Here is a 54,031-nt window from a genome sequence, read left to right as displayed (position 1 = left end):
GCATTGGATCCGTCGTGGTTGGTCATCTCCTGGTCGATGCCATTGCCTTCACGACATTGAACCTGCTCAGCGCCGATGAGGCGGCCGCCTTATCGCCCGTAGACACCGCCTCAGGCAAGCCCTGAGCCCTCAGGCGTTGCTCCAGGCGCCGTTATCCACCCGCAGGCTCGAGCCGCGCTCGCCCGCAATCACCTCGATGCCGCCGCGGATGCGCTCGCGCAGGGCGCCGACGTGGCTGATCAGGCCGATCAGGCGGCCCCCCTCCCGCAGCCGGTCGAGTTCGTCCATGGCCAGCTGCAGGTTGTCGGGATCAAGGCTGCCGAAGCCCTCGTCGATGAACAGGGCCTCCAGGGGCACGCCGCCGGCGTGGGCCTGCACCGTGTCGGCCACGCCCAGGGCCAGGGCCAGGGAGGCCTGGAAGGTTTCGCCGCCGGAGAGGCTGCTCACCTCCCGCTCCTCGCCGGTGTAGGCATCCAGCACCCGCAGACCCAGGCCGGCGTTGCGACCGCCGTGGCCGCCCTCGTCGGTGAGCCGCAGCTGGTAGCGGCCGGAGGTCATCAGGGTGAGCCGCTGGTTGGCGTAGCCGCAGATGTCGGCGAGGTAGGCCGAGAGCACCCAGCGCTGCAGGGAGATGTAGGGGGCCGCCTTGCCCTGGCAGCGGTTGGCGACGGCGCCCAGGCGCTCGGCCCGCTCCTGCTTCTCCGCCAGATCGCCGGCGCCGGCCCGGTGTTCCGCGGTGAGGCGGGTGATCTCCCGCTGGGCGGCCCGGGCTTCGCTGTGGCGCTCCACGGCCCGGGTGCGGGCCGCATCGGCGCGGGTCACGGCCTCGCCGGCGGCGGCGGTGTCGGGGCGCTGCTCCGGCAGATCGGCCAGATCGGGGGCGGCCAGGAGGTTGCGCTGCTCGATCACCGCCGCCTCGTAGGCCGCGATCCGCTCCACCAGCTTCAGGCGCCAGCTCTCCTCCTGCAGGGCCGCCTCGGCGTCCGCCGCCGTGGCGAACGGTGAGACGGCCAGTTCCTGGCCCAGCCGCCGGGCCGCCTGTTCCAGCTCGCTGGTGGCGCGGGTGTGGGCACCGGCCCCGGCCACCAGGACCTTGAGGGCGGCCTCCAAGGGCCCGAAGGCCCGCAGCACCGCACCCGGCTCCAGCCCCTCCCCCAGCTCCCGCGCCACCTGCTCCGCCAGGGTCCGCTGCCGCTGGCTGGCCTCGGCGGCGGCCCGGCGCTCCAGGGCGATGGCCGTGGCGGCCGCCTCGATGGCCTTGGCCAGCTGCTGGCGTTGCTGCTCCCGATCTGCCGTTCGCTGCTCCAGTGACGGCAGACCGTCGGCCAGGGCCTGGGCCGCCAGCTGGGCCGCAGCGGCGCTGCCGGCGGCCTGGCGGGCGGCGAGCGGATCGGGGCCGTCCCCCGCCTTCTCCAGCACGGCGGCGAGGGCGGCCTGGGCGTTGGCCAGGGCCACTGCGGCCGCCTGCGCTGCCTGGGTGGCCGCGGCCAGGGTCCGTTCCGCGGCGGCGATCGCTCCGTCGTCCACCGCGTCAGCGGAGGGCCGGGCCGGCGCCGGGTGGGCCGTGGCGCCGCAGACCGGGCAGGGGGCGCCGGCGTCCAGACCGCCGGCCAGCCGGGCGGCCATGCCCTCGATCTGGCGCCGCCGCAGGTCGTTGAGGCCGGCGGCCGCCGTGTTGACCTGACGATCGGCGCCGTTCCTGGCGGCCTCGGCCGCCCTGCACCGTTCCTGGGCCGGGACGATGGCTTCGGCGGCCACGGCGCGGCCATCGGCCTCCCGGGCGGCCCGCTGCAGGCCCTCGAGCTGGTCGCGGGCGCTGCGGGCCTGGCTGAGCAGCGCCAGCTCCCGCTCCTGTTCCGACGCCAGCCGCTCCTGCTGGCCGACGGCGGCGGCCCGCCCGGCCTCGGCCTCGCCAGCCCGCTGGCTGGCGGCGGCCGCCGCCCCCCCGGCCTGGGCGGCTTCTTCGGCCTTGCGGGCCAGCTCGCGAACCTCGGCCCCCCGGGCGGCCAGGTCGGCGCCGGCCGCGGCGAGATCTTCGGCGCTGGGCAGGGCCGTCAGGTCGAGCCGATCCACGGAGACCGGCAGCGCCCGCGCCCCGTCCCTGGCCTGGAGTGCTGAGCGCAGCTGGGCCTGCAGCCCCCGCTCCACCCGCACCATCTCCTGGCGCGCTTCCTGTTCGGCCACCAGGCTGGGGCGCAAGGTTTCGGCCCGCTCCGCCAGCTCCAGCTTCTGGCGGTACTCCGCCACCGTCTCCCGTTTGGCGTCCAGTTCACCCAGCCGGGCGCTGGCGGCGGCGCGCCGGTCCCAGCGCTCCGCCTGCGCCGTGAGAGCCGCCTGGGCCGCCTGGGCCGCCGTCAGGCTGGTGACGGCCGACCGCAGGGCGGCTTCGGTGCCCCGCACCACCCCGCCGATCTGCTCCACCAGCATCTCGAGGCCGGCCTGGTCGGCGGGTGGCTCGGGCGGTTCGGGGGCGTGGGGGGCCCAGGCGTCGGCCGCCCGGCGCCGCAGCACCTCCTGCTCCCGGGCCTGGTCCAGCGCCAGGTTCCGCGCCGCGCGGGCCTGGTCTTCGAGCCACCAGCCGGCCCGCTCGTAGATCACCGTGTCGAAGAGGGTTTTGAGCAGGGCTTCGCGCTCCTCGGCCTTGGCCCGCAGCACCTCGGCGAAGCGCCCCTGGGGCAGCAGGATCACCTGGCGGAACTGGGCGGCATTGAGCCCCACCAGGTGTTCCACCTCGCGGGTCACCTCGGTGGTCTTTGCCGCCACGGCCTGGTCCGGTGCCCCGGCGTCCAGGCGGAACAGGACCGCCTGGGACGCCTTCTCGGTGGTGCCCTGGCCGCGGGCCTTGGGCGCGGTGTGGGCGGGGCTGCGCTCCACCCGGTAGCGGGCGCCGCCGCTGGAGAACTCCAGGCTCACCCTCGGCACGGCGGAGGGGGCGGCATGGTCGGAGCGCAGGCCCTTGACGCTGCGGTCGCCGGATACCTCGCCGTAGAGGGCGAAGCAGAGAGCATCGAGCAGGAAGGTCTTGCCGGCGCCGGTGGTGCCGTGGATCAGGAACAGCCCCTCGGCGGCCAGGGCGTCGAAGTCGATCGCCACCGGATCGGCATAGGGCCCGAAGGCCTCGATCGAGAGGCGGTGGGGCTTCACCGCTCCCCTCCCCGTTCCGCCGCCGCCAGGGCCGCCCGCAGCAGTTCGGCCTCCGGCTCGCCGGGCGGCTGGCCCTGCTGGTCGGTGAAGAAAGCGGTGGCCAGCTGCAGCGGCGAACGGGCCTGGCGCACCTGGCGGTGGCGCTCGGCGCCGCCGGCGCGGGCCAGCTCCGGGGGCTCGTGGCGCAGCTCGGCGATGTGGGGGAAGCGGGCCCGCAGGCGGGCCATGGCCTGGAGCGGCAGGGTGTCGTCGGTGAGGATCGCCCGCACCCGCGCCTCGCTGGCGGCGGCGTGGAGGGGGTCGCCGCAGAGCTCCTCGATGGGGCCCCGCAGGGTGCACAGGGGCCGGCCCACCCCCAGGGGCACCACTTGCACGGTGGGGGTGCCGTCGGCGGCCAGCTCCACGATCCGCACCGACTTGACGTGCCGCTCCTCGGAGAAGGAGTAGGCCAGGGGGGTGCCCGAATACGCCACCCGGGGGCCGTCCAGCTGCTGGGAGGCGTGCAGGTGGCCCAGGGCCACGTAATCGAAGCCCGCGAAGGCCGCCACGCTCACCCGGTCGACGTTGCCGATGGTGAGCTCCCGCTCCGACTCCGACGTCTCCCCGCCGGCCACGAAGGTGTGGGCCACCAGCACCGAACGGTGGGGCGGCCGTTCGCGGCGGTCGGCGTGGATCCGCTCGATGGCCAGCCGGGTCACCTCCTCATGGCGCAAGCGCACCGGCCCCCCGGCCAGGGCCGGCCCCACCACCGCCGGCTCCAGGTAGGGCAGGGGATAGATGGCCACCGGCGCGCCACCGCCCCTGGGTGTCACCAGCACCGGCTCGGTGGCCCGGCCCACATCGCCCCGCACCGTGACGCCGAAGGCCGAGAGCAGCGGGTCGTACACCGACACCCGCACATGGGAATCGTGGTTGCCGGCGATGGCCACCACGGCGGTGCCGCCGGCACTGAGCATGGCCAGGGCCCGGTTGAATAGGTCCACCGCCTCAGCCGGCGGGATGGCCCGGTCGTAGAGGTCGCCGGCGATCAGCACCGCATCGACGGCCTGCTCACGCGCCAGTTCGGCGATCCGCTCGATCGCCGCCGCCTGCTCCTCCAGCAGCGAGGCGCCGTGAAAACTGCGGCCCAGATGCCAGTCGGAGGTGTGCAGCAGGCGCATGGGAACAAGGTACCGAGGCCAGCGGCGCCCAGGCGGTCGTCAGTTGGTGCTGGCGGCCGTCAGGGAGTGGAGGGTCTGGACCTGGCCCGGCGAGAGGGCAAAGTTCAGATCGCCGGCGGAACTCGGCACCGTGATCCTCAGGGGCAGGCCATCGGCAGGGGTCGGCTCAAGGCTGCCGGCGTCGAACTGGGAGGACGTGGCCGGGATCGCACCACCGGCAGAGGCCGTGAGCTCTTTGCTGAGGTTGGCGAGACTCCAGTCCTGATCCTTGCCATCACTGAGCAGCAGGGGGCGGGCATGGTCCAGGCTCAGCTTGGGGGACTCCGCATTCAGCCGTAGACGCAGACCCGTGGCCGCGTTGATGTCGGAGCGTTCGTAGAGCATGACGCCGAGGCGGTGCCCCGCGCCGTCATCCAGGTTCCAGTTGCCATCGGTTTCGGCGGCCGTGGCGGCGGGTGGCGACAGCAGCGAGGCCAGGACGAACAGCCCGACCGCCACGATCCCTGAACGGCCGATGTCGGCGAGGCGATGCCAGGGCGTCATCACCATGGAGGTGAAAAAAGCAAGGATTCTTTTCATTGGCGTGTGGTTCTCTGCGGGGACATTTTCAACCTAATAAGATCGCCTGATGCGGCGCAGGCGGATATCCAACGTGTGAGAAGGTTGTCTTCGTCAGTATCCTCGGTAAGCGCAAATAATCCCTCCCCATTCCCAGTGAGAGCCTGAGCATCTGCTTCTTGCCAAGGGTCTCTTTGCCCCCGGAAAGATAGGCAATCTGCAGCAGACTCAGTCCCGCCTGCGGCATCCGTGCAGCGCCGACTTCATCGGAGGGCATCATTGGCTGGCCGCGCTCTGCCCTCCCGCTGCGAGGCAGCGGGCCATGCTGAAGCCATGAACCCCTCCACACCGGCAGCCACCGCTGAGCCAGGCCACTGGGACCAGCGCTACCGGCAGGGCGCCGACGGCTGGGAACTGGGCCGGCCGGCTCCGCCGCTGGAGCGGTTCCTGCGTAGCCATCCCCTCGCTCCCCGGCCGCCGGGGACGGTGCTGGTGCCGGGCTGCGGCCGCGGCCATGAGGCCGCCCTGCTCGAGCAGCTTGGCTTCAGCGCCATCGGCCTGGATTTCAGCGGCGAGGCCTTGGCCGAAGCCCGCTCCCTGCACGGCCCGGATCGGGCCGCTCTGCGCTGGCTGCAGGCCGACCTGTTTGACCAGCAGGCCCTGGAGGCGGCGGGCCTGGCGCCCGGAAGCCTCAGCGGGATCGTGGAGCACACCTGCTTCTGCGCCATCGATCCGGGCCGCCGCGACGCTTACATCGCCACCGTCCGTCGGCTGCTGGCGCCGGGGGGCTGGCTGCTGGGGCTGTTCTGGTGCCACGGCAACCCGGGCGGTCCGCCCTGGGGCAGTGACCCCGAGGTGGTGGCCGCCCAGCTGGCCCGGGCGGGGCTGGTGGCCGAGCTCTGGGAGCCGGCCAGCGGTTCGGTGGACCAGCGCCAGGACGAATGGATCGGCCTGTGGCGCCGGCCGCTACACCCTGTTCCAGGGCATTACGGCCAGCAGGCGGGCCATGCCGCAGAAGCCGGAGATGCCCGCGAAGGTGAGCCCGGCCCCCACGAAGCCGCTCAGCCAGATCCAGCCCGGGGCCACCACCTGGCTGAGGATCACCCCCAGCAGCACCAGGCTGCCGGCGACGATCTGCACCTGGCGCATCAGCGGCAGCGGCGCCCCCTTGAGCTGGTGCACCGGGAAGCCGGCCTGCTGCCAGGCGGGTAGGCCACCGAGCAGGTCGGCGACGGGGTGGGGATGGCCCAGTTGCAGCAGCTGGGACAGTCCCTTGCCGCTGCGGTTGCCGCTCTGGCAGACCAGCACCAGCGGGCCGCGGGGCAGGTCGGCCTGGGCCAGGCGGGAGAGGGGGACGTTGAGGCTGCCGGCGATGTGGCCGGTGGCGTACTCCATCGGTTCGCGCACATCGATCACGCTGACCTCACCGGAGGCCAGCCGTTCGGCCAGGTCGTGGGCGCCCAGGCGGCTGGGGGTGGTCACAGGTGTGCTGGTCATGGTTGTGGGGGTCATGGAGGGAGGAAGGAGTGGGATGGAATTCACATGGCAAGCACTTCAGGCCTGCACGACCCCGTCCAGGGGGAAGCCCTCGGCGGCCCAGCGGCTCAGGCCGCCGTGGAGGTTGGCCACCTGCAGGCGGCCGGCCTTGAGCAGCTGCTGGGTGGCGAGGGCCGAGCGGCTGCCCGAATGGCAGACCACCACCAGCGGGCGACCGGCGGGGATCTCGGCTGAGCGGCTCTCCAGTTCCGGCAGGGGGATCAGCAGGCTGCCGCCCACATGCCCGTCGGGCCCGGCGAACTCCTCGGCGGAGCGCACATCGAGCACGGTGACGTCGCCGCGGTGGGCGGCCACCCAGGCGGGGCTGAGTTCGGGCAGTCCGGCGTAGCTGCGCGCCATCGGTGCCCAGGCCGGCGCGGCGCTGGCCTCGCGGGGCTTGCCGGAGCGCATGTTGCCGGGCAGGGCCTGGGCGATCCGGTGGGGATGGGGCAGCCGCATGTTCTCCATGTGGCCCACGAAGTCCCGCTCGGTGGCGTTGCCGCCGAGGCGGGCGTTGAAGGCCTTCTCCTCGGTGACGGAGGTGACATGGCGGCCGGTGTAGTCGTGGCCGGGGTACAGCAGGCAGTGATCGGGGAGGGTGAGGATCTGGCCGGTGATCGAGGCCCAGAGGGTGTGGGCGTCGCCCTGCTGGAAGTCGCAGCGGCCGCAGCCGCGCACCAGCAAGGCGTCGCCGGTGAAGGCCATCGTGTGGTCGTCGAGCACGAAGGTGAGGCAGCCGTCGGTGTGGCCGGGGGTGGCGCGCACCTCCACGTGGCGGCCGCCGAAGAGGACGCGATCGCCGTGCTTCAGGGGACGGGTGACGTTCTCGGCGCCGACGCAGGCGGCCAGGCCGATGGCACAGCCGGTGGCCTCGTGCATCAGCCAGCTGCCAGTCACGTGGTCGGCATGGGCGTGGGTGTCGATCGACGCCACCAGCTCGAGGCCCAGTTCCCGGATCAGCGCCAGGTCGCGGTCGTGCTGCTCGAAGACCGAATCGACCAGCAGGGCCTGGCGGCTGGCCACATCCACCAGCAGGTAGGTGAAGGTGCCGGTGTCGGCATCGAACAGCTGGCGGAACAGCAGTGGGGCACCCCCGGCGGCGGCGGCGAGGCAGAGGGAAGGCGCTGGGGCGACGGCCATCGGTGCTCAGGCATCAAGTGTTATGACTATAGCCGCATAGCAGGGAAGGCGGGTGATTCTGCGGCGCATCTGCAGATCGCCGGCGGCCGTGCTCCGCGCCTCAGGGCGCCAGCCGCTCGATGGTCCAGGCCGGGGCGCCCGCTTCCTCGCCGGGTGCGATGGGGTCGGCAGGCCGGTAGCGGAAGCGATCGTGCAGGCGGTTGCTGCGGCCCTGCCAGAACTCGAACTCGAACGGCACCACCCGCAGGCCGCCCCAGGCCGGTGGCAGCGGCACTTCGCCATCGGCGAAGCGGCGTTTCATGGCGTCCCACTGCATCTCCAGGATCGAGCGGGAGCTGATCACGGCGCTCTGCTGCGACACCCAGGCCCCCAGCCGGCTGCCGACCGGCCGCGAGAGGAAGTAGGCCAGCGATTCGGCGGCGCTGATCCGCTCGGCCCGGCCCAGGATGGCCACCTGCCGCTCCAGCCCGTACCAGGGAAACAGCAGGCTCACCTCCGGATGGGCGCCGATCTCGCTGGCCTTGCGGCTTTCGTAGTGGGTGAAGAACACAAAGCCCCGCCCGTCGAAGGCCTTGAGCAACACGGTGCGGGCGCTGGGGCGCACACCATCGCTGGTGCCCAGCACCATGGCGTTGGGCTCGTCCAGCTCGGCCGCCACCGCCTGATCGAACCAGCGGCGGAACTGCGCCACAGGATCGGCCGCCAGATCCCCCCGCCGCAGCGCCTGGCGCCGGTAGTCGCGGCGCAGCTGGGCGGGATCGGTGGGGGTGGCTGGATCGCCCATGGCCAGCCGTCGCGCGGCGTCGTGCTTGCCCCAGCCTGGGGCCTGCGGCGCCATGGGTCAGCCCTCCTATCGTGCTACCTGCCACTGCAGGTGGGAGTCCATGGATCCAGCGACGGACGGCGACGCCCACCAGCGGCTGCGTTCCCAGGGGTTGAGGCCGATCCAGATCTGGGTGCCCGACGTGCGCTCACCCCGGTTCGCCTCCGAGGCCCGTCGCCAGAGCCTTCTGGCCAATGCCGGACCCCTGGAGGCCGAAGACCAGGCCTTCGTGGACGCCATCTCCGTGTGGCCGGATCAGGCTCAGGAATGAATCGCGGCGATCGTGCAGGACGATGCTTTCGACGCCAGGGATTCGGTGACGATCTGTCCGCTCACGAGCCAGACCACGGACCTCCCCCTGTTCCGAATCCCGGTGGAACCCTCACCCAACAATGGTCTGGCCGTCTCCAGTTGCCTGATGGTGGACAAGCTCACCACCGTGCCCCGCGCACGGCTGGGTCGAAGGATCGGGATCCTCGATGACCCGCTTCTGGTGCGGATGAATCGCTCCATCCTGGTCTTCCTCGGCCTGGCCCGCTGATCGCCCAGGTGAAGGCGTCATCACTGAGAACCCAATCCAGTTGCTGCCGGCCTTTGTGCACTCGCTGTTGCTCTGAGGGCGGCGTACAGCTCAGCTCAAGGAGTTGAACGAATCTCCACCCAGGGCTCAGTTTCGCTGAGGCTGGCCATCGCTTGATTGAGGTGGCGCAGCAGGATCCGCTGGAGCGAGACGTTGGACGTATTCCCGACCCGAAGCCAGATCACCTGGGGAGGTGGGCCTTGCTGAGCGAGAAGGTTGAGGAAATCCCTGTCCTTGGTCATCACTACAGCTCCTGCCTCCTTCGCCTTCAGGAAGATCTGCCGATCCTCGGCATCTCGCAGGCCCAGATCTCTGACCGGGAACGTCTGGATGCCGGGGAAGCTGCTGCTGATCCACTTGGAGAGCGCTGGTGACAGCTGCGCGTCGAGCCAGAGAATCACGCCACCAGCACGGGATGATCGACTTCACGCGCCGCGTAGCTCAGGGCTGCTGGGAGATCCTCAGCTTCAAGATCGGGGAGCTCGGCGAGGATCTGCTCGCTGCTGAGGCCGGCGGCGTAGAGGTCGAGCACATCACTCACGCGGATGCGCATACCCCGGATGCAGGGCTTGCCACCGCATTGCGCGGGGTTGTGGGTGATCCGGGAGGAGGTCATCAGGCCAGGTTAGGCGCCCCTCTTGGACAGAGCGCAACACCTGGGCTACCTGCCCTGCACAACCTTGGTCGTGTCTGCCCGTACCCCAAACGGTCCCCAGTCCAGGCAGACTCCCTCCAGCGACGACTGACCTGATCCACCAGTGCCCGATCCGGATCAGCTGAACGACTTCCTCGAAGCCCTGGGAAAGGCCGGCAGCCCCGCCAGGAACTCGACCCTGCGGGAAGCACTCGGCTGGGAGGAGACCCTCTACGAGGAGGTGAAGGCGGAACTGGTGGCCAAAGGGATCGTGGTGCGCGGCCGGGGCCGCAGCGACAGCGTTTCTCTGGTGGGCGCCGAGCCGGTGTCCCAAGCGGCGGCACCGGCCAGTAACGGCCGCAAAGGAAAAGCCGCCGGCAACGGCACCGCCAACCTGGGCTTTGAGGCCAAGCTCTGGCTCACGGCCGACAAGCTGCGCAACAACATGGACGCGGCCGAGTACAAGCACGTGGTGCTCGGCCTGATCTTCCTCAAATACATCTCCGACAGCTTCGAAGAGCACCGCGCCAAGCTGCTGGCAGGCGTTGGCGACTACGAGGGAGCCGACCCGGAAGACCCCGACGAATACAAGGCCGAGAACGTATTCTGGGTGCCGGCCGAGGCGCGCTGGAGCCACCTGCAGGCCCATGCCAGGGAGGCCACGATCGGCAAGCTGGTGGACGACGCCATGGTGGCGATCGAGCGTGACAACCCGCGCCTCAAGGGCGTGCTGCCGAAGGACTACGCCCGTCCGGGCCTCGACAAGCAGCGTCTGGGGGAACTGATCGATGTGATCGCCACGATTGAACTCACCGCCGCCAGCGAGGGCGAGCAGACCCATCGATCGGTGGATCTGCTGGGCCGGGTGTACGAATACTTCCTCACCCGCTTTGCCTCAGCCGAGGGCAAGAACGGCGGCCAGTTCTACACGCCGAGCTGTGTGGTGCGCTGCCTGGTGGAGATGCTGGAGCCCTACAGGGGCCGAATCTACGACCCCTGCTGCGGCTCCGGCGGCATGTTCGTGCAGAGCGAGAAGTTTGTGGAAAGCCACGGCGGCAAGCTGGGCGATATTTCGATCTATGGCCAGGAGAGCAACGCCACTACCCGCCGCCTGGCGGTGATGAACCTGGCCCTGCGTGGCATCGAGGCCGACTTCGGCCCCGAGCACGCCGACAGCTTCCGCCGTGACCTGCATCCGGATCTGCGGGCGGATTATGTGCTCGCCAACCCGCCCTTCAACGACTCCGACTGGTTCCGCAAGGACGACGACGTGCGCTGGCAGTACGGCGTGCCGCCCAAGGGCAATGCCAACTTCGCCTGGGTGCAGCACTTCATCCACCACCTGGCGCCGCAGGGTATGGCCGGCTTCGTGCTCGCCAATGGGAGCATGAGTTCCAATCAGAGCGGTGAAGGAGAGATCCGCCGCGCCCTGATCGAGGCGGACCTAGTGGACTGCATGGTGGCCCTACCGGGCCAGCTCTTCTACAGCACCCAGATCCCGGTGTGTCTGTGGTTCCTGGCCAAGAGCAAGGCCGCCGATGGCCAACGGGGCTTCCGCGATCGGCGCGGGCACACGCTGTTCATCGATGCCCGCAAGCTCGGCACCCTAATCGATCGGGTGCACCGGGAGCTGCTGGAGGCCGACTTGGCGAAGATCAGCGGCACCTATCACCGCTGGCGGGGAGTGAACGGCGCGGACGACTACGAAAATGTGCCGGGCTTCTGTAAGTCCGCCACCACTGCCGAGATCGCTACCCATGGCCACGTGCTCACGGCAGGGCGGTACGTGGGGGCGGAGGAGGTCGACGACGACGGTGAGCCGTTTGAGGAGAAGATGCCGCGGCTGGTGGCTGAGCTGGAGGCTCAGTTTACGGAGTCCGCAGAACTGGAGCGGGCCATCAAAGCCAATCTACGGGGGCTGGGTTATGGCGGGTGAATGGGAGGAAACAACGCTCGGCGCCGAAGCAGATTTACTAACGGGCTTCCCCTTCAAAAGCGAACGCTACACCGATTCGCCCGATAGCATCCCTCTTGTTCGTGGTGACAACATTGTTCAAGGCGCAATGCGATGGGATGGCGTCAAGAGATGGCCTATCTCTGAGCGTGGCCAATACTCTATGTATGAGCTTAGTGAAAATGACGTTGTTCTGGCGATGGATCGACCTTGGATTGAGGCTGGACTCAAGTATGCAACCATTTCCAAGCATGACCTCCCGTGTCTGCTTGTTCAGCGAACCGCGAGACTTCGGGGCGGCCCAAATCTTGAAACCAAATTTCTCCGCTACATCATCGGCAGTCGGGAGTTCACCCAGCACATCCACGCCATAACTACTGGCACTGCTGTTCCTCATATCAGTGGGAAGCAAATCAAGGACTTCAAATTTCTACTCCCACCCCTCGCAGAGCAAAAAGCAATCGCCGAGTTACTCGGGGCGCTGGACGACAAGATCGAGTTGAACCGGCGGATGAACGCGACGCTGGAGGCGATGGCGCGGGCGCTGTTCCAGAACTGGTTCGTGGATTTCGAGCCTGTTCGGGCCAAGCTTGATGGGCGGCAGCCCCTTGGGCTCGATCCAGCCACAGCCGCCCTTTTCCCTGAACACGTGGAAGACTCACCTCTCGGCAAGAAACCAAACGGTTGGCAAGTCACTACGCTCGACAACGTGCTTGCTGTGTTGGAAACAGGCGGTCGACCAAAGGGTGGAGTTGGTGGAATCACGAGTGGTGTCCCCAGCATCGGGGCAGAGAGCATCGTGAGCGTCGGCATGTTCGACTTTGGCAAGACGAAGTTCGTGCCGGTCGAGTTCTACCAAGGAATGAAGAAGGGCCACATCGAGAGCCACGACGTGCTGCTTTACAAAGACGGCGGACGCCCCGGCGAATACGAGCCACACGTGAGTATGTTCGGCGACGGATTCCCATTTGAGAAATGCAGCATCAACGAGCACGTCTATCGACTGCGAACCAACGAGCACCTCAGTCAAGAGTATCTCTACTTTTGGATGACCTCAGAGTTCGCCTTCGCCGAAATGAGAATCAAAGGAACTGGCGTCGCCATCCCCGGGCTGAACTCAACCGCCGTTCGTTCGCTTGGCGTGCTGGTTCCACCGCATCCCATCCTCGAAGCGTTTACGAAACAAGCCGCGCCGCTGGTGACCCGAATCCTCTCCAACGCGAAGCAATCCCGCACCCTCGCAACTCTTCGCGACACGCTGCTGCCGAAGCTGCTGAGCGGAGAGTTGAGCATTAACTGAGACAAACCCATGAGAAAACCAACTGCATCAGCTTCGTCGCCATCACTACAACCGCCTGCCTCACCTAGTGCGGTTTCGACTTCCGGCAAGTCCATGTTTTTTGACCCCGAAGCTGCTGCATGGAAGGAGTTAAAGCCGGATATTCCAGCGGACACCGACTCATCCGAGGAGCAGAGAATTTTGACTGCATCGAAAGGTGCCAAAGAAGAACTGAAGAGTTTTCTGCTTTCCTCCCTCCAGATGCAGCATGTTGTTGTGCTTGCAGGTAGTGGAACGTCGTTAGGACCGGTCACGAAAGGACCTTCGATGTGGAATCTATGGGATTACTGCGTGAATAGCAATCCTGGAACGGACAACGATGAACGAACAATTTCGGCCACAGCATCGAATGTGATTGCCGAAACTGGATACGATGTCGCGAGTGAGAAAGAGAACATCGAAGCTCTTCTCTCCCGATGTGAGGCCTATTTACAGGTGAAGACAAGCGCAGACGTGACAGCCTTCATCACGGAGTCGAAGAGGGTGATTCTGGAAAAGTGCTCTGAGTTTCTCGACCTAGAGGATGCAACACAGCTTGCAGCTCATCGCACTTTTCTACACAGGCTTTCCCGGCGTCGCGTCCGAGATTCCCGTCTGAAACTTTTCACGACGAACTACGATTTATGTTTTGAAACTGCTGCGGGAAAGCAAGGGTTGGTCGTGCTCGACGGTTTCTCGTTTTCTCAGCCGCGACAGTTTGATCCGCGCTTCTTCTTGTATGACATTGTACGTAGACCGGCTACTGGCGACGAAATCGGGACACCGCTGGAAGGTGTCTTCCACATGTATAAGCTTCACGGCTCGGTCAACTGGTCTCGCAACCCTGTAGAGGAAATAGTGGTGGAGCAGAATCCATCTCCAGAATCTGCTTGCCTGATCTACCCAGCAAAGGGAAAGTATCAGCAGTCGTACGTTCAGCCACACCTTGAGCTAATTTCGCAGTATTTCTCAGTGCTCCGCGAACCTAACACTTGCCTTATCGTTATTGGATTTGGATTCAACGACGATCACTTGTCCGAGCCAATTCTTGCAGCTGTGAGAACAAATCCTCACCTACGCTTGATTGTCGTCAATCCATCGGCTGATTCGCTCACACTGCAATCACATGAGCAGAACAAGTACTGGGGTACTCTGCTTGACTTGGCCAAGCAAGGCGAAGATGTGTGGCTCATTAAGGCGAAATTCGGAGATTTTGCAGAGATGATTCCCGATCTTAAATCCTTGACTCCTGCTCAGCGCCTCACTCGTGACATCAAACTCGTAGCTAGTACATAATGAGCAGGTCATCCAACATCGAGGACGCGTTCCCAAGGGGATTACTGCGCCCTGAATTATTCATCGGAGTTTTGTCCTCCGTGGCAGCTCAGGCTGTCCGCTTCAATTTGAATGATGCAGGGTCACCCAGTGGAGCGCACTTTCTCGGAGGTCGTTATGGGAAAGGTGAGGTCGGGGAGTTCGTGCTGATTGAAGGCCAGATCAATTTGTTGCTCGGTCGCGTGGTTGAGATTCATCTTCCTGAATCAGAAAGACGCTCTGTAGATGCATCCCATTCAAAGGTGTCGGACCTCGATGCTTTGGGCACAATACAACTTCTCGGTTCGGTCGCGATGGATTCGCTGCGCGTCACTGCTGGGGTTGAATCCTACCCTCGATTGGGAGACCGGGTTTACGCTGCTCCGCACAAATTCGTCGCAGATCTGCCGAGCTTGATGCAGCCGGAGGGAAGTCCGGAAAGTAAAGTGCTACTCCGCCTAGGTTCTATCGATGTTGCACTTGAAAGTTCAGTTTCGATACGACCGGAAAAATTGTTCGGGCGTCACTGCGCGATCTTGGGCACCACTGGAGGTGGTAAGAGTTGGACAACTGCTCGCATCATTGAAGAATGTCTGAAACACAAAACCAAGATCATCCTCTTGGACGCTACCGGTGAGTATCGAGGATTCTCGGGACCATCCGTGTCCCACTTTCACCTTGGCTCTCCAATTTACACGGCTACAGCGTCTTTGCCTTGTTCACTTCCACCGACTTGCTTTATTGAGTCGGACTTCATTGCGCTATTTGAGCCCGCAGGGAAAGTACAGGGGCCAAAAATGCGTGCTGCCATCCGTAGCTTGCGTTTGGCGAAGCTGGCTCCCGCTATCGCACCAAACGGTTTTATCAAGAAGATCGACCAGCTTAAAGCTGCTGTTAATGCAGAAGAGCAGAAGACTGGAGTGTCCGAGAAGCTCGATGATCCTAGACAGGAATTCGATGTAATGAAGCTCGTTGCCCAAATTGAGCAGGAGTGTGTTTGGCCAGATGGCAGAAATTGGACGACAAAGCAAAGCGACCCATCAAAATGGGGTGGTGAAACCGGTGACTTCTCCTACTGCCTATCGCTTGTCTCGCGGATTAACGCGGTCCTGACCTCGAATGCATTCTCGTGTGTGTTTATGTCTGCTGATCCCGCTTTGACAGTAGCTATTGACGATTTTGCGACAAACGACAACCGACTGCTGCGCGTCTGCCTTAGCGGGGTGGCATACGAGTTTAAAGCGCGCGAAATCGTTGCGAATGTTGTAGGAAGGCACCTTCTAAACAAGGCAAGATCAGGCGCATTCACTGACTCACCAGTTGTTGTTATTGTTGATGAAGCCCACAACTTTCTTGGAAGGCATATTGGAGGCGAAGATGCCGTTGCGAGGCTAGATGCCTTTGAACTAATTGCCAAGGAAGGGCGTAAGTATGGTTTAAACATTTGCCTGGCAACCCAACGGCCACGAGATATCACCGAAGGAGTTTTGAGTCAGATGGGCACGCTTGTTGTTCATCGATTGACAAATGAACGCGATCGCGATGTGGTCGAACGCGCATGTGGAGAAATCGATCGTTCAGCTTCCTCTTTTCTCCCAAACCTGAAGCCGGGCGAAGCTGCAATCATTGGGGCGGATTTTCCGATTCCTCTGACAATTCAAATCTTCCCTCCCGAGGTGCAGCCGAAATCAGACGGCCCAGACTATCAAATGCATTGGCAACTTGATCCCCCCATGCCGTGAACCTCAATCATTCTATTGAAGAAGCTGCATCACCTGCCTGCTTCCAGGTGTTGGACTATGCCTTGCTCCCTGGGTTCCATCTGGAGCCTGGGAACACCATCTCAAGCCCAGACGACGCTTGTGGCCCTGCGCCTCGATTTTCGACGCCCAGCTCCCCGAATTTCGGCGCCCAGCTCCCCGAATTTGGTCGTCTGCTGCCCGAACTTGGCCTCCAGCTCCCCGAATTTGAGCGCCAGCTCCCCGAATTTTCCCGAGCAGCGCGACCTTGAGGGTTGCTTGGTGGCAGGTCAGCTGCCATTTCCTGTGGTGGATGATCTGGCGCCGCTCTGAGAAGCTTTGCGCTCCCGTTTGGAAGCAATGGCATCAGAGCCACGAATCAAGAGAAAGCTGGATCGCCAGGTGCTCATTGATGTCGTCCTGGACCTTTGCGAAGAACGGTTCATCACCCTCCGCTGCCTGGCAGAACTGGTGAATCGGAAGCCCGACACCCTCCGGGATCAGTACCTCAAAGTGCTCGTCCGCCAGCGGCAGCTCAGCCTTGCCTTCCCGAAAACGCCCAACCACGAACGCCAGGCGTACACAACCGTCAAGCCGACCGCCCCATGACCAATCCCCGCCCTTTCGCCCTGCGCTTGTTCGTGCCTTCCGGGCTCCCAGAGGGCATGCGCATCGTGGAGAAGACGAACTGGAGCGGCATCGGCTACGTGATCCCTCGCTCCCAGCTCAAGGAGTTCACCCAGCGCCCGGAGGCCGGTCGTCCTGGCGTGTACGTGCTCACGGGTCCCGACCCTGAGGACGGTGGCGCCGACCTTGCCTACATCGGTGAGGCGGACCCCCTCGGACGGCGTCTTGAGCAACACCAGGCCAAGGAGTTCTGGACCACCGCCTACGCCTTCACCTCCAAGGACGGCTACCTGAACAAGGCCCATGCCCAGCACCTGGAGGCCAGGCTGATCGGGCTGGCCCAGGCGGCGAAGCGCTGCCGGTTGGAGAACGTGGTGCAGGGTCACGCGGTCAACCTGGCCGAGATGGACCGCGCTGAGGCTGAGGGCTTCCTGGACGAGGTGCTGGTCTGCTGTCCAGTGCTCGGGCTCAGGGCCTTTGAGCAGCCACCCAGCTTCCCCTCCATCAATCCCAGCAAGCTCTTCTTCCTCAGGGGTCCGGACTCCGAGGGCAGGGGATACGAGTCACCGAACGGGTTCACTGTTCTCAATGGGGCCAAGGGGCGCCGCGACTTCACCGCCAGCTCTCCCGACGCCCTGATGCGTACCCGGGAGCAACTCATCCGCCAGGGCGTCCTTGCCAGGCAGGACAACCAGGTGGAGCTGCTCCAGGACTACGAGTTTAAGTCGCCGTCCCAGGCGGCGGGGCTGCTGCTCGCCCGCAGTGCCAACGGCCGGCTCGAGTGGAAAGATGCCGCCGGGATCACCCTCAAGGAGCACCAGGAGCGGGCGGCGGCGGCAGCCTCCGCAGACGCTGATCCGTGAGGTCCCACCCCACCCACCTGCCAACCGGGCTGATCCCATCTAGCGTCTGGCCAGTGACGGGCTCCCTGGTGAGACCGATGTTGAGTGACGGCGCTCCCCAAAAGCCCTGGGCGGTGACCCCCGAAAAGATCGCGGAAGCCTTGCTCCGGTTGGTCGCCGCGGCCTCTCCCACGTGCCTGATCGCTTTTGGCTCTGCTGCCACAGGGGATCTGAGCATTGCCAACGACCTTGATCTTCTGGTGGTGGAAGCCCAGGTGGCCGACCGCTACCAGGAAATGCTGCGCCTGCGCCGTGTCCTGCGCGGGCTGCTGATGCCAATCGACCTGATCGTGACAAGCCAGGCCCTCTACGACTCCCGCGCCCAAGTGCCGGGCACGGTGGAGTTCGCCGCCCGCACACAAGGCCGGGTGCTCTATGCGGGCGATTGACCAGGCCCATCATGACGAGCCTCGCAGAGACCAGCAGTGGCGAGATCCTCGTGTATGAGGCTCCCGACGGCAGTGCTCAGGTTGATGTCCGCCTCGACCGGGAAACGGTTTGGCTCAACCAGGAGCAGATGGCCGAATTGTTCGGCAGGGAGCGCTCTGTCGTCACCAAGCACATCCGCAACGTCTTCAAGGAAGGCGAGCTGGACTCCAAGGCAACCAGTGCAAAATTTGCACAGGTTCGTTCGGAGGGGGGGCGGACGGTCACGCGGGACGTGGACCACTACAACCTCGATGTGATCATCTCGGTGGGCTATCGGGTGAAATCCCAACGCGGCACGCAGTTCCGCATCTGGGCCACCCGCACGCTCCGTGAGCATCTGGTGCGCGGCTACACGCTCAACCAACAGCGCTTTGCGCGCAATGCCGCAGAGCTGGAAACCGCACTGAACCTGGTGCGCAGGGCCGCCGCCGGCGAGGCGCTCACCTCGGACCAGGGCCGGGGGCTCGTTGATGTGATCGCCCGGTACACCCAGACCTTCCTCCTGCTGCAGGGCTACGACGAGGGCCTACTCACCGAGGCCAAGGGTGTTCCTGGTGGTGTGCTGCTGGCCCCGAGCGAGGCGAGGGCCGCGGTCGCCCGTCTGAAGGCTGATCTGATCGCACGGGGCGAGGCCACCGAGCTGTTCGGTTGTGAGCCCAAGGACGGATTGGCCGCCCTGCTCGGCAATCTCGACCAGAGCGTTTTCGGTGATCCGGCCTATCCAACAATCGAGTCGAAAGCGGCGCATCTTCTCTATTTTGTCGTCAAGGACCACCCCTTTACCGATGGCAACAAGCGCATCGGCTCCTTCCTGTTCGTCGACTTCCTGAATCGCAACGGCCGGCTCTTCCGCAATGGTGAGGTAGTGATCAACGATGTAGGGCTCGCGGCGCTTGCGCTGCTCGTCGCCGAATCGGCACCGAAGGACAAGGACGTCATGATCCGGCTGGTGATGCATATGCTCACAGGGCCGCCCCGATGACCCTCAACGAAGCCCTCATCGAAGAGGCGGCCCTCGGCTGGTTCCAGGAGCTGGGCTATGTCGTGCTCCCCGGCCCCCAGCTGGCTCCCGGCGAACCGGCGGCGGAGCGGGAATCGTTCAGCGATGTGGTTCTGGTGGGCCGGTTGCGCGAGGCCATCCGTCAGCTGAACCCGGCCATTCCTGAAGATGCCCGGGAAGAGGCCCTGCGCAAGCTGTTGCGCCTGGCCACGCCGTCGTTGCTGCAGACCAACCGCGCCTTCCACCGTCTGCTCCGTGAGGGCGTACCGGTGGAATACCCACGGGCCGATGGCAGCATCGCCGGCGACCATGTGCGGCTGGTCGACTTCGCCGCCGTTGCCGCCAACGACTGGCTGGTGCTGAACCAGTTCTCGGTGAGTGATGGCCAGCACAACCGCCGGCCCGATCTGGTGGTGTTCCTCAACGGACTTCCCCTTGGCCTGATCGAGCTCAAGAACGCCGCCGCTGAAGGCGCCACCATCTGGAGCGCCTACGCCCAGCTGCAGACCTACAAGGCCGAGATTCCCACGCTCCTCCAGTACAACGCCGCCCTGGTGGTGAGTGATGGGTTGCAGGCGCGCATCGGCTCGCTCACGGCCAACCAGGAGTGGTTCAAGGTGTGGCGCAGCATTGATGGCGAGGCGCACGCCCCCGCCACGGCCCTGGAGCTGGAAACGCTCATCCGTGGCGTGTTCGAGCCGCAGCGCTTTCTTGATCTGCTGCAGCACTTCATCGTCTTCGAGGAAGACCCGGATTCCGGCGCCCTGCACAAGATCATCGCCGGCTACCACCAGTTCCATGCCGTGAACGCAGCGGTGCAGGAAACCGTGCGCGCCAGCGGCCTCGGCCAGGCAGCCCGCAGCCAGGGCGGCCGGCCGGGCGACCGCCGTGCCGGCGTGGTGTGGCACACCCAGGGCAGTGGCAAGAGCTTCTCGATGCTCTTCTACGCCGCCCGCATCGTGCGCCATCCGGCGATGCAGAACCCCACCCTGGTGGTGCTCACCGATCGCAACGACCTCGACGACCAGCTCTTCGGCCAGTTCCAGCGCTGCGCCGACCTCCTCGGCCAGACGCCCATGCAGGCCGCCAGTCGCGAGCAGCTGCGCGAGCTGCTCAACCGGGCCAGCGGTGGCGTGGTGTTCACCACGATTCAGAAGTTCATGCCGGACAAGGGCGAAGCGATGCCCGAGCTGAGCGCCCGAGCGAACATCGTGGTGATCGCCGATGAAGCCCACCGCAGCCAGTACGGCTTCGGCGGCAAAGTCAACGAGAAAACCGGCGTGATCTCCTACGGCTTCGCCAGCAACCTGCGCGATGCCCTCCCCAACGCCTCCTTCATCGGCTTCACCGGCACGCCGATCGAGCAGACCGACGCCAACACCCGCGCCGTGTTCGGCGATTACATCTCCATCTACGACATCCAGCGCGCCGTGGCCGACAAGGCAACCGTGCCGATCTACTACGAGAGCCGCATCTCCAAACTCTCCCTCAATGCCGCCGCAATCCCCAGGCTCGACGCCGAATTCGAGGAGATCACCGAAGGCGAAGAGTTCACCCAAAAGGAAAAGCTGAAAACCAAGTGGGCCGCCCTCGAAGCGCTGGTGGGCGATCCCAAGCGCCTCGCCCTCGTGGCCGCCGATCTGGTGGCGCACGTGGAGAAACGTCTGGAGGCGATGGATGGCAAGGCGATGGTGGTGTGCATGAGCCGCCGCATCTGCGTGGATCTCTACAACGCCCTGATCCAGCTGCGGCCCGAATGGGCGGACGACACCCTCAAGGTGGTGATGACGGGCAGCGCCGAAGAGGGCCCCGACTGGCAGCCCCACATCCGCAGCAAAGAGGCTCGCCGCAAACTCGCCAATCGCTTCAAGGACGCCGCCGATCCGTTCAGGATCGTGATCGTGCGCGACATGTGGCTCACCGGCTTCGATGCCCCCTGTCTGCACACCATGTATGCCGACAAGCCGATGCAGGGCCACGGCCTGATGCAGGCCATCGCCCGTGTGAACCGGGTGTTCCGCGACAAGCCTGGCGGCCTGGTGGTGGATTATCTCGGCCTCGCCGATCAGCTCAAGCGGGCTCTTGCCACCTACACCGAAAGCGGCGGCCGGGGCGACCCTGCTCCCCTTGTGATCCAGGCCATCGCCGTGATGCTCGAAAAACACGGCATCGCCTCGGATCTCCTGCATGGTTTCGACTGGTCCGCCTGGACCAATGGCACCCCTACCCAGCGCCTGCAGCTTCTTCCCGCCGGCCAGGAGCACATCCTTTTGCAGGAGAACGGCAAGCAACGCTGGCTGCAGGTGGTGGCCGAACTCTCCCGCGCCTTCGCCCTCTGCGCCGCCAGCGACGAGGCCACCGCCATCCGCGACGACGTGAGTTTCTTCCAGGCGTTGCAGGCCGCCCTCGCCAAGCAAACCAGCAGCACCAGCAAAACGCCCGAGCAGATCGATGCCGCCATCCGCCAGCTGGTGAGCAAGGCGATCACCACCGAAGGCCAGGTGATCGATGTGTTCACCGCCGCCGGCCTGCCCAAGCCCGACATCTCGATCCTCAGCGACCAGTTCCTCGCCGAGGTGCGTGGCCTCAAGCACAGGAACGTGGCCGCCGAGCTGCTGGAGAAGCTGCTCAAAGACGAACTGAAAGTGCGCTCCAAGCGCAACCTCGTGCAGAGCCAGGTGTTCTCCGAGAAGCTCAAGAAAGCCCTCAACGCCTACCACAACCGCGCCATCACCACCGCCGAGGTGATCGAAGAGCTGATCGCCCTCGCTAAGGAACTCGATGCCGCCAGCAAGCGCGGCGAATCCCTTGGCCTCACCGACGACGAAGTGGCCTTCTACGACGCCCTCGCCGCCAACGACAGCGCCGTGCAGGCCATGGGTGACGCCAAGCTCAAAGTGATCGCTGCCGAACTGATCACCCAGGTGAAGAAGAGCGTCTCGATCGACTGGACCCTGCGGGAAGGCGCCCGCGCCAAGATCCGCGTGATGGTGAAACGCATCCTCAACAAATACGGCTACCCCCCCGATCTGCAGGAAGAGGCGGTCAAAACCGTGCTGGCCCAGGCGGAGCTGCTCTGCGCCCAGTGGGTGTGAAGGACCTCCCTGTGGGAATTCACCCCAGCGTCCGCAGGATGTCCTTCATTAGCAGCACCAGATGCAAGGGGTCGGTGGGGGACGGCTCAAACTCTGGAACGAGATGCAGATAGAACGCCCTGGCCGAGGAGCTCTCGGTATGGACCAGCAACCCCTGGCAGCCCACTTCGGCCCCGATCTGTGCCGTGCGGCTGATCACATCCGCCAGTAGAGCGGCACCGAGGCCACGCCCTTCATGGTGAAGGTCGACGCCGAGCCGTGCCAGCAGGGCAACGGGCTGGGGATAGCGACCGGCGCCTTTGCGCAGCCGCGGCGGAGCCTGAGCAGGAGAGATGCTGGCCATGCACCAGGCGTAGTAGGCCACCACATTGCTGCTATCGGCTTCGGTGACCACGAACACCCTGCTGGTGCCACCACGGGCATGGGCCTGGCGAGCATGCTTTCTCAACCAATTCGTCTGCTCCTCAGATCGGCATTCAAAACCGTCGAGACCGTCGCTGGACGCCAGCAGCCGGGGTGACAGGTAGCCGGCACTCACTCCTGGAACGGTGAAGGCCGATCCATCAGAGCGCGCAGACCCTTCAGCGACCGTGCCGGCCGTTGATTGATACGGTCCCAGGCGTCGAGCGCCTCAGGGTTGAGGTGGAACCCTTCGCGGTCGGCCAGCACCTGCTGGGCGGCTAGGCGCAGATGGGTGATCACGAATCCCGTGAGATCGGTGCCGGAAGCAGCCACCGCCCGATCAATCAGTTGGCGATCCTCCGCCGTGGCACGAACTTCAAGGCGCCGATCCCGGGCGCGGGCGGGGGCGTTGTTCATCGGCCGGACTCTTCGTACGTCCATCGTACGGCCAGTGCCAGTTCATAGGCCCTGAGACACCGGTGGCACTTCCCTGTGCAGCCGCCCCAGCCCCTTGGCCACCCGCGCCGTTTACTCCTTCACCGGCTTCCCCGGCCTCCCGGAGCGCCACCTCTACCTCCACCATGACGGCTACCCCACCGGAGCCGCCTGGCGTTTCGCCACGGCCCTGCGCCAGCGGTCGGAGCCGGAGGCCTTCGCGGCGGCGTTCCTGGCCAGCCAGCCCGGCGCCGAACCCCTGGCCGCCCCCGAGCAGGCCGCCGATGCCGAGTACCGCTACCGGGTGCAGCTGCTGGCCGGCGGCGGCGCGCTGCAGGTGGCCTGCTGGCGCCGGCTGCCGGGCGGCACCTCCTGGCAGCCCCGCTGCGGGCCGATGGCCCTGGAGCTGTTCATCCGCCGCTTCCTGCCCGGGGATCCGCTTGGATCAGGCCGTTGTGGTGGCCTCAGCCCAGCCAGTCCTGGGGAAGGTGGGCCAGGGAGCGGAACTCAGGATCCTTGTGCACCAGCACCGCCCCCTCCTGCTCAGCGGCGGCGGCGATCCAGGCATCGGCCACGGAGAGGGGATGGGTGGCCTTGATGGCCGCCGCCCGGTCCAGCAGGGCGTCACTGGCCGCCACCCAATCCAGGGACAGGGAGCGCAGCTGGGCATCGGCAAGGCGGGCGACCCGTTCGCCTTCGTCCTTCCACACCCGGTAGAGCAACTCCATGCGGCTCATGAAGCACACCAGGCAGCTGTCCTGGCGGGCCTGGGAGCGCTGCAGCAGTTCCGCGACGCGCTCCGCGCCGGTTTCGTTGTCGCGCAGGGCCAGCAGGGCGGAGGTGTCGAGCAGCCAGCGGCCGGCCATCAGGCCTCCTGCTGGCGATCGTGGCGGCGATCGGCGAGCAGACGGGTGGTGGCGCCTCCGCCGCCGGAGCCGCGGAAGGCGGTGATCGGATCCAGGGCAACGGGAACCACACGGATGGACCCGTCGCCCTCCACGATCCATTCCAACCGCGTGGACGGACCCAGCTGGAAGCGTTCGCGGATCGGGGCCGGAACCACCGTCTGGCCGCGGGCGGTGATGGTGCTGCGCATCGTCTGAATTACTGCTGTTGAGTCATCGTAATTCAGATGGCCTTGGCCGGATGCGTAAGGGATGGCCACGCACACCCACGGCCAGCTGAGGCACGTCCTCGGGGCTGGACGTTCAGCGCCCCCGCTTCAGATATCGCCGCACCTGCTGGGGCCAGTCGCCAGGCAAATCACCCGGCCGCACGGTCGTGCTGACCATCGAGGCCAGCAGGGGCGTGCCCCCCAGCCGCAGGCTCTCGCCCACATGCAGCAGCACGGCCAGGCCGATCAGCAGCCAGGCCACCAGGTGCAGGCTGTAGGCCAGGTGGTGCAGCTGGCCGTCCCGCAGCCAGTCCTCCTGCATCATCTTGCCGGTGGCCACCGCCAGCACCAGGGCCCCCAGGGCCATGGCGTTGGTGGCTCGCCGCAGACGCGCCCGGCCCAGGGTGAGGGCGTAGGCGGCGAAGGCCAGGCCCAGGGGCAGCAGCAGGAAGCCCGCCTGGCCGTGTAAGTCGATCCAGTTGCCGCCGGGGGTGAACGGCAGCCGCCCCCAGCGGCCGTCGTAGCGGCTGTAGACGAACAGCCCGCTCAGCCAGGCGGCCAGTACCAGCAACGCCGTGACCCCATGGGTCAGCCGCAGCAGGGAGGGTTGGTAGGGGGGGCGCGCCATCAACTCAGCCGGCGAAGATCATCAGCGTGTCATGGCCAAAGGGCCTGGAGCGGCAGGCTTCGGGGCAGGGAATGAGGGATGTGTTGCACCGCACGGGACACCCCAAGATGGAGGAACCGGGATGGGGCTCTGCTGGCTTCGCCTGGAAACCCCCCAGACGGAAACGCCTGCCATGAGTGCTCCTGCTGTCTCTGTTTCGGCACCACCGGTCGCCCGCCAGAGCCCCTGGCCCCCAAGGCTGGCGCCCCTGCTCCTGGGGCTGTTGCTGGTGCTGACCCTGGCCCCCGGCCTGGCCCTCGCCGCTGAAGGCCAGCGTTGGAGCCTCCGCGACCAGGACGACAACCGCTGGTCGCTGCGGATCTTCGCCCAGTCCGATCCCGCCTACCCCAGCGGCGATCGCCTGCGGCTCAGCGCCCTCACCCCGGGGGTGGCTGTCGATCACGCCGGCCCCCTGCTGATCAGTGATGGCACCGGTGGCGCCTGGACCCTGGCCAACCGCAGCGAGGAGCTGGTGCCCGCCGATGGCGGCGCCCTGCCGGAGGGATCGGCCCAGTTCGACATGGCCGACCTGCTGCCCCGCCCCAGTGGGGCCCTGCCCCTGGCCCTCACCCTGCCCCTGAGCGGAGAGGCTGCGGCGGTGCTGATGCTCGGACCGGAAGAAACGGGAGCCCTGCACGCCTGGCGCGACCCCGGGGCCCCGGCTCAGGAGGGGTGAGGTCTGGGCAGCACCGTGATCGAGCCATTGTTTTCCAGAATCGCCACGTGCACGTTGTCAACGGCGGTGCAGCCTGCCGATCGAATCGCCGCATCCAGTTCATTCCGCGTCAGCTGCGAACGCCGGAGCACATCGCCATAAATTCTGCCGTTGTGGACCAGCACCTGAGGTCGACCCTCCACGAACCTCTCGATGGCTTTGCTGGAGCTTGTCGCCGCCCCAACGAGATGGTTCAAGGCAATCAGGGTCAAGGCAGAGATCAGGCCGCCGATCAGTGAATTGTCGCCGCCATTCATGGAGTTCTGTACGGCGTTCGAAAGAATCAGCAGCAGCACCAGATCAAAGGTGGCGAGCTGGCCGACCTGGCGCTTCCCCGTCAGGCGCAGGAGCACCAGCAAAAAGATATAAACAACGGCACCTCGGAAGACGAACTCCCAGATGGGGATGGAAAGATGCGCCATCAAAGCAATCTCATCTGCCGATGCGGATGCTGCGCAGCGAATCCATCAAGCCCAGAATATTGAGCAGCCAGACCACGACCGCTACGACGACGACAATGTTCAGGATGCGTTTGATCTTGCCATCCATGGGGATGTAGTTGTTGACGAGCCACAGCAGCACCCCGACAACGATCAGGGTGATGATCAGCGAAATCAGGGACATGAAGAGATCTCCTCGGGATGAACGTTGAAGGGGTGAATGCCAGTGGCAGACTGTGCCCTGCCAGGCCTGAATAGGCTTGTTGCAGCCCATCTGCCGCAGATGTGCACTTCATGCGTGCTGGTTTTCCAGGTGGGTCCACGATGCAGGTGGCACCATTTTGCTGGTCCCATGTCTGATTGCTTTGGGGACTATCTGCGCACGATCGGTCGCATTCCCCTGCTGACACCTTCAGAGGAACTGCATCTCGGCACCCTGGTGCAGGAATGGCGTTCCCACCCGGCTCCGGGCCCTGGTCTGGAACGGCGGGGGCGACGGGCTTTCGCGCGCATGGTGACGGGCAATCTGCGCCTGGTGGTGTCGCTCTGCAAGCAGCAGCACAACCGCATCCGTCTGATGCATCTGGATCCGATGGATGTGGTCCAGGCCGGCAACCTTGGCCTGATCCGTGCCGTGGAGCGTTTCCTGCCCGAGCGGGGCTGCAGGTTTTCCACCTACGGCTCCTGGTGGATCCGCCAGTCGGTGCACCGCCATCTCCAGGAGACGACGGGGCTGATCCGGGTACCGCCCCAGATGGCGGCCCTGGCCCGCAAGGTTCACGCGCTTCGCATGGCCTCGGCCCAGCCCCTGTCGCTGGCGGCGATCGGTGCCGAGCTGGGTGAGAGTGTCAAACGGCTGGAGACCGTGCTTCAGGCGTCCCACGACCTGCAGACTCTTTCCCTTGATCAGACCCTCGGAAGTGGCGATGGGGAGGTGTCTCTGACCGATCTGATCGGTGATCCCAGCGAGCCCGGTCTGCAGGACGACTACCACTGGCTCCATGGTGAGATCAGCCAGCTGAACCCCACCGAACGTCAGGTGCTGCAGCTTCGCTACACCGACGACGGATCCCCGTCGCTGGCCCAGATCGGCACGTGCATCGGCATGTCCAAGCACAAGGTGCAGCATGTGGAACGAAAGGCGCTGCTCAAGTTGCGGCAACGCCTGGCCAAGGCACTGTGATCCCTGGAATCGCCTCGCTCTCACACGGTCCGGCCGCTGAGCAGCCGGGAGACAATGACGATCAGGGCGATGACCAGCAGAAGATGGATGAAGCCGCCCATGGTGTAGGACGTCACCAGTCCAAGCAACCAGAGAATCACCAGAATGACGGCGATTGATTCCAGCATTGGGGTCTCCTATGGATAGGGGGTGAATGGATTGGAATGGCGCTTAATTGATCTTGTCCGCCAGCTTGTCGGAGGCGTCACTGGCCTTGCGGGCCAGGGCTTTGGTGCCGTCCTTCACGGCTTCTGTCGCGTTCATGGCGGAGGCTTGCACCTGCTTGGCTTTGCCTTTCACCTGGTGGCCTGGATCACCGGTGATTTCGCCATAGGCGGACTCCAGCTTGCCTTCGGTTTCCTTGGCTTTGGCGGACATCTTGTCGGACATGGTGGCGATGGCGATGGGGGTGATGGAGGAGGCATGGCTGGCCATGGCCGTGGCTGGCCATTGGATCATCAGGGTGACAACCAGGGCAGCCACGGAGGCCAGCGAGAGCAGGCGTCTTCGGAGGCGAATTCTCATCAGGTCTTCCTTCTAGGGGGTGCCTCCTTTCTCTACCCAGCTTCGGGCTCGGCGAAGACGCCCGTTGTCGCCACTTGGGCCCGCAGGATGCATCATCTGACGGTTGTTCAGTGGTGCCAGTCTGTCTGGGCTCTGTAGCGATTCATTTCTTTGTTGCTGCACTCTGCTTCGCTTCTGCCATAAGCAGCCAGACCCGCTTGCAGGCCGCCATGAACACCACCCGCCTGGAGGCCTTCAGTGACGGCGTCCTGGCCATTGTCATCACGATCATGGTGCTGGAGATCAAGGTGCCCCACGACACCGAACCGGCGGCCCTGGTGCCCCTGATTCCTGTCTTCCTCAGCTATCTGCTGAGCTTCGTCTATATCGGCATCTACTGGAACAACCACCACCACATGCTGCATACGCTGCAGCGCGTCAGCGGCCCAGTCCTGCTGGCCAACCTGCATCTGTTGTTCTGGTTGTCGCTGGTGCCGTTCGCCACCGGCTGGATGGGCCAGAACCACCGGGCGATCGCACCGGCCGCCCTCTACGGGGCCGTGATGGTGATGGCGGCTGTGGCCTACTTCATCCTGCAGGGGCGGATCATCGCCAGCCAGGGCCCCGACTCCCTGCTGCGCCGCGCCGTGGGTCGCGACTGGAAGGGACACACCTCCCTGACGCTCTACCTGGTGGCGATGCTGGCGAGCCTGCGCTCCCCGGCCTTCGCCCAGGCGATCTATGCGCTGGTGGCCCTGATGTGGCTGATCCCCGATCGCCGCATCGAGCGGGTGCTGTCCGACTAGGCGCTCTGGACGCTCACCAGCTCCTGGGCCGTGAAGTGGGCGGCCTGCTCCAGCAGGTGCCGTTCCTCTTCATCGGCCCGGGTGCAGGCGAAACCGTAGCGGGCCCTCAGCCAGCGGCTGGAGTGCACCGCCCTGCTGGGCACCTGAGGCTCAGGCCACCAGGGCCGACCAGGTGAAGGCCAGGCCGATGCCCATCAGCAGGCCGGCGGTCAGGCTCACCGCACCGCTGGAGGCGTTCTGGCGCCAGCGCCGCACGGCCGTCAGGGCCACCACCAGCAGCAGGGTCTGGCTCACCAGCAGACCGGCCAGATAGAAGCCGATCGGGGCCGGTTCCCAGCCGATCACGGCGCCGCTGAGGGCGTAGCCGTGCAGCAGGAAGGCGGGCACCAGCACGGCCGGTGGCAGGCGGCGGGCCAGCACCAGGCCGGTGAGGGCCACCGACAGGGCCACCAGCGGCTCGACCCAGGTGAGGCCGGGAAGGGCCAGCCCCAGGGCATTGCCCACCAGGCCGCAGCCCAGCAGGGCCAGCACCCAGCGGAAGGGGTGGACGATGCCCACCAGGCCGATCGCCAGCAGGAACAGCAGGTGGTCGGGGCCAAGGATCGGGTGGGCCAGGCCGCTCAGCACCCCAGTGAGGGGGCCGGGCTTCAGGCCGGTCAGATCCATCACGTGGTGCGCCGAGGCCGGGGCCGCCAGCAGCAGGGGCAGGGCGACCAGGGCGACCAGGGCAATGGGCGTGGCGATGGGCGTGGCGATGGGCCGGACGCCGCTCCGCTCAGCCAAAGAAGGCAGGTTCATGGGAAATCTCCGGTCCTCGCCGGCAGGAAATGGGGTCGAGTGGGGGTGAGCGTTCTGACTGAGGACGCCGGGCCGGGAAGCCTGGTGTCCATCACAGCTGCGGGACAGCGGCGGACTCGGGCTACCCCTCACCGCCTTTCCTCCTTGCGTCCTCCCCGTGAAGGGGAGGAACCTCCTGGGCGCCATCCTCTCCCCTTCCCGGTCAGAAGCTGCGGTCATCGGGCGGCAACGTCACCGGCTGCGGTCACAATGGGTGGACGGTTCCCGGGGTTCACCTCCGGGAGGAAACGAGGAAAGTCCGGTGCACGGCTGGGTTCGCCCCGTCGTCATTCCGGCGCTGTCCCGCAGCTGTGATGGGGTCACCCTCAGCCAGAACGCTCGCCGTGAACCGTTCCTTCCATCCCCGGCGCGGACCGGGACCCTCGATGACCCACTTCTCCGGCCTCCGCTCCTGGATCCTTCTGGGGGGCGCGGCCGCCCTCGGTTTCGTGCTGATCGGCCAGCCGGCCCAGGCCCACGGCCTGGCCCACGGCGGCCTCGGCCACGGCTTCCTCCACCCCATCACCGGCGTCGATCACCTGTTGCTGCTGATCGGCGTGGGTGCGGCCGCGTCCTACGTGTCCGCCGAGCTGCTGCTCTGGGGCCTGGCCGGTGCTGTGCTGGGGGGCCTGGCCGGTGCCATGGGCTTCGCCCTGCCCTTCGCCGAGGTGCTGGCGGCCCTGGCGATCTCGGCGGTGGCGCTGCTGATCCTGCGCTCCCACCGGGATGGCCGCAGCCCAGGGCTGGCCTTCGCCGGCACCCTGGTGGCCGGTGCTGTTGCCCTCCACGCCCTGCTGCACGGCGGTGAGGCACCGGTGGATGGCTCAGCCCTGGGCTGGTGGGCGGGGGCCCTGGCGGCCTCGCTGCTGGTGGGCGGTGGTTCGTTCCTGGCGCTGCGCCGCCTGCCCCTGGTCTGGACCACCCGCCTGGCCTTGCTGCTGGCCGTGCTCGGTGGCGCCCTGGCCCTGGTTCCCCTGGCCGCTCAGGCCGGCTGAGGTCCCGCCTGCAGGGAGGCCGCCATCGCCAGGGCGCCCTGGCAGGCATCGCCGGCGGCCGTCACCAGCCGGCTGCTGGGCACGGCCAGCTCCAGGCTTCGGGCGAAGGGGCGGCGCAACTGTTCCAGGTGGCGCAGCGCCCCGCCCATCGGGCACACCGGCGGCCCCACCAGATCCAGGCCCCTGGCCACGCCTGTCGCCATGGCCGCCAGTGCAGCAGCGTTGCGCTCCATCACCGCGATGGCCACCGTTTCGCCGGCCCCGGCTTGTTGATCGACCACCGGCGCCAGCCGGGCGAAGCCGGCGGGGCCGAAGCTGGCCGCCACCACCAGGGCCTTGAGCCGCTGCGCTGAACCTGGATCGTCCGGGTCGAGCTCCAGGGCGGCCCACAGGGCCCGCCGCAGGGGCGCGTCGGCGAGGCGGCCATCAGCCATCTGCAGGCTCAGGGCCAGGCCGTCCCGGCCGATGTCCATGGCTGAGCCGGCCCCATCCAGCAGCCAGCCCCAGCCAGCGCAGCGGTGCTCGCGCCCGCTCCCGTCGCGGCCGACGGCGATGGTGCCGGTGCCGCTGATCACCACGATGCCGGCCCCGTCAGGGAAGGCCCCGCGCAGGGCGGTGCGCTCATCGCCGCTGACCGCCACCCGCTCCAGGGGTAGTCCCAGGGCATCCGCCGCCAGGGCCTGGCCCTGGGCCTGCACCGGGGAGCCCTGCTCGATGCCGCTGGCCCCCACGGCGGCCGCCACCAGCACGGCGGCCGGGCTGCCGCCCTTCACGCCGGCCATGGCCCGCTCCAGGCTCTGGCGCAGGGCGGCGCCAAAGCGTGCGGGACCCTCCGGGGCCGCCAGGTGGCAGACCCCGGGGCCGTCCCCTTCGCCAATCACCTGGCCGTCCTGCGCCAGGGCCAGGCGGCAGCTGGTGTGGGTCTGGCCGGCGTCGAAGCCGGCGATCAGCCTCACGGCTGTGGCTCTGCCGGTCGGGCGGCGGCCGCCAGGGTGGCCAGGCTGAACAGACCGATCAGCTGCACCTCCGGCCGGAAGAAGATCGTGTCGGTGAGGCCCTGCACCCCGAGGGCCGCGAACACGGCCACCGCCGCCAGGCTGGGCAGGGCCAGGGGGGCGCTGCTGCGCCACTGGCCCAGGCCCACCTTCACGGCGCTCAGCAGCAGGCCCAGCCCGGCGAGCAGCCCGGGGATGCCGGCTTCCACCAGCAGCTCGAGGGGGATCGAGTAGGCACTGAGGGCGTTGAACTTGGGCTGCTGATACAGCGGATAGATGAGGTTGAAGGCGCTGTTGCCCGGGCCGATGCCGATCCAGGGGCGGTCCTGGATCATCGCCAGGGCGGAGGTCCAGACGTTGATGCGGAAGTTGTTGGAGCTGTCCTCCCGGCCCGCCACCAGGCTCATCACCCGCACCCGCAGGGGCTCCACCTGGGTGACCAACACAACCAGCACCACGGTGGCGCCCACCAGGAGCAGCAGGGGGAACAGGCGCCGCCACAACGGCGGCCAGTCGCGGGTCTGGCGCAGCACCAGCAGCAGGGCCAGCAGGCCGAGGGAGGCCACCATCCCCATCCAGGCGCCGCGGCTGTAGGTGAGCACCAGGGCCACCAGGCCCAGCACCAGGCTGGCCAGGGCGAACAGGCGCCGGCCCCGCCCCTGCCAGCGCAGCAGCGCCACCACGGCCAGGGGCAGGATCGGCAGCAGGTAACCCCCCAGCAGGTTGGGGTTCTCCAGGGTGCTGTAGATGCGCACCGTGCCCTCGGCCACCGAGTTGTTGTCCGACCAGCGGGCCAGGGCCCCGGGGGCTTCGTAGAGCTGGCGGATGCCGATCACGCTGGTGACCAGCTCGCCGGCCAGCAGGGCGCCCACCAGCCGGTCCCACCAGACCGGGGCGGTGGCCAGCAGCTGACGCATCAGGGCATAGACGCTCAGGTAGCTGAGCAGCTTGAACAGCCCCACCAGGGCGGCCTTGGGCACGGGCGAGAAGCCGGTGGCCACCACGGCCACCGCGATCACCAGCAGCAGCCAGATGTTGATGGCGCCGAGGCGACCCGGCGGGGTGCGCAGGGCCCAGACCACCCAGAGCAGGGCGGAGGCGGCGATCAGCAGGCTCAGACCCGCCCGGGTCACCAGGGGCAGGCCGGCCATCAGGGCGCAGAGGATCCAGCCCGCCACCAGGGGCAGATGGGCGCCGAGTCGGCCGGCGGGCCGGCCGGCCAGCAGCCCCTGCCAGCGCAGCAGCAGGGGCACGGGAGCGGGGGCAGGCACCATCAATCCGCTGCAGCGTCGAGGCGATTATCGACGCCACTGGTGGTGGGTTCCAGCTGGGCTTCCAGATCGGCCAGTGGCGGCAGGGGGGCGCTGTTGCGGCGGTAGAGGCTGCGGTGCACCGGCTTGCCCTCGGTCAGCACCTGACCTTCCCGTTCGGTGGCCACCGGCAGGGGATTCCGCTCGGGGCCGCATTCCTCGGGCCCGGCCAGCTCGAAGGCGCCGCTGGCCTCCACCAGCTGCCGCATCGGGGCGATCAGCGCCTCCACATCGCTCTGCAGGAACAGGGACCGGCGGGGGGCCAGGGCCGCGGCGATCGCCAGCAGCAGGGCGGGCTGCAGCACCCGGCGCTTGCGGTGGCGCAGCTTGAACCAGGGGTCGGGGAACTGCAGGGTGACCAGCTCCAGCTGACCCGCGCTCAGCAGCGCCAGCCACTGCGGCAGGTTGACGTTGGCGTTGCCGTAGAGGAAGCGCAGGTTGGTCAGCCCGTCGCGGCGGCGGTCGTCCTCGGCGGCCTCCACCAGGGTCCGGCGGATCTCCAGGCCCAGGTGGTTGCGCTGTGGTGCCAGGGGGGCCATGGCCAGCAGGAAACGGCCCCGGGCCGAGCCGATATCCAGATGCAGGGGCAGGGAGGGATCGGCGAACAGCTCGATCAGCGGCGGCAGGGGCCGTGCCAGCTGGTGGATCCGGCTGAGGGGATTGACGTGCTGGCGCACCATCAGAGCGGTGTGGCGTCGCCCCCGGGCGGCTCGTTCGGCACCAGGAACCCCCAGCTGGCGGTGTAGCCGTGCAGGTGGGTGGTGCCGCCCACCGGGCCGATCTCGCCGTTGCAGAACAGGCCGGCGATGGGCACGGTGCCGAACACCTCCCGGCAGAGGCTCACGTCGCCGTCGACCTCGCCGTAGAGGCCTTCGCCCCGCCCCAGACAGGCGAACAGGAAGGCGGCCAGGGGCTCACTGCGGCGCCGTGACTGGCGGGCCAGCAACTGGCGGGATTCGTCCCGGGAGGCATCGGCATCGCGGAGCTGGAACTGCACCTTCTGGCCGACGCGCATGCGTTCGCCCACCGCCACCGCCCCGTTGCGGGGATCGACGCCGATCAGGTTGCGCACCAGGAAGGACCCGGGCGCCTCTGTCACGGGGGTGAGGGCGGCGCTGGGGAGGCTGAAGTCGCTGCGTCCCACGCCGAGGAACAGGGAGTGCTTCACCTGCTCCCGCTCGGCCGGGGTGAGGTCGGTGAGGATCGACTGCAACGCCGCCACGGGGCTGTTGCGGGTGCTGCCGCAGCTCACCTCGATCACCACGTTGCGCTGGGCCTGCTCCACCTCCAGCACCGGGCCGATCGGCCGGCAGCCCTGGGCCACCAGCGGATCGAGACGCCAGGAGCCGCTGATCAGGCAGCCCACCGCACCGGTGCGGACGGTGTCGGCAGGGTCGCTGTCGCCAGAACCACCGCTGCCGAAGAGCAGCGAGCCGTGGGCGGCGCTGTGGGGGCCGGCGATGCCGCCCACCTTGGTGGTGTTGGGGTAGGCGTAATCGAGGCCGCTGATCAGGTCGTTGATGGCGGTGCCGGTGGGATCGAGCAGCAGCAGCATCGACTGGCCCTCCTCCAGCTCGGCCCCCACCCGCTCGCGCCAGGGCTCGGCCGGACCATCGAGGTCGGGCAGGGCGGTGGTGTCGATGGCGAAGGGGCGCAGGCTGGCGCCGGGCAGCCGCAGCAGGGTGACCGCCAGGGCCGGCTGGTGCTCGATCTCATGGGGCGCGCCGGCTGGATCGGTGCCCACCACGCCGCCGCCGACGCAGCCCAGCCAGTGGGCGGCGCTGAGCTTCTGCTGCAGCAGGGGCAGCAGGCGGGGCAGGTCGCTGGCGTAGCTGGCGGAGGCGAACACCAGGGCCAGGTCGGCCTCCGGGGCACCCCGGAGCTGCTCGAACACCTGGTTGACCGCTTCCTGAAGCGAGCTGTCCCGGCCCAGGGCGGTGCGGCACCAGGGGCCGCCAGGACGGCGTTGCAACCAGGGAAAGGAGGGAAGGGAACCCATCACCGGACCCTATCGCCTGGGGGGCACACGGATAATGGCGCCTTACCGAACCGAGCGGACGTGCCGGAACAGCTCTATCGCTCCCTGGTCTGGCTCGACGTGCGGCTGGGAATGCTGTTCGCCGTGGGGCTACCGCTGGTGCTGCTCCTCTGGGCGGCCCTCCGCCGGGAGCAGGCGCTGGTGCGCCTGATGGGCCTCTATTGGAAGGTGGCCAGCCTGCAGCTGATCGCCCTGCTGCTGCTCACGGGTAACCGCCCCACCGGCTTTCTGCTGCTGGTGGTGGCGCCCCTGCTGGTGGTGGCCAGCCTGTGGTTCTGGGTCGATCTCAACGAGGAGCTGGCCGACATGCCCCCCTGGCGGGCCCTGCCCCTCACCCTGCGCCTCTGGCGCTGGAGCCTGACCCTGCTGTCGCTGGCCGGGGCGAGCCTGGCCGTGACCGCCCTGCCCTGCATGGGCGGCGCCGGCGCCACGTTGCCCCTCTGCCGGGTCTGGCAGGAGGCGCCCCTGGGGCTGCACGGTGTGGTGGCCAAGGTGTTCGCCTTCGTGTTCGGCGGGGAGTGGACGACGGGGGTGGCCGCCTTCGTGGGCTACGCGGCCCTGGTGGCCTACGTGGTGGGACTGCTCCAGTGGCTGGTGGTGCGCCTGCCGCGGCTGGGCCGGGTGGCCGGCGAGTTCTGAGTGTTGCTTCGGTGCTGTCCCCCATGACCGACACCACGCCCGACGCCGCTTCCCCCTCCGTTGCCGCCCTGCTGGCCGCGCTGGAAGAGATCAGCCGCCAGCGCCCCGACCGGGTGCTGCGCCTGGTGGGCACCCTGCCGCTGCCGGAGCCGGGGGAGGACGAACCGTTCGAGCTGCTGATCTTCCGTGGCTTCTCCAGCAGCGTCACCCACCCCACCGCCTTCGACCCCGACCAGCCGGCCCTGCCGGCCTCGGCCCGGATCGCGGCGGCCGAACTGCTGGCCGGGCCCCTCAACCCCAGCGACGAGCGGCGCCTGGCGGGACCGCTGCCGGCGGAGACGTTCCTGGATCCGGGGGCCTGGGAAGGAACGGCAGGGGGCTGAATCGGCAGCTTCACCCAACCCCGTCCGTGCCGATCCCCTGGATCAACCAGGGCCCGTTGGCCGGCTTTTTGCCCTATGCCCCCAGACGCATGGGCGGCTCGCCGGTTTGTCTGATTCAGCCTGAGCCTCGCTCGAGCGACCGCAGCGACAGCGGTGCTGACGTCAAGCTGACCGCTTGCCCTTCAGCAAAAAGACCTTGATGGGGCCTTTGCTTTTGATGTCGATGAGGCCGCGCTCTTCGAAACGGTAACTGGAATTGAGTAGCGCGTGGGTCTCTGGCGTCACCTGGATTTCTCCAGGAACGCCATGCGATTCCATCCTGGAAGCCGTGTTCACGGTGTCACCCCATAGGTCGTAAGCGAACTTTCGCTTACCGATCACACCGGCTATCACAGGCCCGGAATGGAGGCCAATTCTGATCTGCAACGACTGCCCCGTTTCGTTGTTGTGCTGCTTAATGACCTGCTGCATGTCCAGCGCCATTGCCGCCATCTGCTCGGCATGGTTGGAGCTTCGGGTAGGCACTCCGGCAACGGCCATGTAGGCATCGCCGATGGTTTTAATTTTCTCGGCCCGATGCTTTTGGCTGAGGTCATCGAACTGAGTGAAGACTGAATTCAATAACGTGACCAACGCTGTTGGGCTGACGGTCTCTGTGTAGCGCGTAAATCCAACGATGTCTGCAAACAGAACCGTTGTTTCGTCAAAATTGTCAGCGATGAGAGCGTGGCTTTGCTTCAGTCGCTCCGCGATCGGAACCGGGAGAATGTTTGTGAGCAAGCGATCTGAGCGGTCACGCTCGATGGCCAGATTGCGTTCGGCTCGGTTGATCACCTGGAAGGCCACGCTCCCCATGGCGATACCGCAAAACAGGAAGCCCGCCAGGTTGCCAGCCTTTCCCATCGCCCAGTAATTGGCTGACAGGTTCTGCATGAGACCCTTCGGCGGCACAGGCAAGGCGAAATCGACAGCGAAGAAGCAGACCCCCGTGAAGATCATCACCGCAAACATCCAGCGCCGTTGCGTTGCCGGAAACATCAGACACTGCAAGAACACGCAGACGACCAGAAACACGTCCCAGCGCGATTCTGTGCCCATCAGGACCTGATAGGTGCTCAGGAACAGGGTTGCGGCCACTGCAAACCAGACCCTGGCCAGCAGGTAAAGCCTGAGCTTGTTCCAGAGCAGAACAATGCCGATGAACAGACCATGGGCCACAAAAAGGAGCAATAGCGAAGCTGGCACCTGAAAGATCAAGCCAAGCGCCAGGTTTTGGGCGACGAGGATGAGCACCAGTAGCACAACAGCATTCAGGAACACAATCTGCCGAGTCTCGGTGGCAGGTGTTTTCCTGTCGATCCCAATGCCGATCAGTTGGCTCCAGTAGCGTTTCAGCATGTTCACGATCAAAGGCTTTCTGTGCGCTTAGCCTGCGGAAATATCAGTTGATCCATTGGTGGAATCGTATTTCAAAAACCCGATCACCAGTAACGACCATGCGATGATCAGCCCTAATCCGGCGCCGATATGCGTCAGTTTGAGCACGAGCTCTTGCCACGGTTCGCCGCCGGTGGCACCTGCCTGACTCGCTGCAATCGACAACGGCTGCAGCGTTCCCCACCAGGCATTGGCGAGTTCGGAGAGAGCCATGGTCCATGTCAACCAGGCCGCCAAGACCATCACCCAGATGGACTTGATGCCCACGCGATGGGGGAGCGCCAGCAGAGAAGTTGCTTGCACGATGAACAGCATGCCGTTGGATACGAACTGGATATGGGCACCCAGGGCGAGTCTTGGGTACGGAGTGCCGGGTACGACAAGGCCCCACACCAATCCGACCAGAACGAGAACCATGCCGTGAATCAGCAGCTGTCGACTGCCGCTCTGGACGTTCATACGTGAAGGCCTCTATTTGTGGCCCGATGCTATGCCGCGTGCGCCATGGGGGCCAGCCCACCTGAGTGAAGCTTCAAGGGGCACCTGACGGGAGGACGCTTGCGTCAGCCCTGCATTTGGTCATCGGGCCGACTGGGGTCCTGGCCCGGAGAAGCCGTCTGAGCAGCGCCCCGGGTCGCCGCTACCGCTCGATCCGCCTTGGACGTCTGGCGGTGTCGATCAGCAGGTTCTGCAGGAGCACGCGGCTGTGGGCGAGGGCGGCGCGGAGTTCCGTGAGTTCCCTCCCGCTACCAGGGCGAATCCTTCGCGATCAAGGACCAGGTGTCCTGCCACCATGGGCCAGGTGGCAGAGAGGGCATGGCCTTGAGGGATCCAATCAGGGACTTCTTCAGCTTCCTGCTGGGGGGTGTGCTCTTTTCGATGGGAGCGTTCCTGTTCTTCAACCAGGTGATGGTCAGCTCGGTGCCCATGGGCCTGGGCCTCCGCTTCGGCCGGCGCGCCGCGGGTGGCTGGGGTGGTGCCGGTGCGGCCTGGGGCGGCGGCTGGGGGGGCGGTTTCGGCTTCTCCCAGGGCCTCGGTGGCGGCTTTGGCCTGCTGCTGATCCCGCTGACGATCGGGGTGTGCCTGCTGTTCGCCCTGCGCAACCAGCGCTGGGGCTGGTTCCTGGTGCTGGCATCGGTGGCGGCCCTGGCGGTGGGGATCCTGCAGACCCTGATCATGAGCTTCCAGCCCACCTCGCTCTGGAACCTGCTGACGATGTTCGCCCTGATCGGCAGCGGCGGTGGGCTGATGTTCCGTTCTCTGATGGCCTACGACGATGGCAAGGACCGGCAAGACCGAGCGGAACATGGGGAGCGGGAAGACCGTTGACGACCTGATCGTCGAAATGGAGCCGGTTCCTCCCGGGGGACGCCCCCCGAAGCCACCGGCCCTTCCCCCTTCATCCGGACCCTCCCGGTTCCCGATCCTCCAGCGGCTGCTGGTGCTGGGGCTGGTGGTGCTGGGCTTCGGCGCCGGCTGGATGGCGGCTGGCCTGCGGGCGTCCCTGGCGGAGAAGCAGCCAGCCGGCGGGCGGGGCGAGAGCCGCCAGGACCTGCTCGCCGATGGCTGGGTGGAATCGGATCAGGGGGTGTTCACCCGCCGCTGCCAGGGGATCTGCCGCAAGCCCCGCCTCTATGGCGGCGGCATCATCGACGTGATGGAAGTCGCCTGCCTGGAGCGTCCCTGCGGCGACATCCAGGCAACGTTCGCTGTGCTCGATGGCCAGGGCCAGGAGGTCGACAAGGTGGTCGAAGATCGAATCGGACGGCAGGGGGAACGGCTGCAGCTCGTGATCGAATCGCAAAAGCCTCAGGCCAAGAGCTTCGCCCTCCAGTCGTTCACCGCCCGCGCCAGGGTGGAGTGATGCTTCTGTTGGATTCACCGCCTTGAAGACACTCCGCTTCGACGACGGCGCTGCCATGCCGATGCTCGGCCTGGGCACCTGGAACGCCCCTGCGGGGGAGGTGGGCGCGGCGGTGACGGCGGCGATCAAGCTGGGCTACCGCCACATCGACTGCGCCGCCATCTACGGCAATGAGGCGGAGATCGGCGAGGCCCTGGCGGCGGCGATCCGCTCCGGCCTGGTGAAGCGGGAGGAGCTCTGGATCACCTCCAAGCTCTGGAACAACGCCCACGCCCCCAAGGACGTGGCCCCGGCCCTGGAGCGCACCCTGGCCGACCTGCAGCTCGACCACCTCGATCTGTACCTGATCCACTGGCCCGTGGCCTTCCGGCCAGGCGTGCTGATGCCCGAGAGCGCCGACGACCTGCTGTCGCTTGAGACCCTGCCGATCGCGGCCACCTGGGCGGCGATGGAAGCGGCCGTCGACGGTGGCCTGTGCCGCCACATCGGCGTCAGCAATTTCGGCATGGCCAGCCTCTACGGCCTGCTGGGGCAGGCGCGGATCCGGCCGGCCATGAACCAGGTGGAGCTGCATCCCTATCTGCAGCAGAAGGGGCTGTTCGCCTTCTGCGAGGCCCACGGCGTGCACCTCACGGGCTATTCGCCGCTGGGGACTCCGGGCCTGCCCCCCCCGATGCGGCCCCCAGGCCAGCCGGTGCTGCTGGAGGACCCCACGATCACGGCGATCGCCACGCGGCGCGGCCTCACGCCGGCCCAGGTGGTACTGGGCTGGGCCCTACAGCGCGGCACCGCCGTGATCCCCAAGTCGGTGTCGCCGAAGCGCCTGGCCGAGAACCTCGCCGCCGCCGAGGTCGAGCTGGCTCCTGAAGATATGGAGGCGATCGACGGGCTCGACCGGAGCCATCGCTTCATCGACGGCTCCTTCTGGGTGAAGGAGGGCGGCCCCTACACCCTGGAGACCCTCTGGGCCTGATCTCTGTCTACGGGTGGTTCGGAACCGTGTACCACCGCTGGACATGGGAGGTTGTCGCCAAAGCAATTGCAGCATCGGGGTGCCAGGCAATCAACGCGACCTGGAGGCAGGCGCAGACACGGTCTTTGCACCCTGCGCAACAACCTCTCCATCCCCCGGACAGGGTTCCTGCCTTGGCAAATCTCGCACCAGACTTTACGGATTCCGAATCAGTGCCCCTCACCGCTCGATGCACGGTAGGGTGATCAGAGAACATCGCCTGCATTGTTCCGGGCGTGATGACTGGGCCCATTGGAGGAACATGGAATGGCTGATTGCCGCATCAATCCCTGTGGTTTCTGGCTGGGATCTAAGGTTGACGGGTGGCCGGCCGTAGCGGCAGGTTTGTGGCTCATGGGGAGCTCGGGGTCAATCTCCCTGTGAGGGAACTCTAGATGGACTTTGACTTCAAGAAGGGGCTATCGAATAGCCACATCGTTGTCCTGGTGGTGGGGGCCCTTGGTGTCGCTTTGGTGACATCACTGGGTGCCCAATATGTCATCGAACTGGACCGCACGCAGGCCGGCAACAGGGCACCAACTCCAAAGGACAGCTACGAGATCAGTAAGCTGGATGCCGAAATCCGCCAGATCCGCAGCGATACCGCCGGCAGTCTGTTTGCCCTCAAGGTGATCGCCCTCTTTGTGACCGTGGGCGGTGCCGTTGGCGGCTACCTCATCGGGCAAAGCCGTACAACCCAGGCAAGGATCGGCTTCGAGGACAGAAAGAATGTCGACGACGTCTATCAGTCAATCATCCAGGAGCTGGCGGCCGAGTCGCCGGTTCTGCGCGCTGCCGCTGCGGTGAAGCTTGGCTCGGTATTGAACTCCTTCCCGGCGGAGTGGAACGTCAGCGGCGGCCGCCGTGAGCAGCTCATGCAACTGACCAAGCAGGTTCTGGCGGCGGCCTTGTCCATCGAGAGTGACCAGAAGGTGTTGAAGACGCTGACCATCAACTTGATCCTTTACAAAGCCAAACCGGACGACCCTCTGGCTGACGTGCGGGGCATAGACCTCTCAGGAGCGAAGGCCCACGATGCCTATTGGGCTCGTTGCGATTTCAGCTACGCGGATTTTTATGCCGCTGATTTAGCACGAACTTCATTCCGTAAATCCAAGCTGACGGGTGCCCAGTTTCGGGAAGCTTCGGCCACGAACGCTGTCTTCAATGAGGCCGATTGTACCGAAGCGAACTTCAAGATGGCCGACTTGCGCGGCGCGTCATTTGAGAATGCCACCTTGGATCGCACGAATTTCGAGGGCGCCCGCGTGCATGCCGTCTGCCTCGCCGGAGCAACACTCAATAACCTACCGCCCTCCGTGGTGGATCTATCGGAGGCAGGGGATGGCAGCCAATTGGTGCCGATCAGCCAATGGCTTGGCACGACAGTCCAGGCCTTGCCCTAGCCTCCCCCCCCCCCCCATGGGTGCGCCAAGGGAGGGTCATGGGACCACCATCAGGGATCCAGTGCCTGGCAGAGCTGGTGGGGTGAGCACGCCGCGGTGAGCCGCCGGCGCAGGTAGGCGATGGCCAAGTCGCCGCATTCGGCCACCAGCCGCTCGCGGCGGCCCTGCTCCTGGGTGGCCGCCAGCCAGAGCAGGTGGCCGACGGTCTTGACCAGCACGTAGGCGATCAGGTGCCCCTCCTCCGCGTTGAGGTGGCTGCCCTCAGCTGAAGCCTTGAGGGCGATCAGGCCGCTCCAGTGGTTGATCAGCCGGACGTCGGCCTCCTCCTCGATGGCCAGCAGCTCGGGGGTGGCGCTTTGCACATCCAGGAAGATGGCCGGGTAGCCGGGGTGGTCGCGTAAGAAGCGATCGGTGAGGGCCACGGCGGCGGTGATCGAGGCCTCCAGGGAGAGGGTGCGGCCGTCCCCCCGGTCGAAGAAGGCCGTGAGCAGCTCGTGCAGCTGCTCGGCGTAGAGCTGGGCGAGGCTGCGCAGGATCGCCCCCTTGTCGGGGAAGAACTGGTAGAGGGAGCCGATCGGGACCCCGGCTCTGGCGGCGATGGCGTTGGTGGTGGTGGTGCTGCCGACGCCGCCTGCCACGAATAGCTCCTCGGCCGCCGCCAGGATCCGCCGCACCCGTTCCTGGCTGCGGGCCTGGCGGGGCTGACGGCGCAGGGGCGAGGTCACGCTGGGGGCGGCTGTGGCGTCGGCCATGACGGGAAGCGGCAGACCGGGAAAACCTGAGCGATCCTCGCATCCCATTGGCAAAGGCGAGTGATGCTCATGTGTTCTATGACGTGAGGACTGCTCACGTTCCTTCGCGCTCATCCCGATGACCACCACCGTTTTCCGCCCCAATCCCGCCCCCACGGCCGCGTCGTTCGAGGCCCCGGAGCTGCCGCCCCAGCTGTTCCGCGTCCTCGGCACCTTCGTGGCCATGAGCGGCGGCGACACCGACCTCGAGCTGGTGGGGGCCTTGGCCGACGCCCTGCTGGAGACGCCCTCCTATACCCTGATGGCCGAGCAGCTGCGACGCGACCCGGCCTGCGCCGCGCTGATCGAGGCGCGCTGGATCCCCCCGGCCCACGACCTGGAGCAGCTGGCCGCCCTGCCCGAGGGCAGCCTCGGCCAGGCCTATGCGGCGTCGCTGGCCCGCCTTGGCTACGACCCCAACCTGCACGCCGGCATGGAGCCCGGAAGTGATGCGGCCTATGTGGTGCTGCGGCTCAGCCAGACCCACGACCTCTGGCACGTGCTCACCGACTTCGACACCACGGTAACGGGCGAGATCGGCCTGCAGGCCTTCCATCTCACCCAGTTCCCCTACCCCCTGGGGGCCATGCTCACGGCCCAGGCCCTGCTGACCTCCACCCTGGCCCCCTTGCCCTCGGCCCAGGCCGAACAGGAGGGAGACACCGATGCCGTCGCCCGTCGCTTTGACCTGCTGCTCTACAACCTGCAACTCTCCTTGCTGCGAAGCGAATCCCGCTTCCTGCGGCTCCAGAAGCAGGTGCGCCAGGTGACTCGACGGAAGTGACAGTGGCAATCCGACGCTTCCCATGGCTCCGATCTAACCGCCAAAGAGGTCATGGGGGAACTGGTTGGTCTTCATGATGCCTACCGCCGTGAAGTCGCATCCTGGAAGATCAGGCATCTGGTCGAGCAGACATCCAAAGTCTTTGAACCATTTCGAGTTTGGGCCGATGGTTTTGATCAGACGTGCAATCACCACCGATGCGCCATAAAGCCTCTGCAGTGATACCTCATCGTCAATCCAGTGCTCCATAAATGAGTCTCCCTTGAGCATCGGCAGAGGATTTTTGCTGGCATAATTCCAAACACGAGAATGATGCGCACAGCGATTGCGAAAGTCGCTGATGCCGCGTAGCCAGTCGCCCAGAACCTTTGGGTTGTCAATCTCAAAGCGCTTGGCGATTTCTAGCTGGTGACGCCGTTTGAGCAGACCGTAATACCGAGAAGCCAGCCCGAAGCTCCACGCTTCTACGACAACCCAAAATGGCATGGTCTTGTCGTTCTGCTTGTGCCAGAGGATGCAGTCCTCAGAGCAGCGAGAGAGGTGCTTCCCGTGATCTTCGACCCACTCATTCCAGGTGTTGCGCTTTTTGCGAGACTTTCTGTCCTGATAGTCTTGCAGAAAACGCTGATTGATGAAGCTAGCCATCGTGTGCGCGACGGGGTCGAGGCGCCCAAGCTCATGTGCTATTACGGTTCGGATGAACTTCAATCCTCTCAATGGCATCAAGGACGGCGAGCCTTAAACGCTTGTCATACAGATATAAATCTAAAATCCCCTGCAGGCTTGTGCCCGGCATGAAGGCATCAAGGCGCCTGGGCTTACCAGTTTGTGTATCGAGAACAGCTTCTCCTTGAGAATCGATTTCAATTTCGCGGCATGGGTACCAAAAGCCGCTCAGGCGGTAGTAGCCAATCTGCGACAGCTTTCGAGCGGCTCGCTGAGGGTCAGGCCCGACGTCCATCCCTCTCGCGCTGAGGAGATCAACGAGTTCGGAGTAAGACCTGAAGGGTTTGGGCGGTTTGGGGCTGGGGGAGGGCGACAATGGCTCCCTAGGCCAAAATGGATGGCTCAAGCGTGATGCAGCTCATGGCTGCAACAGGGGCTTGAGCTCTATCGATGGAAGCATGCAAGGTGAAGGGGGGAGCTGTCAACCGCCCTTCACCGACCAGAAATGACGAGGTGCTGACGCAAAAAGCCTGCAGTGCAGGCGATCTGACGATGATCAGGGCCGCTTTGGCAATTTCAAGCCATGCTGCGGCGCTGCAACACCAGGCGAAACCGAGGGCTGCCCGCCGCTGATCTGAGGCTCTCCCCTCCGAGCCCCGTTCCCTCCGCGGCTCGACCCTCTGGGTCTTGCTCCGGGCCTCTCCAGTCTGGGGCCTTCCTGACGTCAGGCCCCTACTGGGATCGGTCCCGTCGCTGCGCCGCTCTCGGCGCCGAGTCCATGGCCATGCTTTCTGCTGCTGCCTCACCGTTCTGCCGGCCCATCGCACCGGAAGGTGCGTTCTGCAAACCAGAGGAAGATCCGTTCCTGCTGCTCGAATCAAGCCTCAAGGCGATTGAGCGGATCCTGCTGCTGCGGCGGGGGCTGCCGCTGCGCCGCACCTGGATCGAGCAGCCCTATGGCGAGGAGGAGATCACCCTGCTGGAGGAGGAGGTGATCCCGGCGATCCAGCAGTGTCTGGCGCGAGTGGATGAGCTGGATGAGCGGTTGCTGGCCCAGCAGGAGCTGCTGCACCGCTGCCAGCTGGAGGCTGAGCGTGAGGTGCTGAGTGCGTTGAGGCTGCAGATGGCCTGAGGTCCAGGGCCGGGGGCTGCGGCCCCCTTCCCCATCAGGTCTTCTGGTCGCTGGCCGGGGACGGCTATCTGCGCGAACGCGGTTCGTACAAAACTCACCGGCATCTCATCTCGACTCGCTTACCCAACCCAGCAGGCCAATCCCGATGGGAGAGTTATAGGGTTAGCCTCACTCCGGCTCGGGGAGGGTGGAACCATGGCTGCTGGCCGTACTGACACCCTGCCTGCGCTGATGGCTGCCTGCCGTCCGCGGCAGTGGACCAAGAACCTGCTTGTGTTCGCGGCGCCGCTGTTCGCCTTCCGCTTTGAGGCCGCCGTCTGGCTGCCGGCCGCAGGGGCACTGGTGGCGTTCTGCCTGATCTCCAGTGCCATCTACCTTCTGAACGACTGCCTGGATGTGGCAGCCGATCGCGCCCATCCCACTAAACGCAACCGCCCGATCGCCGCCGGACTGGTGAGCATGCCGGCAGCCCTGACGACCGCTGCGGTGCTGGCGGTCGTGAGCCTCTCCCTGGCGGCCTGGGTGGCGCCTGCCCTGGCCGGGGTGGTGCTGCTCTACGGACTGATCCAGGTGGGCTACTGCCTGCAGCTCAAGCGGGTGCCGCTGCTGGATATCTTTTGCATTGCTTCCGGCTTCCTGCTGCGGGCCATTGCCGGTGCCGTTGCGGCACAGGTACCGCCGTCGCCCTGGTTCCTGCTCACGGCGGGGCTGCTAGCTCTCTTTCTGGCGATCGAGAAGCGCAAGGCTGAGCTGCAGGTGGCTCAGGTCCGGGGCGTGATCACCCGCAAGGTGCTCGAGCGCTATTCGCTGCCGCTGCTACTGCGGCTGGAGAGCACGGTGGCCACCAGCGCTTTCATGAGCTACTCCCTCTGGGCGGCGGGCCCTGCGTTGCGGGGGGCACCGACGAGTTGGATGCTGCTGACGGTGCCGTTCGTGCTGGTGGGGATCTTTCGGTATCAGCTGCTGAGCGACCCGGAGGAAGCGGAGCGGCGGCGGGAGCGGACGCCTGAGCAAAGCAGCGAGAAGCCGGAGGAGATCCGGCTGGGGGATCGGGGCATCAAGCTCACCCTGGTGGGGTGGTTGGTGACGACAGCGGTGATCGGGTTGCTCAGCAGGGTCAGCTGATGGGCCAGACGGTGGGCAACAGGGTCGCGGTCTTTGATGTGGATGGCACGTTGCTGCGGGGCGATTGCCTGTGGCTGGCCGCCCGCCGCTCCAAGGGAGCCATAGGGCAGCTGCTACTGGCCGCCGTGGCCGTTCTGCCCTGGCTGATTGGCTGGCAGTTACGACTGGTGAGCACCGGCCGGTTCAAGCAGCAGACCATTGCCGCCTTTGGTGTGTGTGAGGCGGCCAACCGTGCTAAAGCTGCGGGGCACGCTGATTGGCTGCTGGGCGCGCTGCGATTACAGCTGCGGCCGGAGGCGCTGCAGCGGTTGCGCTGGCACCAGCAGCGCGGTGACCGGGTGCTGCTGTGTTCAGCCTCGCCCCGGCTGCTCTTGCAGCCCTTGGCCGATTGGCTCGGAGTAGAGCTGCTCTGCACCGAACTGCAGCAACACGACGGGCGCTGGATCCCCAAGTTGGCGAGCCTTAACTGCAAGGGCCCGGAGAAGGTGTGTCGCCTCGAGCAGCATCTGGGCCCATTGGATGGGCTTTCGATTGAGGCCTACGGCGACAGTAAGGGCGATCGCGAGATTCTCCAGGCTGCTGATTTTCCTCATTATCGCAGTTTTCTGAGCGAACCCTGTTCCTATCCGGCTTTCTCTCTTGGGCCACCATTGCTGGTCGTGGCGATTGCACTACTGAGCTATGGGCTGCTAGGAGTTTGGATTCAGGGTGATCGATTGCTGCCTCTATTGCGAAGCTTGTGGCCTCAGATTTGCCAGGGATTGCTATTAGTGCTTCTGGCATTTGCAGTCCGCTATAGCCGCTGGAGATCACTCCTCGCATCCATAAACCAAAAACCGCTGATTTCAGCTGATGCGCGTATCTGGATGGGCTCATATGCATTCACTGCAACACCTGGCAAATCTGGAGAAGCAGTGCGCGCGCTTCTATTGAATCAGGAGTGCGGGATTCCAATTCCGCCCACATTAATGGCACTAGTAGTGGAGCGAATCACTGACGGCTTAGCTGTGCTGGTCTTGTTATCTCTAAATCTTCCTCTACTGTTTAGTGGCGATGTTCCCCTAGTGGTTCCGATTGGTTCTGGACTACTTATTGTTCTCATTTGTTCGTTGGTTTTGCGGAATCAATGGGCCAAGAGACAGCTCAAGGTTGCCGCAAAAAGTTTGCTGCCCTCCAGGCTAGCCAGTGCCGGCAGCGAGGGGCTTTCGGCGCTGAGGCAGCTCTTGCGACCTTGGTTGCTTCTCCAATCCACCTTTATTGGGGCGGTGGCTTGGAGCCTGGAAGGGCTGAGCATCTGGCTGCTGCTTCGAGGGATGGGCGTTGAAGTTGTGGATATTGGCGGCGCGATAATCGCCCATACTCTTGCATGCCTAGTAGGTGTAATAACGTTGCTCCCAGGTGGGCTAGGAAGCAGTGAAGCAAGTACAATAGGCTTGCTTTCTCTGCAGGGCGTACCTTTATCGATAGCTACCGCTGCGACTTTGCTAATCAGGCTAATGACCCTTTGGTTCTCCACAGCCATGGGAGTTGCGTGCCTTCTATGGCCGCGACAAAGATAATCATGACAGCAGGCTCACTTGAGGCGTTGACTGGATTAAACATCATTCCACTTGGTCTACCACAATGGCTATTCGCATTTTAAGCATGGTAATGAGAAAGAAGCTATTAATTGCGGGCTTCTTTCTTGCCTTCGCATTGAGTGGAGTGCTGTCAGCAGTATTCCCTAATAATGTCAGGATTGAGCCCAACTTGTGGTTTGGGGCTGATATTGGAAGGGTGATAAATGACATGGCCGAGCCACTGGCTAATCATTACAGGCTAAAAGTCCATCCGCTGTTTTCTCTTATTGTTCTTCCTGTCGCTCGGCCTGTATATTGGATCGGCAGGTTAATGGGTTTTGATGGTGGCCTTTCCAAGGGTATCGCCGCTCAATTCGTCACGTCAATGTCTGCGGGTGCGACGTGGATCCTTATCTATTTATTGGCAATCAGGATGGGCCTTTCTAGGTTCGCATCGCTTGGTATATCCCTGCTATTTCTTTCGTCGACTGCCTTCCTGTTTTGGTGGTCTACGCCCGAAACCTTTCCCCTGGGAGCAGTGACGATTTTACTGCCTCTTATTCTGCTTGCATACAACATTAAGTCTCATAAGGTTTGGGTAATGGCTTTAGTTGGCTCACTTTCGATGACAACCACGAACTGGGGTGCTGGCTTAATAGCTTCTCTCGTACGTTTCGGCCTGAGAAAAGCATTTCTAGGGTTGTGCGGGATGACTTTGCTATTGACCAGTCTTTTGATCTGTGTACAAAAAGCGTATCTGCCCTCGGCGGGCTTGCCGTTTCAACTTGGTGAAGAGCGCACATACATCAAAAGAAGTGTTCGACCGTTTGAAACTGCCTATCAGTTTTTTGTTGCGCCTGTTGCCCCTTTGACTCCCTCAGTAATTATTGGGGAAGGCAGGTATTCGCAATTCACGTTTGCGCTGCCAGGCTGGAGTGATATTTCGCTATTGCGTATCAGTACAGCGACGGCTTGGCTGGCGCTGCTCTTTAATGGAATTTATGCCGCTCTCTCGCGAAGAGACAATTCTGTCAGCATTGCTTTGGCATGTTTTTTGGGTTTTCAGTTTCTTCTTCATTCATTCTATGGGGATAGTCCTTTCTTGTATTCCGCCCACTATGTACCGGCCATGGTATTGCTGGCTGGGTACGGATTAACCGCCATGCCTGAGGCCCACAAGAAGAGCATCACTTTGCTTGTTTATGTGCTTGCGCTTATACTTCTTCCTCTTAATCTTGTCTATCTTTATGAGTCTTTTAAGCTCGGAGTTGCCCATCTTGCTGGCTAGCGATGTCGCACTCGTGCGTAGGAATTATTTTTTCAGGCACTTTGGCAGGGCGGCAACGACTTACGCTTATGGCGTTTAATGCGTCTGAATTGACGAAAATCCGTCCATCTCGGAAGGCGAATATGGGGGAAAATCCTTGCGGATCAAGGTGTGATGATCTCTGAGTACATAACTTTCAACACTTTCTGCGCCACAAAGTTGCAGAAGCCCTGGCCAGAGCTTGAGACTGCTTTAGCCAGCCTCGATTAAATGCCCCGCGGCCAGAGCAGGCCGCGGGCAGGGCGTGCTGAGCTGCCGGGGCTGCCACCACCATCACTACCGCCACCGCTGTCCCCGCCACCACCGCCAGCGAGGAACTGAGCGACGCCGAACGCGACCAGTTGCTGCATCTGCGCAGCCAGCGCCTCAATGCTTTCCGAGAGCGGCAAAAAGGAATGGCAACCACCCTCCTCTAACGAGGAACGAGGTGGATCACCACATCGCAACCGAGCGCATCGGCGTAGCGGCGAAGGGTTGACAACGCGGGAAGGTGCTTGCGGGATCCCTCCAGCCGGCTGATGGCGCTGCGGGTCGTTCCCATGCGCAGTGCCACGTCCTCCTGGGTCAGGCCAGCCCGTTTGCGAGCATCAAGAAGCTCGCGTAGCAGGCGGAATTCCGCTGCGGCTTCCTGCCTGGCCTCCGTATAGCCGGGGATCGTCGCGGCGCGGCTCCGCTCACTATCGCGGTCGCGGATCAGCGGTTCGTAGGCAATGTCAGCCATGATTCCTGATCTCTTTGATTCGGTTCCGGGCAATGGTGAGATCGCGCTGGGGCGTTTTCTGCGTCTTCTTGATGAAGGCGTGGAGCACGATGATCATGCGGCCACTGCAATAACAGAAGAACGCCCTGCCAGTCCCGCTGCGGCTTTTGGGCCTGAGTTCAAATAGGCCCTCGCCGAGGGCCTTGGAGTGTGGCGAGCCCAGCAGGGGGCCATGGTCTTCCAGCAGGTCCAGGAGTTCATCACAACGGGCCAGCAGGTCGACAGGCCACGATTCGATCTCCTCGCGAACGCGAGGACTGAAGTAAGCAAGGCGAAATGACCTGTCCATGTTAGCGCGTGTGCTACGTGGAGGTCGTGGCATCGCGTCAATGCTTCTCTCCCCCACCAGTGCCACCCCCCGTCACACCCCGCCCCAGCACTGGCCCCCACAGCGCCAAGATCTCCCCATGCCCCCAACCCCCTCCCCCACCTACGAGCGCCTGCGCGACTACATCGCGAGGCGCATGCGAATGAGCCACGTCTACCAGCCCCTAATGCTCATGGAGCTCCTTGGTCGGCGCAGCCCAGCCCCCGCGCAGGACGTGGCCCGGCGGATCCTGGGGGAGGACGTGACCCAGATCGATTACTACACCGAACGCGTCAAGCGGATGGTGGGCAAGGTCCTCACCGGCAACGGCATCACCCGCTACGACCAAGGCGCCTACGACCTTGTGGGCGGCGAGGAACTGAGCGACGCCGAGCGCGACGAGCTGCTGCAGCTGTGCCGCCAGCGCCTCGATGCCTTCCGCGAGCAGCGCGGCCAGGAGGTGTTCGCCCACAGGAGCCGCCACCGCACCCCGATCAGCGGCTCGATCAAATACCGGGTGCTTACCCGGGCAAAGGGCCGCTGCGAATGCTGCGGCGCCCACGAGCATCAAAGGGCCCTGGAGGTGGACCACATCGTGCCCAGGAACCAGGGCGGCTCGGACGACCTCAGCAACCTGCAGGCCCTCTGCTTCCGCTGCAATGCCGGCAAGCGCGACACGGACTCCACAGACTTCCGCGGCCTGCAGGCCAGCTATGCCCATCGCCAGGACAGTTGTGCGTTCTGCGCGCTGGAGGGCACCGGCCGGGTGCTGCTGGAGAACGAACTGGCGTTGTGCATCGCCGATGCCTATCCGGTGTCGCCTGGGCACAGCCTGATCCCGCGGCGGCATGGTGCCGATGGGTTGGCGTTGCACCAGCCGGAATGGAACGCAGTGGTGGAGCTGCTGAAGCTGCGGCGGGAGCAGCTGAGCGCCCAGGATGCGTCGATCAGTGGCTGGAATGTGGGGTTGAATTCAGGTGAACCTGCGGGGCAGACGGTGTTTCATGCGCATTGGCATCTGATTCCACGGCGGGAGGGGGATTGCGAGGAGCCGCGGGGTGGGGTGCGGGGGGGGGGGGGGATTGGGGGGAGGCAGGAGTATTGATTGCGCTCTAACGCTTGCCATCACCAGGCCGCAGAGGCCTTGAGACATCGAGCTTATCCTCTATTTGCGGCTCTGGTGTATGGCATTGTTAGCGGACATCTATTCGGTTCCGCCAGTACCCTCGGCGGCGTGCGTGATGAGCAAGTGTTAGATTGAATAAAGCAAGAGAAACTTCGCAGGCCAGAAAGTTAAGTCAACTTAACCCGACACCATCCTCAATCCAGATGGTAACGGAACCCCCTTCGGCAACGAACTCAGCCCATCCATATTGATCGGTCATTAACCCTTCTGACTTGCTTCCGAAAACATCATAGTTGGCTCTAGAAATGACATATTGATTGCCAACTAGCTTGATGGTTGCCAGATGATAGAACCGCTTATTAAAGCGGCCAGTATTCATTCTAATTGCTTTGATAGCACTATAGGAATTGCTCATGGTTACGGCCATTGCTCCTATTGCATTAGAAACTCCCCCCATTCTAACCCAACCAACAATGTCACTATGGGCGTAGAAACGTTCATCTCCCAACGCAAATTGCTTCCTAAGCTTTAAAAGCAGGCTGATATAGTCTCTGCCACTGGGCTGAGCTTTATGATTATCCTTATCATGAGAGCCATAGTAGTCTGGGAAGAAAACGCAAGGATATCCCTGCTCCCTCAGCAAAATAAAAGCATAGGCCAATGGTTTAAACCATTCCTTGACATGAGAGTCGAGTTCTCTGCCAAATTGATAATCATGATTTTCAACAAATGTCACTGCCTTGGCGGGCTGCTCAGCCATTAAGGTATTTTGGTTAAGCTCTCGCAGATCAAATGACTGTCCAGACCAGCTTGCACTCTTAAACTTAAATCGTAGAGGAAAATCTAACAAACTAATATCCTGAGGATACGAACCCTTAGCTGTGACTTCGGTAAGATAGCTGTGTAGCATAGGTGTGTCACCAGCGATATACTCACCCACTGTAAAGAAAGGCTTATTTGCTTTGGCTCTCATATGACCAACCCATTCTCGGACATAACCAGCAGTGATGTGCTTTACAGCATCTAGCCTAAATCCATCTAAGCCAACTTTGGCTGAAAACCATGTTCCCCAATGCTTCATCTCCTCTCGAACATCAAATCGACCATAGTCAAAATCAGAGTCTTGAAGGAAGTCATAATTCCCTTTTTCCAGAGAGACCCATTTTTCAAAGTTTTTTATTTGTGGGATATAGCCAGGTTCATTAAACACAAATCGATAAATATATTTCCCGTCTTTCCCTCCTGTCTCAATAAAGTCATTGCCATCTTGTCTAATTTTGACTGTAGTATCGACACTATCAAAGTGTCGGGATGTCCACTTAAAATCGGAATACTGATTAGCCCTTTCGGGGAAGTCAAAAGTTGTGTAAGACTTGATATCAATCAGTCCACTTTCATAACCTGATTCCCACCTCTCTCGTGTTCTGTCCTCTTTCTCGACCCTAACTGCCTGCCAGAAATCGCTTTCAGATCCTCCCGCTCGATGGTTGAGGACAATATCTCCATAAACTTGGATATATCTTTTGTTGCCATCTGGCACTAAAGCACCAGAGGCATTTTTTGTGTATCCATGAAGCGCATTGATGGCATCATGTAGCTGCTCTATTTCGCCATACTTAGTTCTCCTGGAGCCTCTGGCATTAAACTCCCCCAGATCAAAGTGATCATAAACATCATACCCACTGCTATTGTCACCACTTGCTCCTTTGTAAGCTGGTGGAATCCAAACCGCATCTATGCCAATATCTCGAAGATGATCAGCCTCATCCTTTAAGAAGCTCCATAAAGGTTTATTGGCCTGAAAAGAATCATCTTTATCGAGGAACCAATGAAAAAAACTGAAACAAAACTCCATCGGCATGCTCAGGCATAATGTTGGCTCCACAAGAAAAGATTTTTTAACGATACTCTGAGACAGAGGAAGCCAGTAATAATGTTCAGAAATCAAGACTTTTGCATACTTGGGGCTGCTCACTGCCATGCGCATGCGATCCTGCATCTTTGTTGAGAACTAGATTCAATTGAACAAGGGTAATATTGCTTTGCAACACTGACCGGATTCGGGCCCTTTAAGCAGCCATTAAATTCCAGCTTGACAAGCTAACGAATATGGATAGATCGTGCAACGAATATGGATAGATCGTGCGCAGCCACGATCTTATCCGCAGTTGAACAAGCCTGCAACGTTGAGGCCCTGGGCCCACTGCAGAAGAATCAGGCCATTTTTCAGGTTTTCTTTGGCTTCTGCCCTAGGTGAAATGTCCTACAGACGGCAGCACGAACCGGTTGAGCTGTTGCACTCTCCAGTTTAGGCACGCAGACAGCCCAGCAGGCCAGTTCTGGTTGCGAACGGGCCATCATTGTCTGCAGGTGCTACTCACTACGGCTTATTTGCTTGCGCGTGTTGATGGATTCAAGCTGGCGCTGGGTTGATCTCTCGCACGCGCACCGCGATGATCGCCATCACGCCGCCGCAGTGCGGGCAGTGGATCGGTGGTTTGGGCTGGGGTCGCCATGGTTCCGGCAGCACGACGCGCAGCAGCAGTTGCACTGTCTGCAGCAGCTTCTGGCTGTTGCCGTGGAGCAGGCCGTAGTCGCGGGCGCGCCGGAAGCGCTTGGGCAGCACATGGCGCAGCAGCATCCACAGGAACTCTGCGCCAGGCAGGCTCTGGATCAGCACCGCACCGCTGTTGTCGCGGATGCGAAAGGTGATCAGGCCATCGCGATCGCTGAGGATGTCTTTCTCGGGGAGCACACCGCGGTAGAGGTAGCGACCCAGGTACACCAGCGCCTTCTGGCCACTGCCGACTGATTGGCAATGCACCACCCAGTCCCTTGGGATCGTTGCCTGCACGCGCAAACCGGCCCTGCGCATGCCGTCCAGCCATTTGGCGCGGAACACCTTGGCCAGGTTGGCGGCCGGGAAGAGATAGCCCCTCTCTTTCCACTGCCATTTTCGCTGACCTCCTCCCCCCTGTACTGGTGCTGATTGCTGGTGGTGGATGGCACCAGCGGGCACAATCAAGTGCACATGGGGATGGAAGTCCAGGCGGCGGCTGTGGGTGTGCAGCACCGCATGCGCTCCTGTGATTCCTTTCAGTTTTGGATCTTTGCGGGCAAAGGAATCCACCGTTTGCCAGGCGGTTTTGAGCAGCAGGTCGTAGGTGATGCGTTGCTGGCTCCAGAACAGAGCCCGCAGCTCGGCTGGCACCGTGAAGGTGATCAGGAAGTACTCCACCGGCAGCAGCTTGGCCTGCTGCCGCTCGATCCAGCGCTGGCT

General features: G+C 64.3%; 59 protein-coding genes, 2 pseudogenes and 1 riboswitch (2 of these 62 cut by a window edge). Of the genes and pseudogenes, 28 read left to right on the top strand and 33 right to left on the bottom strand.

Annotation, left to right across the window (positions count from 1 at the left end):
• Positions 1-125, top strand: partial view of a hypothetical protein gene (locus KBZ12_RS09700; RefSeq protein ID WP_254957726.1) — the 3' portion only. 496 nt of this gene lie to the left of the window's left edge; 125 of the gene's 621 nt are visible here — the last part of the coding sequence; its start codon lies off the left edge, out of view; the stop codon is at positions 123-125.
• A gap of 4 nt (positions 126-129) precedes the next feature.
• On the opposite strand, the gene KBZ12_RS18500 is transcribed toward KBZ12_RS09700, so the two are convergent.
• The 4 genes from KBZ12_RS18500 to KBZ12_RS09675 are packed head-to-tail and all read right to left on the bottom strand — an operon-like array spanning position 130 to position 5,139.
• A complete protein-coding gene (locus tag KBZ12_RS18500) occupies positions 130-3,144 on the bottom strand; it encodes an SMC family ATPase (RefSeq protein ID WP_315859292.1) in 3,015 nt (1,004 codons plus the stop codon).
• Positions 3,141-4,304 carry an exonuclease SbcCD subunit D gene (locus tag KBZ12_RS09685; RefSeq protein ID WP_254957725.1) on the bottom strand — a complete coding sequence of 388 codons (1,164 nt, stop codon included), beginning with the start codon at positions 4,302-4,304 and terminating at the stop codon, positions 3,141-3,143. The genes KBZ12_RS18500 and KBZ12_RS09685 overlap by 4 nt, the downstream gene beginning before the upstream one ends.
• Before the next feature lie 39 nt (positions 4,305-4,343).
• A complete protein-coding gene (locus KBZ12_RS09680) occupies positions 4,344-4,853 on the bottom strand; it encodes a DUF3122 domain-containing protein (RefSeq protein ID WP_254957724.1) in 510 nt (169 codons plus the stop codon).
• Between the two features lie 58 nt (positions 4,854-4,911).
• The gene (locus KBZ12_RS09675; protein ID WP_254957723.1) at positions 4,912-5,139 is read right to left on the bottom strand and encodes a hypothetical protein; all 228 of its coding nucleotides are present in this window, start codon (positions 5,137-5,139) and stop codon (positions 4,912-4,914) included.
• 56 nt (positions 5,140-5,195) lie between these two features.
• Here KBZ12_RS09675 and KBZ12_RS09670 point away from each other — a divergent pair.
• Positions 5,196-5,708: pseudogene (locus KBZ12_RS09670) on the top strand (methyltransferase domain-containing protein); the annotation flags it as partial.
• A 120-nt stretch (positions 5,709-5,828) separates the two neighbouring features.
• Here KBZ12_RS09670 and KBZ12_RS09665 read toward each other — a convergent pair.
• The 3 genes from KBZ12_RS09665 to pdxH all read right to left on the bottom strand — a co-directional run bounded on the left by KBZ12_RS09665 (position 5,829) and on the right by pdxH (position 8,322).
• Positions 5,829-6,359 (bottom strand): rhodanese-like domain-containing protein, encoded by a 531-nt coding sequence (locus tag KBZ12_RS09665; RefSeq protein WP_254957722.1) that lies wholly within the window; start codon positions 6,357-6,359, stop codon positions 5,829-5,831.
• A gap of 57 nt (positions 6,360-6,416) precedes the next feature.
• The gene (locus tag KBZ12_RS09660; RefSeq protein WP_254957721.1) at positions 6,417-7,538 is read right to left on the bottom strand and encodes a rhodanese-like domain-containing protein; all 1,122 of its coding nucleotides are present in this window, start codon (positions 7,536-7,538) and stop codon (positions 6,417-6,419) included.
• A gap of 100 nt (positions 7,539-7,638) precedes the next feature.
• Positions 7,639-8,322 (bottom strand): pyridoxamine 5'-phosphate oxidase, encoded by a 684-nt coding sequence (pdxH, locus tag KBZ12_RS09655; protein ID WP_254957734.1) that lies wholly within the window; start codon positions 8,320-8,322, stop codon positions 7,639-7,641.
• 100 nt (positions 8,323-8,422) lie between these two features.
• Here pdxH and KBZ12_RS09650 point away from each other — a divergent pair, with 100 nt between their 5' ends.
• Positions 8,423-8,632 (top strand): antitoxin MazE family protein, encoded by a 210-nt coding sequence (locus KBZ12_RS09650; RefSeq protein ID WP_254957719.1) that lies wholly within the window; start codon positions 8,423-8,425, stop codon positions 8,630-8,632.
• Between the two features lie 12 nt (positions 8,633-8,644).
• Positions 8,645-8,902, top strand: a complete 258-nt coding sequence (locus tag KBZ12_RS09645; protein ID WP_254957718.1) for a type II toxin-antitoxin system PemK/MazF family toxin — start codon at positions 8,645-8,647, stop codon at positions 8,900-8,902.
• Between the two features lie 95 nt (positions 8,903-8,997).
• Here the strand turns inward: KBZ12_RS09645 and KBZ12_RS09640 are convergent, their stop codons facing one another.
• A complete protein-coding gene (locus tag KBZ12_RS09640; RefSeq protein ID WP_254957717.1) occupies positions 8,998-9,342 on the bottom strand; it encodes a DUF5615 family PIN-like protein in 345 nt (114 codons plus the stop codon).
• On the bottom strand, positions 9,339-9,557 hold the full coding sequence (locus tag KBZ12_RS09635) for a DUF433 domain-containing protein (RefSeq protein ID WP_254957716.1): 219 nt from the start codon (positions 9,555-9,557) through the stop codon (positions 9,339-9,341). The genes KBZ12_RS09640 and KBZ12_RS09635 overlap by 4 nt, the downstream gene beginning before the upstream one ends.
• A gap of 142 nt (positions 9,558-9,699) precedes the next feature.
• On the opposite strand from KBZ12_RS09635, the gene KBZ12_RS09630 reads away from it, so the two are divergent.
• From KBZ12_RS09630 to KBZ12_RS09615, 4 genes are all read left to right on the top strand, one after another.
• Positions 9,700-11,511, top strand: coding sequence for a class I SAM-dependent DNA methyltransferase (locus tag KBZ12_RS09630; RefSeq protein WP_254957715.1), 1,812 nt, complete (start codon positions 9,700-9,702; stop codon positions 11,509-11,511).
• On the top strand, positions 11,501-12,829 hold the full coding sequence (locus tag KBZ12_RS09625) for a restriction endonuclease subunit S (RefSeq protein WP_254957714.1): 1,329 nt from the start codon (positions 11,501-11,503) through the stop codon (positions 12,827-12,829). Before KBZ12_RS09630 ends, KBZ12_RS09625 begins: the two co-directional genes overlap by 11 nt.
• 93 nt (positions 12,830-12,922) lie before the next feature.
• Entirely contained in the window at positions 12,923-14,143 is a 1,221-nt protein-coding gene (locus KBZ12_RS09620) for an SIR2 family protein (RefSeq protein WP_254957713.1), read from the top strand.
• Entirely contained in the window at positions 14,143-15,903 is a 1,761-nt protein-coding gene (locus tag KBZ12_RS09615) for an ATP-binding protein (RefSeq protein ID WP_254957712.1), read from the top strand. The genes KBZ12_RS09620 and KBZ12_RS09615 overlap by 1 nt, the downstream gene beginning before the upstream one ends.
• A gap of 363 nt (positions 15,904-16,266) precedes the next feature.
• On the opposite strand, the gene KBZ12_RS09610 is transcribed toward KBZ12_RS09615, so the two are convergent.
• Positions 16,267-16,467, bottom strand: a complete 201-nt coding sequence (locus KBZ12_RS09610; RefSeq protein ID WP_254957711.1) for a hypothetical protein — start codon at positions 16,465-16,467, stop codon at positions 16,267-16,269.
• 38 nt (positions 16,468-16,505) lie between these two features.
• Here KBZ12_RS09610 and KBZ12_RS09605 point away from each other — a divergent pair, with 38 nt between their 5' ends.
• From KBZ12_RS09605 to KBZ12_RS09590, 4 genes are read left to right on the top strand one after another with little or no spacing between them, the layout of a single operon-like run.
• A complete protein-coding gene (locus tag KBZ12_RS09605; RefSeq protein WP_254957710.1) occupies positions 16,506-17,390 on the top strand; it encodes a GIY-YIG nuclease family protein in 885 nt (294 codons plus the stop codon).
• A gap of 53 nt (positions 17,391-17,443) precedes the next feature.
• On the top strand, positions 17,444-17,818 hold the full coding sequence (locus KBZ12_RS09600; RefSeq protein ID WP_254957709.1) for a nucleotidyltransferase domain-containing protein: 375 nt from the start codon (positions 17,444-17,446) through the stop codon (positions 17,816-17,818).
• A gap of 11 nt (positions 17,819-17,829) precedes the next feature.
• Positions 17,830-18,840, top strand: coding sequence for a virulence protein RhuM/Fic/DOC family protein (gene rhuM, locus KBZ12_RS09595; protein WP_254957708.1), 1,011 nt, complete (start codon positions 17,830-17,832; stop codon positions 18,838-18,840).
• Positions 18,837-21,953 (top strand): type I restriction endonuclease subunit R, encoded by a 3,117-nt coding sequence (locus KBZ12_RS09590; protein ID WP_254957707.1) that lies wholly within the window; start codon positions 18,837-18,839, stop codon positions 21,951-21,953. Before rhuM ends, KBZ12_RS09590 begins: the two co-directional genes overlap by 4 nt.
• A gap of 19 nt (positions 21,954-21,972) precedes the next feature.
• Here KBZ12_RS09590 and KBZ12_RS09585 read toward each other — a convergent pair whose 3' ends face one another.
• From KBZ12_RS09585 to KBZ12_RS09565, 5 genes are all read right to left on the bottom strand, one after another.
• Positions 21,973-22,401 (bottom strand): GNAT family N-acetyltransferase, encoded by a 429-nt coding sequence (locus KBZ12_RS09585; protein ID WP_254957706.1) that lies wholly within the window; start codon positions 22,399-22,401, stop codon positions 21,973-21,975.
• 86 nt (positions 22,402-22,487) lie between these two features.
• Positions 22,488-22,772: a DUF1778 domain-containing protein gene (locus KBZ12_RS09580; RefSeq protein WP_254957705.1), complete on the bottom strand. Its 285-nt coding sequence runs from the start codon at positions 22,770-22,772 to the stop codon at positions 22,488-22,490.
• A 482-nt stretch (positions 22,773-23,254) separates the two neighbouring features.
• Complete coding sequence (locus tag KBZ12_RS09575; RefSeq protein WP_254957704.1) at positions 23,255-23,656, bottom strand: PIN domain-containing protein; 402 nt, start codon at positions 23,654-23,656, stop codon at positions 23,255-23,257.
• The gene (locus KBZ12_RS09570; protein ID WP_254957703.1) at positions 23,656-23,886 is read right to left on the bottom strand and encodes an AbrB/MazE/SpoVT family DNA-binding domain-containing protein; all 231 of its coding nucleotides are present in this window, start codon (positions 23,884-23,886) and stop codon (positions 23,656-23,658) included. The genes KBZ12_RS09575 and KBZ12_RS09570 overlap by 1 nt, the downstream gene beginning before the upstream one ends.
• A 112-nt stretch (positions 23,887-23,998) precedes the next feature.
• On the bottom strand, positions 23,999-24,532 hold the full coding sequence (locus tag KBZ12_RS09565) for a cytochrome b/b6 domain-containing protein (RefSeq protein ID WP_254957702.1): 534 nt from the start codon (positions 24,530-24,532) through the stop codon (positions 23,999-24,001).
• Between the two features lie 172 nt (positions 24,533-24,704).
• Between KBZ12_RS09565 and KBZ12_RS09560 the strand changes: the two genes are divergently transcribed.
• Positions 24,705-25,247 carry a DUF3122 domain-containing protein gene (locus KBZ12_RS09560; RefSeq protein WP_254957700.1) on the top strand — a complete coding sequence of 181 codons (543 nt, stop codon included), beginning with the start codon at positions 24,705-24,707 and terminating at the stop codon, positions 25,245-25,247.
• Here the strand turns inward: KBZ12_RS09560 and KBZ12_RS09555 are convergent.
• Together KBZ12_RS09555 and KBZ12_RS09550 are read right to left on the bottom strand one after the other, a co-directional pair.
• Positions 25,235-25,708, bottom strand: coding sequence for a DUF421 domain-containing protein (locus tag KBZ12_RS09555; protein WP_254957699.1), 474 nt, complete (start codon positions 25,706-25,708; stop codon positions 25,235-25,237). The genes KBZ12_RS09560 and KBZ12_RS09555 overlap by 13 nt on opposite strands.
• Positions 25,709-25,718: 10 nt before the next feature.
• Entirely contained in the window at positions 25,719-25,910 is a 192-nt protein-coding gene (locus tag KBZ12_RS09550; protein WP_216920574.1) for a Thivi_2564 family membrane protein, read from the bottom strand.
• A gap of 168 nt (positions 25,911-26,078) precedes the next feature.
• Here KBZ12_RS09550 and KBZ12_RS09545 point away from each other — a divergent pair, with 168 nt between their 5' ends.
• Positions 26,079-26,909 carry an RNA polymerase sigma factor RpoD/SigA gene (locus KBZ12_RS09545; RefSeq protein ID WP_254957698.1) on the top strand — a complete coding sequence of 277 codons (831 nt, stop codon included), beginning with the start codon at positions 26,079-26,081 and terminating at the stop codon, positions 26,907-26,909.
• A 20-nt stretch (positions 26,910-26,929) separates the two neighbouring features.
• Here the strand turns inward: KBZ12_RS09545 and KBZ12_RS09540 are convergent, their stop codons facing one another.
• Together KBZ12_RS09540 and KBZ12_RS09535 are read right to left on the bottom strand one after the other, a co-directional pair.
• Entirely contained in the window at positions 26,930-27,076 is a 147-nt protein-coding gene (locus KBZ12_RS09540; protein WP_254954032.1) for a lmo0937 family membrane protein, read from the bottom strand.
• Between the two features lie 43 nt (positions 27,077-27,119).
• A complete protein-coding gene (locus KBZ12_RS09535) occupies positions 27,120-27,431 on the bottom strand; it encodes a CsbD family protein (protein WP_254957697.1) in 312 nt (103 codons plus the stop codon).
• Positions 27,432-27,682: 251 nt separating this feature from the next.
• Here KBZ12_RS09535 and KBZ12_RS09530 point away from each other — a divergent pair, with 251 nt between their 5' ends.
• Entirely contained in the window at positions 27,683-28,258 is a 576-nt protein-coding gene (locus KBZ12_RS09530) for a TMEM175 family protein (RefSeq protein WP_254957696.1), read from the top strand.
• Here KBZ12_RS09530 and KBZ12_RS09525 read toward each other — a convergent pair.
• Both KBZ12_RS09525 and KBZ12_RS09520 read right to left on the bottom strand, forming a co-directional pair.
• Entirely contained in the window at positions 28,255-28,401 is a 147-nt protein-coding gene (locus KBZ12_RS09525; RefSeq protein WP_254957694.1) for a hypothetical protein, read from the bottom strand. The two genes, KBZ12_RS09530 and KBZ12_RS09525, sit on opposite strands and share 4 nt — an antisense overlap.
• A gap of 7 nt (positions 28,402-28,408) precedes the next feature.
• Positions 28,409-29,056, bottom strand: coding sequence for a HupE/UreJ family protein (locus KBZ12_RS09520; protein ID WP_254957693.1), 648 nt, complete (start codon positions 29,054-29,056; stop codon positions 28,409-28,411).
• A gap of 241 nt (positions 29,057-29,297) precedes the next feature.
• A riboswitch (cobalamin riboswitch) is annotated at positions 29,298-29,457 on the top strand.
• Here KBZ12_RS09520 and KBZ12_RS09515 point away from each other — a divergent pair.
• A complete protein-coding gene (locus KBZ12_RS09515; RefSeq protein ID WP_254957692.1) occupies positions 29,440-30,090 on the top strand; it encodes a HupE/UreJ family protein in 651 nt (216 codons plus the stop codon). (Overlaps the previous riboswitch by 18 nt.)
• Here the strand turns inward: KBZ12_RS09515 and KBZ12_RS09510 are convergent.
• From KBZ12_RS09510 to KBZ12_RS09495, 4 genes are read right to left on the bottom strand one after another with little or no spacing between them, the layout of a single operon-like run.
• Entirely contained in the window at positions 30,078-31,046 is a 969-nt protein-coding gene (locus KBZ12_RS09510; protein ID WP_254957691.1) for a BadF/BadG/BcrA/BcrD ATPase family protein, read from the bottom strand. The two genes, KBZ12_RS09515 and KBZ12_RS09510, sit on opposite strands and share 13 nt — an antisense overlap.
• The gene (locus tag KBZ12_RS09505; RefSeq protein ID WP_254957690.1) at positions 31,043-32,359 is read right to left on the bottom strand and encodes an IctB family putative bicarbonate transporter; all 1,317 of its coding nucleotides are present in this window, start codon (positions 32,357-32,359) and stop codon (positions 31,043-31,045) included. Before KBZ12_RS09505 ends, KBZ12_RS09510 begins: the two co-directional genes overlap by 4 nt.
• Entirely contained in the window at positions 32,359-33,072 is a 714-nt protein-coding gene (gene trmB / locus KBZ12_RS09500; RefSeq protein WP_254957733.1) for a tRNA (guanosine(46)-N7)-methyltransferase TrmB, read from the bottom strand. Before trmB ends, KBZ12_RS09505 begins: the two co-directional genes overlap by 1 nt.
• A 2-nt stretch (positions 33,073-33,074) precedes the next feature.
• Positions 33,075-34,394 carry an FIST N-terminal domain-containing protein gene (locus KBZ12_RS09495; RefSeq protein ID WP_254957689.1) on the bottom strand — a complete coding sequence of 440 codons (1,320 nt, stop codon included), beginning with the start codon at positions 34,392-34,394 and terminating at the stop codon, positions 33,075-33,077.
• Between the two features lie 60 nt (positions 34,395-34,454).
• On the opposite strand from KBZ12_RS09495, the gene KBZ12_RS09490 reads away from it, so the two are divergent.
• Entirely contained in the window at positions 34,455-35,072 is a 618-nt protein-coding gene (locus tag KBZ12_RS09490; RefSeq protein WP_254957688.1) for a DUF3177 family protein, read from the top strand.
• Between the two features lie 23 nt (positions 35,073-35,095).
• A complete protein-coding gene (locus tag KBZ12_RS09485; RefSeq protein WP_254957687.1) occupies positions 35,096-35,455 on the top strand; it encodes a hypothetical protein in 360 nt (119 codons plus the stop codon).
• Positions 35,456-35,617: 162 nt separating this feature from the next.
• Here the strand turns inward: KBZ12_RS09485 and KBZ12_RS09480 are convergent, their stop codons facing one another.
• Both KBZ12_RS09480 and KBZ12_RS09475 read right to left on the bottom strand, forming a co-directional pair.
• A complete protein-coding gene (locus KBZ12_RS09480; RefSeq protein WP_254957686.1) occupies positions 35,618-36,853 on the bottom strand; it encodes an adenylate/guanylate cyclase domain-containing protein in 1,236 nt (411 codons plus the stop codon).
• A gap of 27 nt (positions 36,854-36,880) precedes the next feature.
• On the bottom strand, positions 36,881-37,351 hold the full coding sequence (locus KBZ12_RS09475) for a hypothetical protein (protein WP_254957685.1): 471 nt from the start codon (positions 37,349-37,351) through the stop codon (positions 36,881-36,883).
• Between the two features lie 357 nt (positions 37,352-37,708).
• Between KBZ12_RS09475 and KBZ12_RS09470 the strand changes: the two genes are divergently transcribed.
• The 4 genes from KBZ12_RS09470 (at position 37,709) to KBZ12_RS09455 (ending at position 41,174) form a co-directional block, all read left to right on the top strand.
• On the top strand, positions 37,709-38,221 hold the full coding sequence (locus KBZ12_RS09470; protein ID WP_254957684.1) for a hypothetical protein: 513 nt from the start codon (positions 37,709-37,711) through the stop codon (positions 38,219-38,221).
• Between the two features lie 16 nt (positions 38,222-38,237).
• Positions 38,238-38,756: a hypothetical protein gene (locus tag KBZ12_RS09465; RefSeq protein ID WP_254957682.1), complete on the top strand. Its 519-nt coding sequence runs from the start codon at positions 38,238-38,240 to the stop codon at positions 38,754-38,756.
• A gap of 22 nt (positions 38,757-38,778) precedes the next feature.
• Positions 38,779-39,729: an aldo/keto reductase gene (locus KBZ12_RS09460; RefSeq protein ID WP_254957680.1), complete on the top strand. Its 951-nt coding sequence runs from the start codon at positions 38,779-38,781 to the stop codon at positions 39,727-39,729.
• Between the two features lie 434 nt (positions 39,730-40,163).
• Positions 40,164-41,174, top strand: coding sequence for a pentapeptide repeat-containing protein (locus tag KBZ12_RS09455; protein ID WP_254957678.1), 1,011 nt, complete (start codon positions 40,164-40,166; stop codon positions 41,172-41,174).
• Positions 41,175-41,224: 50 nt separating this feature from the next.
• Here the strand turns inward: KBZ12_RS09455 and KBZ12_RS09450 are convergent, their stop codons facing one another.
• Positions 41,225-41,926 carry a TetR/AcrR family transcriptional regulator gene (locus KBZ12_RS09450; protein ID WP_254957677.1) on the bottom strand — a complete coding sequence of 234 codons (702 nt, stop codon included), beginning with the start codon at positions 41,924-41,926 and terminating at the stop codon, positions 41,225-41,227.
• A gap of 118 nt (positions 41,927-42,044) precedes the next feature.
• Here KBZ12_RS09450 and KBZ12_RS09445 point away from each other — a divergent pair, with 118 nt between their 5' ends.
• Positions 42,045-42,749, top strand: a complete 705-nt coding sequence (locus KBZ12_RS09445) for a Coq4 family protein (protein WP_254957676.1) — start codon at positions 42,045-42,047, stop codon at positions 42,747-42,749.
• Positions 42,750-42,782: 33 nt separating this feature from the next.
• Here KBZ12_RS09445 and KBZ12_RS09440 read toward each other — a convergent pair.
• A pseudogene (locus KBZ12_RS09440) lies at positions 42,783-43,710 on the bottom strand (Abi family protein).
• 483 nt (positions 43,711-44,193) lie between these two features.
• On the opposite strand from KBZ12_RS09440, the gene KBZ12_RS09435 reads away from it, so the two are divergent.
• From KBZ12_RS09435 to KBZ12_RS09420, 4 genes are all read left to right on the top strand, one after another.
• Positions 44,194-44,547: a hypothetical protein gene (locus KBZ12_RS09435; RefSeq protein ID WP_254957674.1), complete on the top strand. Its 354-nt coding sequence runs from the start codon at positions 44,194-44,196 to the stop codon at positions 44,545-44,547.
• Between the two features lie 195 nt (positions 44,548-44,742).
• A complete protein-coding gene (locus KBZ12_RS09430) occupies positions 44,743-45,672 on the top strand; it encodes a decaprenyl-phosphate phosphoribosyltransferase (protein WP_254957673.1) in 930 nt (309 codons plus the stop codon).
• On the top strand, positions 45,672-47,231 hold the full coding sequence (locus KBZ12_RS09425; RefSeq protein ID WP_254957672.1) for a flippase-like domain-containing protein: 1,560 nt from the start codon (positions 45,672-45,674) through the stop codon (positions 47,229-47,231). Before KBZ12_RS09430 ends, KBZ12_RS09425 begins: the two co-directional genes overlap by 1 nt.
• A 64-nt stretch (positions 47,232-47,295) precedes the next feature.
• The gene (locus tag KBZ12_RS09420; protein ID WP_254957671.1) at positions 47,296-48,519 is read left to right on the top strand and encodes a hypothetical protein; all 1,224 of its coding nucleotides are present in this window, start codon (positions 47,296-47,298) and stop codon (positions 48,517-48,519) included.
• 451 nt (positions 48,520-48,970) lie between these two features.
• On the opposite strand, the gene KBZ12_RS09415 is transcribed toward KBZ12_RS09420, so the two are convergent.
• Entirely contained in the window at positions 48,971-49,279 is a 309-nt protein-coding gene (locus KBZ12_RS09415; protein WP_254957670.1) for a helix-turn-helix transcriptional regulator, read from the bottom strand.
• Positions 49,272-49,607, bottom strand: coding sequence for a type II toxin-antitoxin system RelE/ParE family toxin (locus tag KBZ12_RS09410; RefSeq protein ID WP_254957669.1), 336 nt, complete (start codon positions 49,605-49,607; stop codon positions 49,272-49,274). The genes KBZ12_RS09415 and KBZ12_RS09410 overlap by 8 nt, the downstream gene beginning before the upstream one ends.
• 118 nt (positions 49,608-49,725) lie before the next feature.
• Between KBZ12_RS09410 and KBZ12_RS09405 the strand changes: the two genes are divergently transcribed.
• A complete protein-coding gene (locus KBZ12_RS09405) occupies positions 49,726-50,730 on the top strand; it encodes an HNH endonuclease (RefSeq protein ID WP_254957668.1) in 1,005 nt (334 codons plus the stop codon).
• Between the two features lie 193 nt (positions 50,731-50,923).
• Here KBZ12_RS09405 and KBZ12_RS09400 read toward each other — a convergent pair whose 3' ends face one another.
• Positions 50,924-52,732, bottom strand: coding sequence for an alpha-amylase (locus KBZ12_RS09400; protein WP_254957667.1), 1,809 nt, complete (start codon positions 52,730-52,732; stop codon positions 50,924-50,926).
• Positions 52,733-53,164: 432 nt separating this feature from the next.
• Positions 53,165-54,031 carry the 3' portion of a transposase gene (locus KBZ12_RS09395; protein WP_254957666.1) on the bottom strand. 222 nt of this gene lie beyond the right edge of the window, so only the last 867 of its 1,089 coding nucleotides appear in the window; its start codon lies beyond the right edge, outside the window — the gene reads right to left on this strand; the stop codon is at positions 53,165-53,167.

Origin of the sequence: Cyanobium sp. Cruz CV13-4-11, assembly GCF_024346055.1 — a bacterium.
Lineage (GTDB): Bacteria > Cyanobacteriota > Cyanobacteriia > PCC-6307 > Cyanobiaceae > Cyanobium.
The sequence above is the reverse complement of the archived record's forward strand: the minus strand, read 5'-3'. Positions and strand labels throughout refer to the sequence as shown.

Excerpts from the sequence above, each read along its gene's own strand:
- KBZ12_RS09545 (WP_254957698.1), top strand. The coding sequence starts at position 26,079 with ATGTCTGATTGCTTTGGGGACTATCTGCGCACGATCGGTCGCATTCCC.
- KBZ12_RS09445 (WP_254957676.1), top strand. The coding sequence starts at position 42,045 with ATGACCACCACCGTTTTCCGCCCCAATCCCGCCCCCACGGCCGCGTCG.
- KBZ12_RS09475 (WP_254957685.1), bottom strand. The coding sequence starts at position 37,351 with ATGAACGTCCAGAGCGGCAGTCGACAGCTGCTGATTCACGGCATGGTT.
- KBZ12_RS09420 (WP_254957671.1), top strand. The coding sequence starts at position 47,296 with ATGGCTATTCGCATTTTAAGCATGGTAATGAGAAAGAAGCTATTAATT.
- KBZ12_RS09580 (WP_254957705.1), bottom strand. The coding sequence starts at position 22,772 with ATGAACAACGCCCCCGCCCGCGCCCGGGATCGGCGCCTTGAAGTTCGT.
- KBZ12_RS09675 (WP_254957723.1), bottom strand. The coding sequence starts at position 5,139 with ATGCCCTCCGATGAAGTCGGCGCTGCACGGATGCCGCAGGCGGGACTG.
- KBZ12_RS09480 (WP_254957686.1), bottom strand. The coding sequence starts at position 36,853 with ATGCTGAAACGCTACTGGAGCCAACTGATCGGCATTGGGATCGACAGG.
- KBZ12_RS09485 (WP_254957687.1), top strand. The coding sequence starts at position 35,096 with ATGACCGACACCACGCCCGACGCCGCTTCCCCCTCCGTTGCCGCCCTG.
- KBZ12_RS09565 (WP_254957702.1), bottom strand. The coding sequence starts at position 24,532 with ATGGCGCGCCCCCCCTACCAACCCTCCCTGCTGCGGCTGACCCATGGG.
- KBZ12_RS09685 (WP_254957725.1), bottom strand. The coding sequence starts at position 4,304 with ATGCGCCTGCTGCACACCTCCGACTGGCATCTGGGCCGCAGTTTTCAC.
- KBZ12_RS09665 (WP_254957722.1), bottom strand. The coding sequence starts at position 6,359 with ATGACCAGCACACCTGTGACCACCCCCAGCCGCCTGGGCGCCCACGAC.
- KBZ12_RS09405 (WP_254957668.1), top strand. The coding sequence starts at position 49,726 with ATGCCCCCAACCCCCTCCCCCACCTACGAGCGCCTGCGCGACTACATC.
- KBZ12_RS09620 (WP_254957713.1), top strand. The coding sequence starts at position 12,923 with ATGTTTTTTGACCCCGAAGCTGCTGCATGGAAGGAGTTAAAGCCGGAT.
- KBZ12_RS09615 (WP_254957712.1), top strand. The coding sequence starts at position 14,143 with ATGAGCAGGTCATCCAACATCGAGGACGCGTTCCCAAGGGGATTACTG.
- KBZ12_RS09465 (WP_254957682.1), top strand. The coding sequence starts at position 38,238 with ATGGAGCCGGTTCCTCCCGGGGGACGCCCCCCGAAGCCACCGGCCCTT.
- KBZ12_RS09450 (WP_254957677.1), bottom strand. The coding sequence starts at position 41,926 with ATGGCCGACGCCACAGCCGCCCCCAGCGTGACCTCGCCCCTGCGCCGT.
- KBZ12_RS09570 (WP_254957703.1), bottom strand. The coding sequence starts at position 23,886 with ATGCGCAGCACCATCACCGCCCGCGGCCAGACGGTGGTTCCGGCCCCG.
- KBZ12_RS09540 (WP_254954032.1), bottom strand. The coding sequence starts at position 27,076 with ATGCTGGAATCAATCGCCGTCATTCTGGTGATTCTCTGGTTGCTTGGA.
- KBZ12_RS09575 (WP_254957704.1), bottom strand. The coding sequence starts at position 23,656 with ATGGCCGGCCGCTGGCTGCTCGACACCTCCGCCCTGCTGGCCCTGCGC.
- KBZ12_RS09550 (WP_216920574.1), bottom strand. The coding sequence starts at position 25,910 with ATGTCCCTGATTTCGCTGATCATCACCCTGATCGTTGTCGGGGTGCTG.
- KBZ12_RS09430 (WP_254957673.1), top strand. The coding sequence starts at position 44,743 with ATGGCTGCTGGCCGTACTGACACCCTGCCTGCGCTGATGGCTGCCTGC.
- KBZ12_RS09470 (WP_254957684.1), top strand. The coding sequence starts at position 37,709 with ATGGCCTTGAGGGATCCAATCAGGGACTTCTTCAGCTTCCTGCTGGGG.
- KBZ12_RS09410 (WP_254957669.1), bottom strand. The coding sequence starts at position 49,607 with ATGGACAGGTCATTTCGCCTTGCTTACTTCAGTCCTCGCGTTCGCGAG.
- KBZ12_RS09425 (WP_254957672.1), top strand. The coding sequence starts at position 45,672 with ATGGGCCAGACGGTGGGCAACAGGGTCGCGGTCTTTGATGTGGATGGC.
- KBZ12_RS09560 (WP_254957700.1), top strand. The coding sequence starts at position 24,705 with ATGAGTGCTCCTGCTGTCTCTGTTTCGGCACCACCGGTCGCCCGCCAG.
- KBZ12_RS09530 (WP_254957696.1), top strand. The coding sequence starts at position 27,683 with ATGAACACCACCCGCCTGGAGGCCTTCAGTGACGGCGTCCTGGCCATT.
- KBZ12_RS09495 (WP_254957689.1), bottom strand. The coding sequence starts at position 34,394 with ATGGGTTCCCTTCCCTCCTTTCCCTGGTTGCAACGCCGTCCTGGCGGC.
- KBZ12_RS09650 (WP_254957719.1), top strand. The coding sequence starts at position 8,423 with ATGGATCCAGCGACGGACGGCGACGCCCACCAGCGGCTGCGTTCCCAG.
- KBZ12_RS09555 (WP_254957699.1), bottom strand. The coding sequence starts at position 25,708 with ATGGCGCATCTTTCCATCCCCATCTGGGAGTTCGTCTTCCGAGGTGCC.
- KBZ12_RS09605 (WP_254957710.1), top strand. The coding sequence starts at position 16,506 with ATGACCAATCCCCGCCCTTTCGCCCTGCGCTTGTTCGTGCCTTCCGGG.
- KBZ12_RS09635 (WP_254957716.1), bottom strand. The coding sequence starts at position 9,557 with ATGACCTCCTCCCGGATCACCCACAACCCCGCGCAATGCGGTGGCAAG.
- KBZ12_RS09590 (WP_254957707.1), top strand. The coding sequence starts at position 18,837 with ATGACCCTCAACGAAGCCCTCATCGAAGAGGCGGCCCTCGGCTGGTTC.
- KBZ12_RS09505 (WP_254957690.1), bottom strand. The coding sequence starts at position 32,359 with ATGGTGCCTGCCCCCGCTCCCGTGCCCCTGCTGCTGCGCTGGCAGGGG.
- KBZ12_RS09660 (WP_254957721.1), bottom strand. The coding sequence starts at position 7,538 with ATGGCCGTCGCCCCAGCGCCTTCCCTCTGCCTCGCCGCCGCCGCCGGG.
- KBZ12_RS09400 (WP_254957667.1), bottom strand. The coding sequence starts at position 52,732 with ATGGCAGTGAGCAGCCCCAAGTATGCAAAAGTCTTGATTTCTGAACAT.
- rhuM (WP_254957708.1), top strand. The coding sequence starts at position 17,830 with ATGACGAGCCTCGCAGAGACCAGCAGTGGCGAGATCCTCGTGTATGAG.
- KBZ12_RS09435 (WP_254957674.1), top strand. The coding sequence starts at position 44,194 with ATGGCCATGCTTTCTGCTGCTGCCTCACCGTTCTGCCGGCCCATCGCA.
- KBZ12_RS09680 (WP_254957724.1), bottom strand. The coding sequence starts at position 4,853 with ATGGTGATGACGCCCTGGCATCGCCTCGCCGACATCGGCCGTTCAGGG.
- KBZ12_RS09625 (WP_254957714.1), top strand. The coding sequence starts at position 11,501 with ATGGCGGGTGAATGGGAGGAAACAACGCTCGGCGCCGAAGCAGATTTA.
- KBZ12_RS09520 (WP_254957693.1), bottom strand. The coding sequence starts at position 29,056 with ATGAACCTGCCTTCTTTGGCTGAGCGGAGCGGCGTCCGGCCCATCGCC.
- pdxH (WP_254957734.1), bottom strand. The coding sequence starts at position 8,322 with ATGGGCGATCCAGCCACCCCCACCGATCCCGCCCAGCTGCGCCGCGAC.
- KBZ12_RS09415 (WP_254957670.1), bottom strand. The coding sequence starts at position 49,279 with ATGGCTGACATTGCCTACGAACCGCTGATCCGCGACCGCGATAGTGAG.
- KBZ12_RS09455 (WP_254957678.1), top strand. The coding sequence starts at position 40,164 with ATGGACTTTGACTTCAAGAAGGGGCTATCGAATAGCCACATCGTTGTC.